The organism is Mariniphaga sediminis, from assembly GCF_003573545.1.
In the GTDB taxonomy this organism is placed as follows: Bacteria; Bacteroidota; Bacteroidia; order Bacteroidales; family Prolixibacteraceae; genus Mariniphaga; species Mariniphaga sediminis.
Genome location: NZ_QWET01000008.1, coordinates 230687 through 288357, shown reverse-complemented (window position 1 = coordinate 288357; position 57671 = coordinate 230687). Strand labels below are relative to the sequence as shown.

General features: G+C 41.6%; 52 protein-coding genes (2 of these 52 running past the window's edge). 33 read left to right on the top strand and 19 right to left on the bottom strand.

Annotation, left to right across the window (positions count from 1 at the left end; translation table 11 throughout):
* A protein-coding gene (locus D1164_RS13070; RefSeq protein ID WP_119350427.1) for a DUF349 domain-containing protein crosses the window boundary here: on the top strand, positions 1–208 show its 3' portion. It extends 2456 nt beyond the left edge of the window; 208 of the gene's 2664 nt are visible here — the last part of the coding sequence; its start codon lies off the left edge, out of view; it ends in the stop codon at positions 206–208.
* Between the two features lie 64 nt (positions 209–272).
* On the opposite strand, the gene eno is transcribed toward D1164_RS13070, so the two are convergent.
* Positions 273–1574 (bottom strand): phosphopyruvate hydratase, encoded by a 1302-nt coding sequence (eno, locus tag D1164_RS13065; protein WP_119350426.1) that lies wholly within the window; start codon positions 1572–1574, stop codon positions 273–275.
* Here eno and D1164_RS13060 point away from each other — a divergent pair.
* From D1164_RS13060 to D1164_RS13020, 9 genes are all read left to right on the top strand, one after another.
* Positions 1558–1917 carry a hypothetical protein gene (locus D1164_RS13060; RefSeq protein WP_147372184.1) on the top strand — a complete coding sequence of 120 codons (360 nt, stop codon included), beginning with the start codon at positions 1558–1560 and terminating at the stop codon, positions 1915–1917. The genes eno and D1164_RS13060 overlap by 17 nt on opposite strands.
* An 86-nt stretch (positions 1918–2003) precedes the next feature.
* The gene (gene pepT, locus D1164_RS13055; protein ID WP_206611002.1) at positions 2004–3227 is read left to right on the top strand and encodes a peptidase T; all 1224 of its coding nucleotides are present in this window, start codon (positions 2004–2006) and stop codon (positions 3225–3227) included.
* An 86-nt stretch (positions 3228–3313) separates the two neighbouring features.
* Positions 3314–4639 carry a tRNA lysidine(34) synthetase TilS gene (gene tilS / locus D1164_RS13050; RefSeq protein ID WP_119350424.1) on the top strand — a complete coding sequence of 442 codons (1326 nt, stop codon included), beginning with the start codon at positions 3314–3316 and terminating at the stop codon, positions 4637–4639.
* A gap of 95 nt (positions 4640–4734) precedes the next feature.
* A complete protein-coding gene (locus tag D1164_RS13045) occupies positions 4735–5556 on the top strand; it encodes an SCO family protein (RefSeq protein ID WP_119350423.1) in 822 nt (273 codons plus the stop codon).
* Between the two features lie 9 nt (positions 5557–5565).
* The gene (locus tag D1164_RS13040) at positions 5566–7176 is read left to right on the top strand and encodes a cytochrome c oxidase subunit I (protein WP_119350422.1); all 1611 of its coding nucleotides are present in this window, start codon (positions 5566–5568) and stop codon (positions 7174–7176) included.
* Positions 7177–7186: 10 nt separating this feature from the next.
* A complete protein-coding gene (locus D1164_RS13035) occupies positions 7187–7807 on the top strand; it encodes a cytochrome c oxidase subunit 3 family protein (protein ID WP_119350421.1) in 621 nt (206 codons plus the stop codon).
* A gap of 12 nt (positions 7808–7819) precedes the next feature.
* Positions 7820–8104: a cytochrome C oxidase subunit IV family protein gene (locus D1164_RS13030; protein WP_119350420.1), complete on the top strand. Its 285-nt coding sequence runs from the start codon at positions 7820–7822 to the stop codon at positions 8102–8104.
* Between the two features lie 6 nt (positions 8105–8110).
* Complete coding sequence (gene coxB / locus D1164_RS13025) at positions 8111–9055, top strand: cytochrome c oxidase subunit II (RefSeq protein ID WP_119350419.1); 945 nt, start codon at positions 8111–8113, stop codon at positions 9053–9055.
* A gap of 34 nt (positions 9056–9089) precedes the next feature.
* Positions 9090–9917 (top strand): protoheme IX farnesyltransferase, encoded by an 828-nt coding sequence (locus D1164_RS13020; protein WP_147372183.1) that lies wholly within the window; start codon positions 9090–9092, stop codon positions 9915–9917.
* A 69-nt stretch (positions 9918–9986) separates the two neighbouring features.
* Here the strand turns inward: D1164_RS13020 and D1164_RS13015 are convergent, their stop codons facing one another.
* Genes D1164_RS13015 through D1164_RS13005 form a run of 3 tightly spaced genes read right to left on the bottom strand, consistent with a single transcriptional unit; the run spans position 9987 to position 11962 of the window.
* Positions 9987–10895, bottom strand: a complete 909-nt coding sequence (locus D1164_RS13015; RefSeq protein WP_119350417.1) for a Ppx/GppA phosphatase family protein — start codon at positions 10893–10895, stop codon at positions 9987–9989.
* Entirely contained in the window at positions 10892–11572 is a 681-nt protein-coding gene (locus D1164_RS13010; RefSeq protein WP_119350416.1) for a DUF2459 domain-containing protein, read from the bottom strand. The genes D1164_RS13015 and D1164_RS13010 overlap by 4 nt, the downstream gene beginning before the upstream one ends.
* 33 nt (positions 11573–11605) lie before the next feature.
* A complete protein-coding gene (locus tag D1164_RS13005) occupies positions 11606–11962 on the bottom strand; it encodes a DUF6249 domain-containing protein (RefSeq protein ID WP_119350415.1) in 357 nt (118 codons plus the stop codon).
* Positions 11963–12143: 181 nt separating this feature from the next.
* Between D1164_RS13005 and D1164_RS13000 the strand changes: the two genes are divergently transcribed.
* Complete coding sequence (locus tag D1164_RS13000; protein ID WP_119350414.1) at positions 12144–12731, top strand: RNA polymerase sigma factor; 588 nt, start codon at positions 12144–12146, stop codon at positions 12729–12731.
* On the top strand, positions 12718–13086 hold the full coding sequence (locus D1164_RS12995) for a hypothetical protein (protein ID WP_119350413.1): 369 nt from the start codon (positions 12718–12720) through the stop codon (positions 13084–13086). The genes D1164_RS13000 and D1164_RS12995 overlap by 14 nt, the downstream gene beginning before the upstream one ends.
* On the opposite strand, the gene D1164_RS12990 is transcribed toward D1164_RS12995, so the two are convergent.
* Positions 13079–14017 carry a glucosaminidase domain-containing protein gene (locus D1164_RS12990; protein ID WP_119350412.1) on the bottom strand — a complete coding sequence of 313 codons (939 nt, stop codon included), beginning with the start codon at positions 14015–14017 and terminating at the stop codon, positions 13079–13081. The genes D1164_RS12995 and D1164_RS12990 overlap by 8 nt on opposite strands.
* A 76-nt stretch (positions 14018–14093) precedes the next feature.
* Here D1164_RS12990 and D1164_RS12985 point away from each other — a divergent pair, with 76 nt between their 5' ends.
* Positions 14094–14666 carry a cytidine deaminase gene (locus D1164_RS12985; protein WP_241558288.1) on the top strand — a complete coding sequence of 191 codons (573 nt, stop codon included), beginning with the start codon at positions 14094–14096 and terminating at the stop codon, positions 14664–14666.
* On the opposite strand, the gene D1164_RS12980 is transcribed toward D1164_RS12985, so the two are convergent.
* Both D1164_RS12980 and panB read right to left on the bottom strand, forming a co-directional pair.
* On the bottom strand, positions 14653–15363 hold the full coding sequence (locus tag D1164_RS12980; RefSeq protein ID WP_206611001.1) for an RluA family pseudouridine synthase: 711 nt from the start codon (positions 15361–15363) through the stop codon (positions 14653–14655). The two genes, D1164_RS12985 and D1164_RS12980, sit on opposite strands and share 14 nt — an antisense overlap.
* Positions 15364–15392: 29 nt before the next feature.
* Entirely contained in the window at positions 15393–16208 is an 816-nt protein-coding gene (panB, locus tag D1164_RS12975) for a 3-methyl-2-oxobutanoate hydroxymethyltransferase (RefSeq protein ID WP_119350409.1), read from the bottom strand.
* Between the two features lie 167 nt (positions 16209–16375).
* Here panB and D1164_RS12970 point away from each other — a divergent pair, with 167 nt between their 5' ends.
* Entirely contained in the window at positions 16376–17671 is a 1296-nt protein-coding gene (locus D1164_RS12970) for a hypothetical protein (RefSeq protein ID WP_119350408.1), read from the top strand.
* A gap of 412 nt (positions 17672–18083) precedes the next feature.
* Here the strand turns inward: D1164_RS12970 and D1164_RS12965 are convergent, their stop codons facing one another.
* A complete protein-coding gene (locus D1164_RS12965; RefSeq protein WP_172594447.1) occupies positions 18084–19190 on the bottom strand; it encodes an acyltransferase family protein in 1107 nt (368 codons plus the stop codon).
* A 276-nt stretch (positions 19191–19466) separates the two neighbouring features.
* Here D1164_RS12965 and dnaK point away from each other — a divergent pair, with 276 nt between their 5' ends.
* From dnaK to D1164_RS12920, 8 genes are all read left to right on the top strand, one after another.
* On the top strand, positions 19467–21410 hold the full coding sequence (dnaK, locus tag D1164_RS12955) for a molecular chaperone DnaK (protein ID WP_119350405.1): 1944 nt from the start codon (positions 19467–19469) through the stop codon (positions 21408–21410).
* Positions 21411–21804: 394 nt separating this feature from the next.
* Entirely contained in the window at positions 21805–22536 is a 732-nt protein-coding gene (locus D1164_RS12950; protein WP_119350404.1) for a FadR/GntR family transcriptional regulator, read from the top strand.
* Between the two features lie 361 nt (positions 22537–22897).
* Complete coding sequence (locus D1164_RS12945; RefSeq protein ID WP_119350403.1) at positions 22898–24688, top strand: glycoside hydrolase family 9 protein; 1791 nt, start codon at positions 22898–22900, stop codon at positions 24686–24688.
* Positions 24689–25196: 508 nt separating this feature from the next.
* Positions 25197–28592 (top strand): SusC/RagA family TonB-linked outer membrane protein, encoded by a 3396-nt coding sequence (locus D1164_RS12940; RefSeq protein WP_119350451.1) that lies wholly within the window; start codon positions 25197–25199, stop codon positions 28590–28592.
* An 11-nt stretch (positions 28593–28603) separates the two neighbouring features.
* Positions 28604–30427: a RagB/SusD family nutrient uptake outer membrane protein gene (locus D1164_RS12935; RefSeq protein ID WP_119350452.1), complete on the top strand. Its 1824-nt coding sequence runs from the start codon at positions 28604–28606 to the stop codon at positions 30425–30427.
* A gap of 245 nt (positions 30428–30672) precedes the next feature.
* Positions 30673–31680: an ROK family protein gene (locus D1164_RS12930; protein WP_119350402.1), complete on the top strand. Its 1008-nt coding sequence runs from the start codon at positions 30673–30675 to the stop codon at positions 31678–31680.
* Positions 31673–32851: an MFS transporter gene (locus tag D1164_RS12925; RefSeq protein WP_172594446.1), complete on the top strand. Its 1179-nt coding sequence runs from the start codon at positions 31673–31675 to the stop codon at positions 32849–32851. The genes D1164_RS12930 and D1164_RS12925 overlap by 8 nt, the downstream gene beginning before the upstream one ends.
* Before the next feature lie 11 nt (positions 32852–32862).
* Positions 32863–33624 carry a sugar isomerase domain-containing protein gene (locus D1164_RS12920; RefSeq protein ID WP_119350400.1) on the top strand — a complete coding sequence of 254 codons (762 nt, stop codon included), beginning with the start codon at positions 32863–32865 and terminating at the stop codon, positions 33622–33624.
* A 40-nt stretch (positions 33625–33664) separates the two neighbouring features.
* Here the strand turns inward: D1164_RS12920 and D1164_RS12915 are convergent, their stop codons facing one another.
* The 4 genes from D1164_RS12915 to D1164_RS12900 form a co-directional block, all read right to left on the bottom strand.
* Positions 33665–34912, bottom strand: coding sequence for a hypothetical protein (locus D1164_RS12915; protein WP_147372182.1), 1248 nt, complete (start codon positions 34910–34912; stop codon positions 33665–33667).
* Positions 34913–35000: 88 nt separating this feature from the next.
* Positions 35001–36236 (bottom strand): exo-beta-N-acetylmuramidase NamZ family protein, encoded by a 1236-nt coding sequence (locus D1164_RS12910; protein WP_119350398.1) that lies wholly within the window; start codon positions 36234–36236, stop codon positions 35001–35003.
* A 38-nt stretch (positions 36237–36274) separates the two neighbouring features.
* A complete protein-coding gene (locus tag D1164_RS12905) occupies positions 36275–37078 on the bottom strand; it encodes an N-acetylmuramic acid 6-phosphate etherase (protein WP_119350397.1) in 804 nt (267 codons plus the stop codon).
* Between the two features lie 6 nt (positions 37079–37084).
* Complete coding sequence (locus D1164_RS12900; RefSeq protein ID WP_119350396.1) at positions 37085–37921, bottom strand: ATPase; 837 nt, start codon at positions 37919–37921, stop codon at positions 37085–37087.
* 133 nt (positions 37922–38054) lie between these two features.
* Here D1164_RS12900 and D1164_RS12895 point away from each other — a divergent pair, with 133 nt between their 5' ends.
* The 6 genes from D1164_RS12895 to D1164_RS12870 all read left to right on the top strand — a co-directional run bounded on the left by D1164_RS12895 (position 38055) and on the right by D1164_RS12870 (position 44607).
* Entirely contained in the window at positions 38055–38273 is a 219-nt protein-coding gene (locus D1164_RS12895) for a hypothetical protein (protein ID WP_119350395.1), read from the top strand.
* A 13-nt stretch (positions 38274–38286) separates the two neighbouring features.
* Complete coding sequence (locus tag D1164_RS12890; protein WP_119350394.1) at positions 38287–39753, top strand: glycosyltransferase family 2 protein; 1467 nt, start codon at positions 38287–38289, stop codon at positions 39751–39753.
* A gap of 73 nt (positions 39754–39826) precedes the next feature.
* A complete protein-coding gene (locus D1164_RS12885; RefSeq protein ID WP_119350393.1) occupies positions 39827–40765 on the top strand; it encodes a DUF4922 domain-containing protein in 939 nt (312 codons plus the stop codon).
* Positions 40766–40866: 101 nt separating this feature from the next.
* Positions 40867–41718: a GNAT family N-acetyltransferase gene (locus D1164_RS12880; RefSeq protein ID WP_147372181.1), complete on the top strand. Its 852-nt coding sequence runs from the start codon at positions 40867–40869 to the stop codon at positions 41716–41718.
* A 35-nt stretch (positions 41719–41753) separates the two neighbouring features.
* The gene (locus tag D1164_RS12875; RefSeq protein WP_119350391.1) at positions 41754–42737 is read left to right on the top strand and encodes a polysaccharide deacetylase family protein; all 984 of its coding nucleotides are present in this window, start codon (positions 41754–41756) and stop codon (positions 42735–42737) included.
* A 31-nt stretch (positions 42738–42768) separates the two neighbouring features.
* On the top strand, positions 42769–44607 hold the full coding sequence (locus D1164_RS12870; RefSeq protein WP_119350390.1) for an MFS transporter: 1839 nt from the start codon (positions 42769–42771) through the stop codon (positions 44605–44607).
* 89 nt (positions 44608–44696) lie between these two features.
* On the opposite strand, the gene D1164_RS12865 is transcribed toward D1164_RS12870, so the two are convergent.
* Positions 44697–45644 (bottom strand): hydrogen peroxide-inducible genes activator, encoded by a 948-nt coding sequence (locus tag D1164_RS12865; RefSeq protein ID WP_119350389.1) that lies wholly within the window; start codon positions 45642–45644, stop codon positions 44697–44699.
* 93 nt (positions 45645–45737) lie between these two features.
* Between D1164_RS12865 and D1164_RS12860 the strand changes: the two genes are divergently transcribed.
* The 3 genes from D1164_RS12860 (at position 45738) to fabD (ending at position 48271) form a co-directional block, all read left to right on the top strand.
* Entirely contained in the window at positions 45738–46178 is a 441-nt protein-coding gene (locus tag D1164_RS12860) for a Dps family protein (protein WP_119350450.1), read from the top strand.
* A 438-nt stretch (positions 46179–46616) separates the two neighbouring features.
* Positions 46617–47246 carry a hypothetical protein gene (locus tag D1164_RS12855; protein ID WP_119350388.1) on the top strand — a complete coding sequence of 210 codons (630 nt, stop codon included), beginning with the start codon at positions 46617–46619 and terminating at the stop codon, positions 47244–47246.
* 137 nt (positions 47247–47383) lie between these two features.
* Positions 47384–48271 (top strand): ACP S-malonyltransferase, encoded by an 888-nt coding sequence (gene fabD / locus D1164_RS12850; protein WP_119350387.1) that lies wholly within the window; start codon positions 47384–47386, stop codon positions 48269–48271.
* A 243-nt stretch (positions 48272–48514) separates the two neighbouring features.
* Here fabD and D1164_RS12845 read toward each other — a convergent pair whose 3' ends face one another.
* The 5 genes from D1164_RS12845 to D1164_RS12825 all read right to left on the bottom strand — a co-directional run bounded on the left by D1164_RS12845 (position 48515) and on the right by D1164_RS12825 (position 52576).
* Positions 48515–49066 carry an FMN-binding protein gene (locus D1164_RS12845; protein WP_119350386.1) on the bottom strand — a complete coding sequence of 184 codons (552 nt, stop codon included), beginning with the start codon at positions 49064–49066 and terminating at the stop codon, positions 48515–48517.
* Positions 49067–49078: 12 nt separating this feature from the next.
* On the bottom strand, positions 49079–50281 hold the full coding sequence (locus tag D1164_RS12840) for a hypothetical protein (protein WP_119350385.1): 1203 nt from the start codon (positions 50279–50281) through the stop codon (positions 49079–49081).
* 91 nt (positions 50282–50372) lie between these two features.
* Complete coding sequence (locus D1164_RS12835) at positions 50373–50975, bottom strand: response regulator transcription factor (RefSeq protein ID WP_119350384.1); 603 nt, start codon at positions 50973–50975, stop codon at positions 50373–50375.
* Positions 50972–51667, bottom strand: a complete 696-nt coding sequence (locus tag D1164_RS12830) for a hemerythrin domain-containing protein (RefSeq protein ID WP_119350383.1) — start codon at positions 51665–51667, stop codon at positions 50972–50974. The genes D1164_RS12835 and D1164_RS12830 overlap by 4 nt, the downstream gene beginning before the upstream one ends.
* An 18-nt stretch (positions 51668–51685) precedes the next feature.
* A complete protein-coding gene (locus tag D1164_RS12825; RefSeq protein ID WP_119350382.1) occupies positions 51686–52576 on the bottom strand; it encodes a cation diffusion facilitator family transporter in 891 nt (296 codons plus the stop codon).
* A 174-nt stretch (positions 52577–52750) separates the two neighbouring features.
* Here D1164_RS12825 and D1164_RS12820 point away from each other — a divergent pair, with 174 nt between their 5' ends.
* Positions 52751–53890 (top strand): glycosyltransferase, encoded by a 1140-nt coding sequence (locus tag D1164_RS12820; protein WP_119350381.1) that lies wholly within the window; start codon positions 52751–52753, stop codon positions 53888–53890.
* A gap of 7 nt (positions 53891–53897) precedes the next feature.
* Here D1164_RS12820 and D1164_RS12815 read toward each other — a convergent pair whose 3' ends face one another.
* Entirely contained in the window at positions 53898–54623 is a 726-nt protein-coding gene (locus D1164_RS12815; RefSeq protein WP_119350380.1) for a cell division ATP-binding protein FtsE, read from the bottom strand.
* Between the two features lie 473 nt (positions 54624–55096).
* Between D1164_RS12815 and D1164_RS12810 the strand changes: the two genes are divergently transcribed.
* Positions 55097–57671, top strand: the 5' portion of a protein-coding gene (locus tag D1164_RS12810) for a tetratricopeptide repeat protein (protein ID WP_119350379.1). It continues 491 nt past the right edge of the window; 2575 of the gene's 3066 nt are visible here — the first part of the coding sequence; it begins with the start codon at positions 55097–55099; its stop codon lies beyond the right edge, outside the window.

Genomic DNA, 57671 nt, shown 5'->3' with positions numbered 1-57671 from the left:
CGAGCGCGATAAATATATGTCGAAGTTGAAGCAACTGGAAAATGATTTGGTGCTGCTCGACAATAATATTGGATTTTTTGCCAAGTCAAAAAATGCTGAATCGCTGATTGAGGACGTCAAGCAAAAGATTGAGCAAACGAAGGAAAAAATTGAGTTGTTGAAAGATAAAATAAGGGTGATTGACGAGATGGATCAATCGGAAGAATAGTTACCCGAAGTCATAAAAAAAAGAGCCCCGTCTGGATTTTGAAACCTGACGGGGCTTATTTTTTTTATTTTTTGTAAACTTTTTTATACCCGTAAATGGCGCTGTCACCCAATTCTTCTTCAATGCGGAGAAGTTGGTTGTATTTAGCCATACGGTCGGAGCGGCTAAGCGATCCGGTTTTGATTTGACCACTGTTGGTTGCAACGGCAATGTCAGCAATAGTGGCATCTTCTGTTTCACCTGAGCGGTGAGAAGTAACAGAAGTGTAACCGGCGCGGTGAGCCATTTCAATCGCATCCAGGGTTTCGGTCAGCGTACCAATCTGGTTCACTTTTATCAGGATGGAGTTGGCAGCTCCCAGTTCAATTCCTTTTTTCAGATATTCCACGTTGGTCACAAACAGGTCGTCGCCTACCAACTGGCACTTGTCGCCAATGGCGCTATTCAATTTTACCCAACCATCCCAGTCACCTTCGTCGCAACCGTCTTCAATAGAATCGATCGGGAATTTTGCAACCAGTTCAGCCAGGAAAGCTACCTGCTCTTCGCGGCTACGTTTTGCACCGCCTTCACCTTCAAATTTGCTGTAATCATAAATACCATCACTGTAAAATTCGGAAGCGGCACAGTCAAGTGCGATAGAAACGTCGCCGCCATCTTCTGCACGACCGGGTTTGTAACCGGCTTTTTTGATGGCTTCGATAATGGAGTTCAGCGCATCTTCAGTTCCGTCAAGCGCCGGGGCAAAACCACCTTCGTCACCTACTGCAGTACTGAGATTACGATCATGTAATACTTTTTTCAATGCATGGAAAACTTCAGCACCCATACGCAATCCTTCACGGAAAGAAGCCGCGCCAATAGGACGAATCATAAATTCCTGAAATGCAATCGGTGCATCGGAATGAGACCCCCCGTTAATGATATTCATCATGGGTACAGGCAGGGTTTTAGCGTTGGTTCCACCAATGTAACGGTAGAGTGGCAGGCCGGCAAATTCGGCAGCAGCCTTGGCACAAGCCAGCGAAACACCCAGCATGGCGTTAGCCCCGAGGTTCGATTTGGTTTTTGTTCCGTCCAGTTCCAGCAGTTTGCTGTCAATGGCAACCTGGTCGGTTCCGTCCATTCCTACCAATTCTTTGGCAATTACGTCGTTTACGTTGTCAACGGCTTTTAAAACCCCTTTCCCGAGGTAGCGGCTTTTGTCTCCGTCACGCAGTTCGAGTGCTTCGTTCTCTCCGGTAGAGGCACCTGAAGGTACGGCTGCACGGCCAAATGCACCGCTTTCGAGGAGCACTTCCACTTCGATTGTCGGGTTTCCGCGCGAATCTAAAATTTCCCTTGCTTTAATGTCGCTAATTAACATGATAATTTGTTTTTATTGTTTAACTCCTATTTGTTTTTGGTCAGAAAATCAGCCTTTTGAGCCAATTTGCCAAGTGCTGGCCAAAGATAAGAAAAATGTTCTGTTTCCTTTGGATGGCAGGAAAGAGGGGAGCGTGATATTTCATATAGTGTTAACCTGGACTTTCGCTGAAGATCAATTCATCATGAGGCACCAACCTGAAATTATTTCAAGATTTTGTGTCATCTGTATTGAGCAAAGCAACCCTTCAGATTTAGGACAGGAAGTAGTAGGGAATGGTTTCTTTTGGAAATTAATTATCTCCCAGGCTAAAAGTCGACGGAAACATAAATTATCTGTTTGATGGCGGCTGGTTTGTTTCATCTTTCTATTTTTGTGTGTTCACATTCAGTTTGAAAATAATACAAAGTATCAAGATAAAAATAGAAAATGATGGATAAAGTTGTTGAACGGTTTATACGTTATGCCAAAGAATTTACCACTTCTGACCCTGAAAGCAAAACCTGTCCGAGCACCGAAAGGCAAATGGTTTTTATGAAAAAACTGGAAGCCGAATTGAAAGAAATAGGTCTTGCAGAAGTAGAACTTGACGAAAACGGATACCTCATGGCTACTGTCCCGTCCAATGGAAATGACAGCGGGCCGGTGGTAGGCTTTATTGCGCATGTGGATACCAGTCCCGATTTTTCCGGGGAAAATGTGCAGCCACAGATTATTGAAAAGTATGATGGAAATACGATTCACCTGAAAAACGGGGTGGATATCGATCCGGTTGAGTTTCCGGAAATTATGAAATACAAAGGCCAGGAAATTATTACTGCCGACGGGACTACTCTTTTGGGGGCCGACGACAAAGCCGGGGTGGCCGAAATTGTTACGGCCGCCGAAATGTTGCTGAACAGCAAAAAAATAAAACATGGTAAAATACGAATTGGGTTTACACCCGATGAAGAAATAGGGAGAGGGGCCGACAAATTTGATGTGAAAAAGTTCGGCGCCGATTTTGCCTACACGCTTGACGGCGGAGAGATTGGTGAACTTGAATTTGAAAATTTTAATGCCGCCGGGGCAAAAATTACGATTCAGGGACGCAGTGTTCATCCCGGGTTTGCCAAAAATAAAATGATAAATGCCTTGCTGGTGGCCTATAAAATTATTTCCATGCTTCCACCTACCCAGCGCCCTGAACATACAGAGAAATATGAAGGGTTTTATCACCTGATGTCGCTGAATGGCAATGTGGAAAAGGCAGAGATGCAATACATTATTCGCGACCACGATGCCCCAAAGTTTGAAGAGAAAAAACGACTGTTGAAAGAAATTGTTCAGTTGATAAACCTGGAGTTAGGCCGCGAATTGGTTCATTTGGACATGAAGGACCAGTACTATAACATGCGACAAAAAATTGAACCTGTGCCGCATGTGGTTGAAATTGCCAAAGGAGCAATGAAAAAAGCAGGAGTAGCCCCCAACATAAAAGCGATTCGTGGCGGAACAGACGGAGCAAGGCTTTCGTACGAAGGGTTGCCATGCCCCAATGTTTTTGCCGGCGGCCACAATTTTCACGGACCATTTGAATTTATTCCCATTCCATCAATGAAAAAAGCGGTGGAAGTGATTCTGAATATTGCGGAATTGACTGTTTTACGCTAAATTTACTTTTTCATTCAGAATAAATCTGTTTCAATAACATTGAATGCAGAGACATTCAACATTTTAAAAGAGGTAATAATTACCACATGCTATCCCGGTTTATCGAATATATCAAAGAAAAGCAACTTTTTGAGCCATCCCAAAGGGTGTTGCTTGCTGTGAGCGGGGGTATCGACAGCATGGTGCTTTTGCACTTGTTTGAGAAGTCGGAATTTAACTACGGCGTAATTCATTGTAACTTCCGGCTCCGGGGGGCTGATTCCGACGAAGATGAAGCGTTTGTGCGGGAGCAGGTACTTAACCACGGGGTGCCTTTCTTTTTCAGGCCGTTTGATACGGAGGAGTATGCAAGGTTAAACGGAATCTCGGTTGAAATGGCTGCGCGTGAATTGCGGTATAACTATTTCGAGGAAATCAGATCTGAAAAAGGGTACGATTATATTGCCACAGCGCATCACCAGGACGATTTAATGGAGACCTTTTTTCTGAACCTTTCGCGGAAAACCGGAATTAAGGGGCTGACCGGAATTAAAGAAAAAGCAGGCCATGTTATTCGTCCGCTGCTATTTTTGGGCCGCAAAGAAATTGAGGATTATGCACGGTTTAATTTTATTGAATACCGTGAAGATTATACCAACAGCGAGGTAATTTATCAGCGGAATTTTATCCGCCACCGGATCCTTCCGCTTTTTTCAGAGTTGAATCCGTCTTTTAAAAACAGTTTACCGGAAACAATTCAACATCTTCGGGAGGCGGAGGACGTTTATTCGCTTTGCATAAAAGAAGCAAGGGAAAAGGTGGTAACTACCCGGGAAAATGAAATGGCTGTTTCCATTGACGCTTTGCTCCGGTCCCCATTTTCAAAAACTCTGTTGTTCGAGATTCTTTCGGAGTATAATTTTAACCCGCAGGTTACCGACCAGATTTTCCAGGGACTTAAGAGTGTTTCAGGGAAGCAGTATTATTCTAAAACTCACCGTTTGGTAAAAGACAGGGAGCATCTTTTTTTAACCCGGTTAAAAGCAGAGGACGAGCGTATTTTTTACCTGGAAAAGGAGGATCTTGAATTATTTGCCCCTTTTGATTTGACGATTGAAAAAACCGATATTGACAATTTTCAGATTGTAACATCTTCCCATGTGGCCTGCATCGATTTAGACAAGCTTGAGTTTCCGTTGCTGATACGCAGGTGGAAGAAGGGTGACTATTTTCAACCCCTTGGTATGACCGGGTTTAAAAAGCTGAGTGACTTTCTTATCGATGAAAAAATTCCGGTTCATGAAAAAGAGAATATTTGGTTGCTTTGCAGCGGCCAAAAAATAGTATGGATAATGGGTCACCGCCTCGATAACCGGTTTAAAATTTCTACCAAAACAAGACGTGTTTTAAAGATTGAAATAAAGAAAAACTGATTTTTTATTGATCCGCTAAACTTTCATCGGACTTGATGGTTTGTTTAAGTGTAAAAATTTAACGTTTGCAGAAATTTTGGATAGGGTCAGAATTTATGAGATTATATTATTTCAAAAGGATTTTAAACATTAGCTTGTTACTTGGGTTTGCCCTTTTCTTTTTTTATGTTGAAGGACAAGAGGCTATTAACCCGGCTGTGAATGCAGAGGATGTTGAGATAGGAGTTGTCGAACATCTTGACGATTTTTTGCCCGATAGTATTTCCCTTGTAAATGAAAAGGGAGAGCAGGTTTGGCTGGCCGATGTGATTGACAAACCCACCATTCTTAACTTTGTTTATTACCGTTGCCCGGGAATTTGCAGCCCCCTGATGGAGGCCGTTGCCGGGGTAATGGACAAGTCGGAATTGGTTGTGGGAGAAGATTACCAGGTGCTTACTATCAGTTTCGATCCACGGGAAACCATCGATTTGGGTATCCGGAAAAAGAATACTTATCTGACATTACTGTCAGAGAAAAAGGCAGAAGAAGCCAAAAACGGATGGCGCTTTTTTGTGAGTGACAGTGCAAGCATTGTACGGGCTACCAATGCCACCGGGTTTAAATACAAGAAAAACGGGAATGATTTTTTACATGCAGCTTCACTCACAGTAGTGAGCCCAGACGGAAAAATTACCCGCTACCTGAACGGGTTGCGCTTTTTGCCGTTTGAATGGAAAATGGCCATTGTGGAAGCCTCTGAAGGGAAGTCGGGACCCACTCTCAACAAAGTATTGCGGTTTTGTTATACTTACGATCCCATAGGGCAGGCTTATGTGTTGGATATCACAAAATTGGGTGGGATAATTATTATGCTTTTAGCCACTAGTTTATTATTATATTTGGTACTGAAACCAAAAAGAAAAGGCAATATATAAAAATAGAATATGAATTCGACAAGTATTGAGAACGTGGCAAACTACTTGAAATACAAGGGAAAGTACAAGGGTTTGCTGGGATGGATCTTTTCAACCGATCACAAGCGCATTGGGTTGTTGTACCTTTATTCCATGGCCACCATGTTTTCGGTGGGTGTTTTATTGGGGCTTGCCATGAAGCTGGAGTTGCTGGCACCGGGCAAAACCATCATGGATGCACAGTCCTATAATGCTACCTTTACTGTTCACGGCGTTATCATGATCTTTATGGTTGTGGTGCCAGGCTTGCCGGCAGTTTTCGGAAATTTTTTGCTGCCCATCATGATTGGGGCCAAGGACGTGGCATTCCCTAAGTTGAACCTGCTCTCGTGGTGGTTATATGTTGCAGGTGTTTTTCTGGTACTGGCAGCTTTACTTTTTGGCCCCGGCACTCCGGATACAGGCTGGACTTTTTATGCTCCGTACAGTTTTAAAACCGGAACCAATATGCTTCCCGCTGTTTTCGGGGCGTTTGTTTTGGGGTTTTCGTCCATTTTAACCGGGCTGAACTTTTTGGTTACAATTCACCGGTTACGTTGCCCCGGCCTGAAATGGTCCAAATTACCACTGTTTGTCTGGACACTTTACGGTACAGCATGGATTCAGTTACTGGCAACACCGGTTGTGGGAATTACCCTGGTGCTTATCGCGCTCGAACGTCTGTTTGGCGTCGGTATTTTTGACCCGGCCATGGGCGGCGACCCTATTTTGTATCAGCACCTGTTCTGGATTTATTCCCACCCGGCGGTTTATATTATGATCCTTCCGGCGATGGGGGCCATTTCCGAAATTATTCCGACTTTCTCGCAAAAACATATTTTTGGTTATAAAGCGCTTATTGCCTCCACCATGGCCATTGCCTTTGTGGGGTACCTGGTTTGGGGACACCACATGTTTACCGCCGGAATGAGTGGTACGGCGCAATACTATTTTTCGCTACTTACCTTTATTGTGGCTATCCCAAGCGCCATAAAAGTATTTAACTGGATTTCAACAATGTATAAAGGATCTATAAATCTACAAACTCCTTTTTACTGGGCTGCCTCCTTTATTTTTGTGTTTCTGATTGGCGGTTTAAGCGGCTTGGTACTTGGTGCCCTGGCAGCTAATATTTATGTACATGATACCGCTTTTGTGGTGGCACACTTCCATTACATTGTTTTCGGAGGAACGGGTTTTGCTTTCTTCGCAGCAATACATTACTGGTTTCCCAAAATTTTTGGCCGAATGTACGACAAGGCATGGGCCAACACCGGTTGGATTGTCTTTTTTATTGGGTTCCTTACCCTTTATTCTCCTATGTTTTATCTCGGTATGATGGGGATGCCGCGCAGGTATTATGATTACCTGCAGGAGTTCCACGGAGGGAATATTTTGAGTACGATAGGCTCCTGGGTTTTAGTAACCGGATTTATAATTATCATCGTAAATCTGGTACGCTCTGCCAGAATAGGACCCAAAGCAGAAATGAATCCGTGGAATGGGAAAACCCTGGAGTGGACAGTCCCATCGCCTCCTCCGCTCGAAAACTTCGACGAAATTCCCGAACTCGGGGAAAATGACGGACCTTACAATTACTAAAACATAATTAATGGAAAAGACAAATCACGTTGTACACGACCATTATGATGCCGAGGGCTCAAAAATTGGCATGTGGTTTTTTATTTTTACCGAGCTGCTCCTTTTTGGCGTTCTTTTCGTTATTTATTCGGTTTACCGCTACATGAACTCTGATGCTTTTCATTTGGCAGCATTAGAGTTGGATACATTCATTGGAGCCGTGAATACAATTATTTTACTTGTGAGTAGTATGACCATTGCCATGTCTACTACTGCACTGCAGAAGGGGAACAAGCCTTTTACTTTATTGTTAAGTGGTATAACATTACTTTTGGGAATTGTTTTCCTGGTAAACAAATATTTTGAGTGGGGCGCTAAATTTGACCACGGAATATATCCGGGATCTGCTCATCTTACAGAAACTTTTAGCCAGGGAGAAATTCTTTTTTTCGGTCTCTATTTTATTATGACCGGATTGCACGCCCTTCACATCATCATCGGACTGGTACTGATTTCCGTAACGATGTGGAAAATTAATTCAGGGAAAGTTCACGCAGAAAGGGCTGCTTTGTTGGAGAACTCAGGGCTTTACTGGCACCTGGTTGATATTATCTGGATTTTCCTTTTTCCGTTGTTTTATCTTATAACTTAATAATAACCAGTTATGTCAAACGAAAAACATCATATTGTACCTTACCGGGTTTATGTTTTTGTGCTGCTGGGTTTGATTGCCCTCACGCTTTTATCCATTGAAATCACCCATATTGATCTGGGAAGTCTTACTGTTGCCGGAGCGATGGTTTTTGCAGCGGTTAAATCTTACCTGGTATTAACCTGGTTCATGCACCTGAAATACGATAAACCGTACATAGTAACAATGGTGATATTTGTTTTCGCCGTTTTCGCCGTTACTATAGTTGTTACATTTTTAGATTATTTATACAGATAAAAAACCATGTATAGTTCGGAAATTACGCAGGCATCTAATTTTGTAAAAGGAGTCGATACTGTATTCCTCATAACTCTCGGAGTTTCATTCTTTTTCCTTATTGCACTCACCGTAGTGATGTTGATATTTATTTATAAATATAACCGGAAAAGGAATCCAAAACCGACTCAAATTGAGGGAAGTACTTCCCTGGAAATTGTTTGGACAGTTATCCCGTTTCTACTTACCATGCTGATGTTTTATTATGGTTGGGTAGGTTATAAACCCATGCGGAAAGCACCTTCTGATGCTATGGAGGTAACGGTTTACGGGAGAATGTGGAACTTTTCTTTCGAGTATGAAAACGGGAAGCGTACGGATACGCTTTATCTGCCCAAAGACAAAGCAGTGAAACTGAACCTGGTTGCTATGGATGTATTACATAGTTTATATATTCCTGCATTCAGGGTAAAGCAGGATATGGTTCCGGGGCTGGAAAATAATTTTATGTGGTTTGAACCGCAGAGAGTGGGAGAGTATGAGTTGTTTTGTGCTGAGTATTGCGGATTACAACATTCATATATGTACACATCTGTAAAAGTTATGGAAGACAGTGCTTTTCAATCCTGGATGGTGGATACAACACAGGTGGTTGCTGAAAATATTGATTCGCCGACTGCCACCGGACGGCGAATTATGCAAAATATTGGTTGTTTTGCATGCCACACAACAGATGGTTCCAAATTGGTGGGGCCTTCGTTTAAAGGCATTTGGGGCGAAGAAGTCACCGTAACTACGGGAGGTAAAGAGCGACAGGTAACAGTCGATGAAGAATATATCCGGCGCTCTATTTATGATCCTAACGCCGATGTTGTTGATGGATTTAACAAGGGATTGATGTTGTCTTACGAAGGACAGTTAAGCGAAGAAGACATAGAGAATATAATTGAATACCTGAAAACGTTGCATTAACGATTTGAAAGTATACCTGAAAATTTTTTTTGAAATGGGCAAAGTGCGTATCTCTTTGCCCGTTGCTTTATCTGCACTGGCTGGTTTCGCCTTGTATTCGGGTGAGCTGAACGGGCAGGGATGGTGGATGGCCATGGGGGTATTTTTGATGTCCTGTGGTTCCGGAGCGATGAATCATTGGCAGGAGCGAAAAACAGATGCCCTGATGCCACGCACCAAGTTACGTCCCATCCCTTCCGGAAAAGTCAGCTCTTTGCAGGGGGCGTTGGTTGTTCTGCTGTACCTGGCCTCGGGGTCTCTTGTTTTGGTTTTTACCAACCCTCCGATTGCTTTAATCTTGAGCTGGCTGACGCTGTTTTTCTATAACCTGGTTTACACCCCGCTTAAGAAAGTATCAGCGTTTGCTGTAATTCCCGGTTCCATGGTAGGTGCACTACCGCCGGTTATCGGGTGGACTGCCGCCGGGGGAGAGCCTTTTGCAGAAACAATTCTGATTGTGGGAACTTTCTTTTTTATCGGTCAGATTCCTCATTTCTGGTTATTGCTGATGCTGTTTGGGGATCAGTACAAGCTGGCAGGCCTTCCAAGCCTAAACTCTATTTTCTCCGAAGTTCAGATTAAACGCGTAACATACACATGGATTCTTACCACTGTGGCATCGGCGCTGCTGGTCCTGTTCTTTGTTTTTTCCAATCGAATTCTTCTCTTTTTACTTCTGGGGTACAGCGTTTATTTGCTTATTTCTTTGACGCGTTCAGTCCTTTTTCAGAAAGATTTTAAAGTAAGGCCTGCATTCTTTAAACTTAATTTTTTGTATTTGTTTATGATGCTCTTTCTGATTGCAGATAGCCTGTTGCGTTAGCCCGGCGGCGAGGTGAATTTATCTCCAGATATTGCATTACCGGCGGTTTCGAAACCGTCAAATCAGCAATTACATCATTTCTGCAAGTACCCCTTCACGTAAGGCAAAATCAGTTTGAATTATCCGGGAAATGTTATTCTCTTTAATTACTTGTTCAATAAAAACCATGGCCGGGACAATCAGATCCACACGCACACTGTCCATCCCTTTCATGCTGAGCCGTTGCTGGTGCGTGGAGCCTGTAATTTTTTCGTGCAATGTATAAAAGTCGGTCAGGCTGATTTCCTGATGACGGCGCTGTTTCTCCCCGGGATTTACCTGGTCGGTAATATCGGCAATGGTATCGAAAGCCCCGGAACAACCAATAAGCGTTTTTACCATTTTGTCTTTACATTGACGAAAGGCAGCCTGGTGCTTTTCAGCAAAAAACTGGTGCAGCTTTTTTACTTCATCTGGTTTTAAGGGATCCGAAAGGCTGAACTGGTTAATAACCCGCGCCATTCCAGTTGACTGGCTTTCTTTCCAAAGCATTTTGTTTTTATGCACTACAATAAGTTCGTTGCTGCCGCCGCCAATGTCTAAAATGACGGAGGGATTTTCCAGTTCCTCAAATGCCAATAAGACCCCTTTGAAAATCAGTTCGGCTTCCTTCTCACCTGAAACAATCCGAATGAGCCGCCCTGAACGACTGCCTACTTCATCCAGAAATTCGACTTTGTTTTCAGCCGAACGGATGGCAGAGGTAGCTACCAGTCTTATTTTTTCAACCTGAAATTTATTAATGATTTTCTGCTGTTCCAAAAGGGCATTTATCACGCGCCGGGTGGCAGCGGAACTTATCCTGTTGCTCTTTATTTTGTTGTCGCCTAATTTTACCAGTTGCTTGCTTTGATGCAGAATGTTAAAATGCTGCTTCTCAATTTCAGCAATCAACAGGTTACAGGTGTTCGTGCCCAAATCGATAACAGCGACTTTCATGATGACGATTTTATATGGTATAATACCCCGAAATCAAATGGAGACCAGACCGCAGTTTTGACTTTCGTTCTTTTCAAGGCAGTGTTTACCCAAACATTGCAGGTGCGGAAGAGGGAAAAACTTCCTTTGCCCTCGTAAAATGCATCATAACGATTGTAACCTTCAAACTCCATCTTCAGCAGATTCTTATATCTATCTGTTTTAAACGAATTTTTAATGTAGAGGTTCAGTTCACTTAACTGTCCGTTGCATACCGGTATTTTTTTCCATCCGGGAAAAAGGTCTGGGAGACAGGTTACATGCATGGCCGCTTCACTTTTCAGGAATAATGCCTGGAATGCTACCGGGAAGGTAAGGTCGCTCCATTCAGGGGTGTGGATGTAAAAGTTTTTGTCGCCCCAGCCAAAGGAAATATACTTTGTTCCGGGTAAAATTTCAAGTTTTTCAAGTAAATCGTGTGATACGTTTTCAACCGGTAGGATAATGTCGAGATGAACGCCGTTGGAAGTGATAAAAATTTCATTTTGCGGGAGGCAGTTTTGTTGGGGAGGGTGCGTGGGAATCAATGAAAAAAGTACCCCGCAAACCATGTAAAAAGCTACCCCTGCAAGCAGGAGAAGCATCAGCTTTTTTAGAAATGTAAAGCCTTTTTTAATGATATCTTTCTGCCCTACCATAGGTTAAAGGTAGAAAGAATTGCAGGATTGGTGCTACATTTTTTTTCGGTTCACAATGAAAAAATAGATGAGGAACCCAAGTGAAATAAACACCAGCAGGATACCGATGGGCAGTGTAGCGTTGCGGTAATCATTGATTAATTCCGGATTTACCTGCCGTAAAATCTCGATGAGAATGAAGCCCAGTCCGGACATAAGCGCCACCAGCCCCCATTTTAACGAGGGATACCTGTTTACTTCTTCACTTTGTTTCGGAGGTTCCATAATTCCTGCTTTGTCAATATGTCCTGCTTTTATAATTTTTCGTTTTAGCAGGTGTTCTGAAATGAGTCTGATAATATGGTAAGTACCAAAGAACACGATGGCCGGAATAACTACTTCTTCTAACATGATTTATCGTTTTTAATTTGACATTCTGACCATTTGACCCCGGCAGGGTGAAAAATGTTGCAGGCAGGCCGATATTTTTTTCATTTTTAATTACAGATAAGAATGGCTGTCAAGTACTGAAAAAAAATAAACCGAAAAAAACTGCAACTTTTTTTGAGAATGTGAGTCTGATTGGATAGTTATGAACGATGCAGAACTGGTACAGCAGGTTATAAACGGGAACGAAAATGCGTTTCGTTTTTTGGTGGCAAAGCACCAGCGGTTGGTTTTGCATATTGTAGGTCGCATCGTAAGACGCCAGGAAGATTGTGAGGATATTTGCCAGGAGGTTTTTATGAAAGTGTTCAGGAAAATAAGGAAATTCAGGGGAGACTCGCAGCTTTCGACCTGGATAGCTACTATCGCTTACAATACGAGTCTTTCTTATATCCGGAGCAGGAACAGAAAACAAGAACTTTTTATGGATGAGGATATTCAGTCTGTGGCAGGGAAAAGTATTGACCGGAGGGGACAAAAAACGTTGGAAAAGGAAGAGGTGAAACAACTATTGCTGGAAATGATTGAAACGCTCCCGGTGCACTACCGGACCGTTTTAACGCTGTTTCACCTGGAGGAGTTTTCGTATAAGGAAGTGGGAGAGATAACAGGGATGCCCGAGGGCACCATAAAAAGTTATCTTTCGCGGGCACGAAAAATGTTAAAGGAGAGATTGGAGCAGGTTAGTAAATCAGAAAAAACGAATATTTTTACAGAATATGCAGAAGGATGAAAAACATATTTTGACAGATGGGTGGATGGATGAGGTTTTGAAAACTCCTCCTGCGTATACCCTTTCAAATGATTTTGCAGAAAAAGTGGCAGGGAAAGCCAGCAGAAGGTTTGCCTGGCAACAATATTTCAGAGAATTTTTGATTTACTTGGGCTCTTTTATCGGGATTATTGCCATTACTGTTGCCATGGCGTTTACCTGGCTGGAAGCCGATTGGCAAGCGTGGCGAGAATTCCTGCTGAATAATGGGCCGTTGGTTGCCGGTATTAACATTTTAGGCCTGTTTGTGCTTTTCGCAGACAGAGTGTTGTTGCGCTATTTTTTCTTTCGTTTTTCGGAAAAAACTGCTAGTTAGGTTTTTTATTCCGAAGATAAACCACATCTCCCGCATTGGGTTGTTGTCCGGGTTCCATCCGGTTGCGGCGGTAAAGCGGTTTTAACTTAATTCCGTATCTCTGAGAAATAAAGTGCATGGTTTCTCCTTTTTCTGCTGTGTGGAATGCCTGGTTGCGCGGTGCACGTCTTCTTTTCGACTCAATATACACTACTTCATTGGGTTGCGGCATATACCCCGCCGCCCGATCGTTGAATTTGTAAATCTCCCAGGTTTCGATACCTGTGGCCTGGGCAAGTATTTCATACGTATCATCCGGGCGGGCCACCACAGCTTTAAGACCGTTGATTTTGATGATTTGCCGCCCGTTGAACGGATTAATGGCAACCCGATCCGACATTCCCTCATTGAGTTGCTGGGGCCTTTCATAAGTTGGCAACTGTCCCAGCGATTGTTTGTAGTCGAGCCGGTAAAGCTTGTGGTCTTCAATTATTTTTATGAGTGTTTTATCGTAATGCCGTGCCGTTGCATATCCTGCCTCTTTGAGCCCTTTTGCCCATCCTTTATAATCTTCAGGTGGCAGTTTAAAAAGAAAGGCGTAGCGGGGATTTCCCATCAGGAAATTCGTATGGTCGATGTAAGACTCTTCCACTGATTTGTATTTTCTGAAACATTCGCCCCGGGCATCATCATCGTAATAAACCTTTTGTCCTTTCCAGTAGCTTTTGCATTTTATGCCAAAATGGTTATTTGATTTTCGTGAGAGCTCACTGTTCCCGTTTGCCGATTCAAGGCATGCCTGCGCCATTTTAATGCTGGCCGGAATGCCGCTACGTCCCATTTCTTCAATGGCAAGTAACTGGTATTTACGAATGTACTGTTCACGGGTAAATTGTGCCTGGGATGTAAGTCCCGCAGTAATAAAAAGAAGTAGTATCAATACGTGCTTCATTGCAGAATATTTTCCAGAAAATTTTGGCTAAAAATAGTTGCTTCCGGCTTTATTAACGCATAAAACCGTATTTTTTATGAACATATTATCGTGGATATCGTTGCTTCGGTGCATTTGTTCAACCTTTGGCGCCTATCTTTACATTAATATTGTATTTTTGAGTAAACTCAATAATATGCAAACGAAAGAATTGCACATTTTCGTATATGAATATTCCACCATTTGGGATTTACCGGAGACAGATCAACAATTGGTGTTTGCCGCCCGAGAGGCTGTCCGGCGGGCTTATGCCCCTTACTCAGGATTTTATGTGGGGGCGGCGTTATTATTGGCTAACGGGGAGGTTGTAAGTGGTAATAACCAGGAAAATGCGGCGTATCCAACCGGATTATGTGCCGAACGTGTTGCGCTGTCTTATGCTCATTCCCAGTACCCTGATGTGGCTGTGAAAACACTGGCCGTTTCAGCATTTAATGCCAATGGAATCATAAATGAACCGGTGAAGCCCTGTGGCTCGTGTCGCCAGGTAATGATGGAAACTGAGGTAAGAGGTAAGCAGCTTATCCGGATCATTCTAGATGGAAAAAAGAAGATTCAGGTTTTTGAAGGTGTCAGTAACTTGCTGCCTTTTGCATTTAAACCGGAATAACCGGACTAAACTGATTGTTGCGGAAGAGTTTCAGAAATTCGTTCCATACTTTATCCTCCGGCGGTTCTGCCAGGATGGTGACCAGTGTCTTTTTTACCGGGTGAATAAATTCCAGTTTTCGGGCATGTAAATGGATTCCCTTGTTTTTGTTTGCGCGCGGGAAACCATATTTTAAATCTCCTTTGATACGTAAATTTAGCGTTCCCAACTGCACCCTGATTTGATGATGCCTGCCGGTGTGTAATTCGATTTCAAGTAAATGATAGCGTTCCAGACTGGCCACATGTCGGTAGGACAACCGGGCATATTTTGCTCCGGGGACAGGTTTGGGGTAGGCATAGCTTTTATTTTTCTCGGTGTTTTTTTTCAGGTAATGCTCCAGTGTGTCGGAATATTTTGGAGGACGTTTGTTAACCACTGCCCAGTAAGTTTTTTGTATCTGGTCACGCTTCGAGAACATCATATTCAATCGCTCCAGGGCTTTGCCTGTTTTGGCCAGCATAAATACTCCGCTTGTAGGTCGATCAAGGCGGTGGGGCAGGCCTACAAATACATTACCTGGCTTATTGTATTTTTCCTTCAGGTAATCTTTTATCTCATCTACCAGGGTGCGTTCGTTGGTAATGTCCGATTGCACCAGTTCTCCGCAGGCTTTGTTAACCGCAATGATATGGTTGTCTTCGTAAAGTATTTCCACAATCCAACTTTAAACGTTGAACATTCAACTTAATATTGTTCTTTTTCATTGGGGAAATCCACCGACTTCACATCCTGTATAAAGTTTCCAACGGCTCCCTTTATTTCGGCGGCCAGGTTGTGGTAGCGGCGCAAGAACCGGGGCGAAAATTGTTGGGTGATGCCCAGCATGTCGTGAATTACAAGCACCTGCCCGTCGACACCTGAACCAGCGCCAATACCGATAATCGGTATTTTCAACTCCTGGGCAACCTGTTTACCTAGTTTAGCCGGAATTTTTTCAAGAACAATAGCAAAGCAGCCGGCCTCTTCAAGGAGCCTGGCATCGCTGAGTAGTTTTTGGGCTTCGGCTTCTTCTTTGGCCCTTACGGTGTATGTTCCAAATTTATGAATTGACTGTGGCATCAGTCCAAGGTGTCCCATAACCGGGATGCCTGCCGACAAAATACGGTGGACGGATTCGATAACTTCAGATCCTCCCTCCAGTTTAACCGCATCGGCTGCCGTTTCTTTCATGATGCGAATAGCCGAATTGAGCGCTTCACGGGAATTTCCCTGGTATGTGCCAAACGGTAAGTCCACGGCAACCAGAGCCCTTTTTACCGCTTTTACTACCGAAACTCCATGATAAATCATCTGGTCGAGGGTAATGGGAAGTGTCGTTTCATTGCCGGCCATCACGTTGGATGCCGAGTCGCCTACCAGGATTACATCAACACCTGCTTCATCAACAAGCTTAGCCATGCTATAATCATAAGCCGTTAGCATGGAAATTTTTTCACCCCGCAGTTTCATCTCCGATAACCGGTGGGTGGTTACTTTTTTCATTTCATTGTGTACCGACATGCTTTCTTCACTTTAAATCAGGCTACAAAAGTAACCAAAGGTTTTTACCTTCGCAAAATAGATTTTATTCAGAGGGAAATATATTTTCAGACTTAATTTTTGTAATCCGTAACCGTTTGTATTTGAAAGATGTTTCTTACTTTGGTGGCTTATTAAATGGTTAGAAGATGAAGAGTTTAAGAATAATCCGTTTTTTTCTGCTGGCTGGTATATGGTTATTTGCCGGTATTCCGGTGACAGCACAATTAAAAAACAACAGCGCGAAATCGTTTTCCTTTGTTAGAAAGGAGTTGAATTCCGGGTTGGTATTTTCTGTTACATCGGATAGGGAAGAACTTCGGACAAACAAATCTTTCAATTATGAAGAGTGGCTGACCGGGGCAGCAGGTTACCGGTGGGAAAACCGGAGTCAGATTTACTTGCCTTTCCGTCATGAAGAGTGGAATTATCTTTTTGAGGCAGGGCCTTTTTTCGGGAAAGGGGAATTAATTGACAGCTTTTCTTCCAAAGTGATTGATGCAGAAACCAAACTGGCCGGATTAAGAGGACTGGCCCGCGCAGCTTATTCAAGCCGGTTTTATTTTGATGATAAAAACTATACCATCGTGCATACAAATGTGTGGGCTCAATATGATTTGTTCCGGCAAAATGCTGAAGGAACTTTGATGGATTCAAACCGGGTAACCACACCTTACGATGTACGTTCCGAACATTCGGATTTCCGGGTTGGTATTCAGGCAAGAGCAGGTTGGGGAATAGGGCGGCTAAGTCCTGTTAACCATTTTGCTACAGCATCCTTATTGCTGGAAAAATATTATCCCGGACGGCTATTTTCAGAAGTGGAGGTAGTGGAAGTGGCACGGGAAATCGGCCGAATCAAACACTTGCGTGATGCCAGGTCAGGCCATTCTGCCGAGAAGGAGCTGGAAGCGTTGGGAGAATTCCTTCGGAAGAGATTTTTGCTGGAACCTCCCGCCAGCGCTTTACATGACTGGGAACTGACAGAATTTCGTCCCCGTTTTCATGGCACGCGGTTCGAGTTCGGCCCGTTTTTTAACTACTTAAATATAGAGCCCGATTTTGTTTACGGGGGGTATGCAAAGTTTGAGAATCAAAAATATTGCAGTTCGAAATGGAACCGGAACTTAAGTGCCGGAATAAGTTATAACGGCTATAAAAAGCAAGACTGGATATTACTTGAAACTATGCTGGGCTGGAACTGGTTTCCCAACCTGAAAACAGAATACGGTTTCGGGGTGAAATATATTCCGGGAATGGAAGTGGACGGGCTCGACGATTTAGGGAAAGTGCGGCATAATATTGTTCCTTACCTGGAATATTTTAAGCAGGTAAATTCTAAATGCCGGATAGAAACCGCGCTTGCCTGGCGCATTGCTCCCAACGATCAGTTTATGTTGCCGGGACCGGAGGTGTCTCTTTCTGTTTACAGGAGCCGGTATTAAATTCAGCTTTTCTTTATGACAAGCTTTTTGTAATTCTATTCGGTATAATGTATTTTAAATTACCCGGGTAATTTTCGCGATTTTTTTAACACCTCCTGGTTTTTCTTTGATATTTTTCAGAATATGAAATTTTGATTTATTCAGATTGACATTCATCGAATAGGACAGCATTCCAAATGTATCTTATTCATTGGCATTTCCGGCGTAAATTCGTTTTCCGTTCCGTCCCTTTCAGCATGAAATATACCGGATACTGCCTTTTATTCATTAAGGGCAATATCGGAATCTAACAGGAAAGCCGGGGGTCCCTGTATTTTCCATCGTTTCACAAAAGTGATATTTTCCCGGAGAAAATCCGGAACTCTTATTTTTTTTTTTTTTTTTTCTTACAGTGAAGTTATACGTTACTGACTTACACGCGCAGGAAGATTTTCTTTTTGAACATGTAATAAAGAAGAAGCCAGATGATGAGCAGTTTCCCAACCAGCAGGAGCAGGGCTCCGTTATCGCCCATTGGTTTTGCCAGCCATCCCAGGAAAAACTCCGAAATCCGGGTCACATCAACAATCCGCACAAAGAGGTAAACAAAAATGGAATTCATTCCGATTACACGGAAGTAAAATGCCCAACGGTGGTACCCCCAATGATCGATTATCAGGTAAAACAATGCCAGCAGCAGAAAACTGATTCCACCTGTCAGCAGGTTGAACGTGGAAGTCCAGCAGCTTTTTATAATGGGGTAAAATGGGGATAAAACAAGGGCGAGGATGATCCCTGAAACACCTGCTGCCGAAAGATACCCCAGTTTCTGCCAGTTACTGGATTTCCCGTGGCGAAGTATATTTCCTGCAACGGCCCCCATCAGGGTTATACCTGCTGCGGACAAGCTGCAAAGAATACCTTCCGGGTCAAATACCCCGCCGTGCAATCTTCCGGGTAAAAACAGCCTGTCGATATAACCATTAATACATCCTTCCGGGGTAAGCACTCCGGCGCCAACTCCGGGAACCGGTATCAGTAACTGAATGATGCCGATACCTGTTAAAATCCCACCAAGCCAAATCAACCTGCTCCGAAAAGAACGGAAATAAATGACAATCACTGCCGCAAAAAAGTAAGCCGTACCTATTTGTCCCAAAACACTGGCAATCCGACCATCATTGAACCCATTCCTGAAGGTGCCGTTATATAAAATACCAAGGGTAATAAGAACAATAAGGCGTTTAAATGTTTTTGCCAGAAGCTTTCTGCTGGGGACATTCTTTTCCAGTTTCGTTTGAACAGAAAATGGAATGGCCACGCCGGAAATAAACATAAAAAGCGGGAAGATTAAATCTTCGAAATGGAATCCTTCCCATTTTACATGTTGCATTTGTGTTTCGAGCCATTCTATACCTGTAAGTTGCGAAATAGCAACAGCGAGGGCCCCGCCACCTGTAATCCAAAACATATCAAATCCGCGAAGGGCGTCTAACGAATGCAAGCGTTTTTGGGGTTCGGTTCTTAGTGGTTTTGTCATTGTAGTCATTATTTAAATGCCGACGAAAATAATAAACTTTTTTGTTCCATTTTAAAATTTTAACCGGCAGTTTTGTTTTGTCATTTTCAGTCCTGAAAACTTTTTTCTGCCTTTTTGTCACCGGAAATGACAGTTTATTATTTCTGAACCTCTTTTTCCTGTGTCATATTTTCGGATTGAAACCTGATTCGCAGGGTGGCATAGTCATTGATAATTACGGTTCGGTTTTTAATGAAAGTGTGAAAATATATAGACAATAACGAAATACATTTAAAAATGGGAAAAATAATTGGAATCGACTTAGGGACTACCAACTCATGTGTGTCAGTAATGGAAGGTAATGAACCTGTTGTAATACCCAACAGCGAGGGGAAACGCACCACCCCTTCGATTGTAGCTTTTGTGGAAAACGGAGAGCGCAAAATCGGCGATCCGGCAAAACGTCAGGCGATTACCAACCCCACTAAAACGGTATTCTCTATCAAACGTTTCATGGGAGAAACATTTGACAGGTTATCAAAAGAAGTTGGACGTGTACCATATAAAGTAATAAAGGGAGATAATAATACGCCACGGGTACAGATCGACGATCGCAAATACTCACCTCAGGAGATTTCGGCGATGGTTCTTCAGAAAATGAAAAAAACCGCCGAAGATTATCTGGGACAGGAAGTAAGCGAGGCCGTGATTACCGTACCCGCTTATTTTAGTGACTCTCAACGTCAGGCAACCAAAGAAGCCGGTGAAATTGCCGGCCTGAAAGTGCGTCGTATCATTAACGAACCTACCGCCGCATCCCTGGCTTACGGTTTGGATAAACAAAACCAGGATATGAAAATTGCCGTGTTCGACCTTGGAGGCGGTACATTTGATATTTCCATCCTGGAATTGGGGGATGGTGTTTTTGAAGTAAAATCAACAGACGGTGATACACATCTTGGTGGCGACGACTTTGACCATGTGATTATTGATTGGTTGGCCGATGAATTTAAAAAGGACGAAGGGGTTGACCTGAAGCGCGACCCGATGGCTTTGCAACGGTTGAAAGAAGCAGCTGAAAAAGCAAAGATCGAGCTGTCAAGTTCTACTCAAACCGAAATCAACCTGCCGTATATTATGCCGGTTGACGGAATTCCAAAACACCTGGTGAAAACGCTGACCCGTTCGAAATTCGAACAACTGGCTGATTCACTGATTAACGCGACCATCGAACCGTGCCGGAAAGCATTGAAGAATGCAGGATTAACTGCCAGCGATATCGACGAGGTGATATTGGTAGGTGGTTCTACCCGAATCCCGGCGATTCAGGAAAAAGTGAAAGAGTTCTTTGGAAAGAACCCGTCGAAAGGGGTAAACCCGGACGAAGTAGTGGCAGTTGGTGCAGCTATTCAGGGGGGAGTGCTCACGGGTGAAGTAAAGGATGTGTTGCTGCTAGATGTTACTCCACTGTCTTTGGGGATTGAAACTATGGGCGGAGTAATGACTAAGTTGATTGAATCCAATACGACCATTCCAACAAAAAAATCGGAAACTTTTACAACGGCTGCTGATAATCAGCCTTCGGTTGAAATTCACGTACTACAGGGAGAAAGGCCAATGGCGTCGGGCAACAAAACCATCGGGCGTTTCCATCTTGACGGAATTCCGCCAGCCCCGCGTGGCGTGCCTCAAATCGAAGTGACTTTTGACATTGATGCCAATGGTATTTTGCATGTAAATGCCAAAGACAAGGCCACCGGAAAATCACAGTCTATCCGTATTGAAGCGTCTTCCGGTTTGTCAGATGATGAAATCAAAAAAATGAAGCAGGAAGCCGAGGCTAATGCTGAAGCCGATAAGGAGGCTAAAGAAAAGGTAGATAAACTCAATCAGGCGGATAGTTTGATTTTCCAGACTGAAAAGCAACTGAAAGAGTACGGCGATAAAATTCCTGCAGACAAGAAAAAGCCAATTGAAGATGCCCTGGCCAAGTTGAAAGAAGCGCATAAAAGCCAGGATTTGGCTGCCATCGATACAGCGATGAATGAGTTAAATACTGTATTCTCAGCTGCATCGCAGGAAATGTACAATGCAGCACAGGCTCAAGGAGGAGGAGAAGCAGGAGGGCCGCAAGCTGGTCAGCAGCAGGCGGGACAACAAGGAGGAGGAAACACTTCCGGTGGAAGTAACTCAAAAGATGACGGTGAAGTAACCGATGTTGATTTTGAGGAAGTGAAATAAATAGCTGTTAACAGCGACAACAATAAATGCAAAATCGCGGTAGAACATTGTTTTACCGCGATTTTTGTTTTAAAAGAATAAGTATATACTTTTTTACAAGGTATGTATGTTAAGATCCAGGGGGTTGTTCCCTTTTTTGATAACCTCATTTTTATGTTACATATTTTATGAGAGTGTGCTCCCAATCCGGTCTGGTAACTTTTTTGTATCCAATTTTAATGCATATTCTGATTTTATTTCTTTTAAATTGGCCTCTTCTAATATACACTGGTTCATTTCATTTTATGTTAGTTGTAGGATAATTAAGAACGTAAAAACATAAATTTAAGCCCATCAAGTTTTTATTCCAATAATAAAAACATATTTTTGTATGACATCTTAACAGTTAGAAAATATGGAAGATTTGTTTGGCAAAATTGGTACAAACCAAACTTTAAGCCAAAAAATAGAAAGACGGATAGAAGAAGTAATAAGACAAAAAAAGATTTTGCCTGGCGAAAGACTACCTTCAGAATTGGAGCTTTGTCAAAGTTTTGCGGTTAGTCGGACAGCACTCCGGGAGGCACTTAGAAGGCTGAGTGCAAGGGGGCTGATAGAAGTTAAGAAAGGGAGTGGGATATTTGTTTCTGAAATGAAAATTGAGAACGCCATAAAATCGTTAAGCCTGTTTTATGATTTAAAGTTTGATTCTAACCTTGTTCAGCAAATAATCGAAGTACGTAGGATTTTTGAGCCAGAAGTTGTAAAACTGGCAGCAATCAACAGGACCGATAAGGACCTCAAGATTCTTAAAGGGAATCTGAATGATTTAAGTGCCTGCGATACTGATAATACACAGCGTGAAGTGGATTTAATTAATCGTTTTCACCTGAATGTTGCAAAAGCCACCAACAATCCAATCGTGATAATTAGTATGGAGCCCGTTTATTCTCTGGTGCCTCGCCTCAGAAATTTAATTTTTGCCAATGTTGATGGAGAGAAGAAGTTTACAATGGGGTTACAAAATAAAATTTTTAATGCTATAAAGGACAAAAATTCTGAAGAGGCCCACAGGTATGCGGTGGAGCTACTCTCCAGAAATATTGAAATTTATGACAAATATCTGAAAGGAAGGCTTGTTAGTTAGGTTTTTTGTTGGTTAGTTGGGTACTAAAGGCTGGTTTGTGTTGAAATAAAGACAAACCAGTTTTTTTTTTTTTTTTTTTTTTTTTTTCTCTCTCTCTCTCTCTCTTATGTATTAGTATTTGTTTGTAAAGTATAGAGTTTAAAGTATTACACAATATGTATTACATGATGATGTATTTCTTGAATTGATGAAATTAATTAAGTATAATTTGTGCTAAATGTATTGATATAAAGATTAATAATATCGATATTATTGCTTGTTCTGTTTTATAAAAGATGTCATACATGTATTGCAGATTTAAAATTGATTTTTATTTTTGGGGTATAAAACTTACGAATAATTAATCAATACTATACTTAATATGAAAAGAAGAATATGCATTGTTTTGGTTTTGTCTTTGTTTGCGTTGTTGGGAAATGCAAGCGGATGGGTACGTATTAATCAGTTGGGGTATTTGCCCAGGTCTGTTAAAGTTGCAGTGTATCTCTCTAAAGATAGTAGTGTTGTTCAGAGATTTACGCTGGTTGACGCTGTTACCGGAGTTGAGGTGTTTGCAGGGGAGGTAAAATTATATGATGGTTCGGAATGGGGAATGAAGTCCTCAGGCCGGCTTGATTTTTCGACTGTTGAAGAAGAGGGTATGTACTATGTGGAGATTGGAGATGTGAAATCTCCGGTTTTTAGAATTGCGTCTGATGTTTACAAAGGAACTGCCGATTATATTCTGAAATACATGCGTCAGCAGCGTTGTGGCTACAATCCTTATTTAAACGATTCATGTCATTTGCACGATGGATTTATTGTTGATCATCCAACACGCAGCGGTGAGTTGATAAATGTGACTGGAGGATGGCACGATGCTTCTGATTATCTGCAGTACTTAGCTACTTCAGCTAATGCGGTTTATCAAATGTTATTCGCGTATCAGCAGAATCCTCAAGTGTTTGCGGATGAACATCTTGCAAATGGTGATAAGGGAACCAACGGAATACCAGATATTCTGGATGAAGCTCGTTGGGGGCTGGAGTGGATGTTGAAAATGAATCCGGACAGTGGTTTTATGTTTAATCAAATAGCTGATGATAGGGATCATAAAGGGGGGTATCGTCTGCCAAACAATGATAAGCAGGAGTATGGCAATGGGAAATATCGCCCGGTTTATTTTATTACAGGTAAAAAACAGGGATTGGCAAATTATAAGAATCGTACTACAGGTGTGTCTTCGTCGGCAGGGAAGTATGCTTCTTCGTTTGGATTGGGAAGTCGGATTTTTGCGAGTTTTGATTCCGGATTTGCACTGTTGTTAAGGAAGAAGTCGGTTGATGCATACGAATATGCACTAAGCGATATTGGTGTTACCCAAACTGCCTGTAACGTTTCTCCCTATTTTTATGAAGAGAGTAATTATGTGGACGATCTTGAGCTTGCTGCATGGGAGATGTTTCAGGTTACAGGGGAGGAAAAATATATGCAGGAAGCTGTATATTGGGGTGAGATTGAGCCAATAACCCCCTGGATGGAAAGGGGGACGGCACGGCATTATCAGTATTATCCATTTGTAAACCTTGGACATGCATACCTGGGTAAGCAGGAGCATGGAAAGAACCTGCTTTTTATGGAAAATACAAAAAATGGACTTCGGGTTATTTCTGAACGAGCAGTAAAAGATCCTTTTTTGAATGGGATTCCGTTTATATGGTGCTCAAACAATTTAGTTGTAGCTGCAATTACACATGCCAAACTTTATCGGGAAAATACTGGCGATGAAACATTTCTGGAAATGGAAAGTGCGTTACGCGATTGGTTGTTTGGTTGTAATCCCTGGGGAACTAGCATGATTTGTGGTTTACCTGAAGATGGCGATAATCCAGAATGGCCTCATTCTGCCATTCCGTATTTATTGAAAGAAACTACGTTTGGAGGACTGGTTGATGGGCCGGTGTATAGATATATTTTTGAAGGGTTACGTGGAGTACACCTGTCAAAAGCGGATGAGTACGAAGCGTTTAATCATGGAAAAGCTGTATATCATGATGATATGTCAGATTATAGTAGTAATGAGCCTACAATGGATGGAACGGCGAGTTTGAGTTTCTATTTGAGTGCCCTGGAGGCCGAAGGAATCGAGCAGACAAATCAAAAAAAGAGGTGATTTTTTTCTTAAAAAATTAGACTGTTAGAAATGTTGGTTTGGCGCCGGGTTGTGGGCCATCTGATATGTTTTTCCCCTTTTTCTCCTTGATTCTTACATTTAGTTTCTCCTCGTATTTTTATTTACATGTATGACATATGTCCTGTCGTTTTTAAGTGCCTTTACGCTGGTATTTCCAGTTAAATTTTTAAATGGCTTAGCCCGATTTAATTTATATTATTGATTATCAGTTTATTGTATTTTTTTTGAAAAATACTTGACTTCAAATAGGAAAAGTTTTATATTTGACTTGTATTACAACATACAAAAAACATGTATTACAAAATTACATCTTTTATTCACATTAAGTTACTAAAACTATATGAAAGCTGGTGTTTTTTTAGATTTTCGAAACGAAGTGGTTAATATTTCATTACGCATAGTGCTATTAAAAGAACAGTTCTCTTATGTGTATTAGGGGGATTGTAGTCTAGATCTAATCATTAATATAACTATTTAAATGAATCCTATGAAAAAGTCTTTAATGTTTATTGGTCTTCTTTTCCTTGTCATACAGGTTTGTTTTGGCCAAACCATGACTGTTAAAGGTCGGGTGACAGATCCAAATGGTGCATCTGTTCCGGGTGTTAGTATATTTTGGAAGTCAGATTCTTCTAAAGGTACAGTTTCAGATGCCGATGGAAAATTTGAAATCGAGGCTCAAGCCGATGTTATTTTGAAATTTCAATTTATCGGAATGAAATCGCAGGAAGTTCTGGTTGGCCAGCAAACTGAACTGAATGTAACGATGGAAGAGGATTTTATGAGTTTGGAGGAGATTGTGGCGGTGGGTTACGGTACGCAAAAAAAAGCAAACCTTACCGGTGCCGTTTCTTCTGTAGATATGAAATCGCTTGAATCAAGACCTGTAGCTGATGTTGGGCGCGGGTTACAGGGAACAACTCCCGGGTTGAGTATTCGGATTCCTGGAGGAGAAATAGGTTCTGACCCGATTATTAATATCAGGGGGCAATTTGCTTCGATGCAGGGGGGGAGTGCTCCACTGATTTTATTGGATAATATAGAGATTCCATCCCTCCTAATGGTTAATCCCGACGATATTGAATCAGTAACCGTTTTAAAAGATGCGGCATCTGCTTCTATATATGGTGCTAAAGCTGCTTTTGGGGTTGTTCTGCTTACTTCTAAAAAAGGAGCAAATGTAGAAGGAGTATATGTGTCTTATTCAGGAAACATTGCTTTTTCCAATATTTCAAAGAAAATGGAAATGGGCGAAATTGATGCATTGGAATATTCTCTGGCAGCTGCAGACAGGGTGGGATTAACTTTTACCGGTTCGTTTTGGAGAACAACCCATGAAGGTTTTGAAAAAGCAAAACAATGGCAACAAAATTGGGCCGGGGTGGTTAAACCTGAAGATCCAATGCTGTATGGAAGAGATTGGTATGTTGATGCCAATGGTCATAAAATTGGATTAAGGATGTACGACCCTTATGATTATATGATTAAAGAGTGGGCTCCAACTCAAACACATAGTCTTTCGGTGAACGGTCGTAACGGAAATACAAATTACTTTATGAGCCTGGGAGCTATAAATCAGGAAGGAATAAACGAGCCTGCAAAACATGATGATTTTAAACGTTATAATGCATCCTTACGACTTGAAACCCAAATTTCAGATAAAATAAAGGTTTTTGCGGGTGCTTTGTATTCTGCGCGTACAAAGAGGTATGCATTTACAACAGCTTCAACCGTTGTTGATCCATGGTTGTATCTCTATCGCTGGGCACCAAATTTCCCGTTAACAACAGAAGGTGGTGATGACCTGCGTAACACTGTTACCGAAATGAAACAGGCCAACACCGCAACAATGCAGAACAACTATGCAAGTTTAAATGGTGGATTTATCTATAATCCGGTTGAGGATTGGGAAATAAAGCTGGATTTTACCCATGCAAATCAGGAATATATTCACAACCGCCCCGGAACAAGGTTTTTCTCACGTGGTTCGTGGTGGGATGGTACCCTTTCGCTCTTGGATGAGAATGGAAATCAAATTTTTGTGAATGATGCAGGAGAGGAAGTGTCTGAATCTTCACCGGGAGCTATTCCTGCCAGAAGACTGAGTGTACCTTATTATTATACTTCACCTGGGGCAAATCCTGACAGGATATACAGAGAGGGAAATAATGTAAAATGGAATACTCTAAATGTTAGCACCTCGTATGATTTTGATTTGAATGCAGATCACGACGCCAGAATACTGCTTGGAATGAATCAGGTTGGTATTGAAAGTGGCGGCGTATGGGGCCAAAAAGCCCAACTGATAGATATTTCTAATCCTCAGTTTAATTTGGCTACCGGAACACAAACTTCAGGAGGTTTTGAAAGTTGGGAGTCGCAACTTGGTTTTTATGGACGTGTTAATTATAACTACAAAGAAAAATACCTGGTTGAGGGAAATTTAAGGTATGATGGATCATCTAAATTTCCAACAGAACTTCAATGGCGCTGGTTCCCATCTTTTTCTTTGGGATGGAGGCTTTCAAATGAGTCTTTCATGAATTGGTCAAGTCATTTTGTGGATATGTTTAAAGTTCGCGGTTCCTGGGGAACCATTGGAGATCAGACAGTCGCATCTTCTCTTTATATTCCCACCATGCAAGGTGGCACAAATGATTGGATAGTTGGTGGATCAAAGTTGTATCAGTTTTCAACTCCCCCGGCTGTCTCAGACGCCATTACCTGGCAGGATGTAACAACTTTGGATATAGGGTTTGATTTGCGAATGTTCGATAATTCCTTTGGAATAATCTTCGATTGGTATAGGCGCGATACAGAAAATATGCTGGTACCTCAGGAAGGTATCCCTGGAACCTATGGAACCAGTGCTCCTTTGGGTAATTTTGGTTCGTTGAGAACGAATGGTATTGAAATACAAGCCGATTATAATCACCGTTTTGAAAACGGAATGGGGATTTATGTAATAGCAACCTTCGCTGACGCGGTTACAAAAATAACCAAATATGGTAGTACACAAAGTATTGATAATTGGTATGTTGGGAAAGAATATGGCGAAATATGGGGGTATAAAACTGACCGGCTTTACCAAAAGGAAGATTTTGTATATGATTCAGGTGGCGAACTAATTACAGTGACATCTACTGATGGTTTTGACGTTTATCAGTTGGCTGATGCAAGTGCTCCAACTCAAGGCAAATTGCAAGGTGGAGGGTTTATGTTTGGCCCTGGTGACGTTAAATTTGTTGACTTAAATGGAGATGGTGTAATAGATCCGGGAAGCCGTTTATTGGAAAATGCAGAGGGTGAGCCAGATTATGGTGATTTAACAAAGATTGGGAATAGTACTCCCCGTTATGAGTATAGCTTGCGTTTTGGCATCGATTATATGGGCTTTGATGCCTCGGTATTTTTTCAAGGCGTAGGCAAACGCAAAATTTGGGGATCTTCTTTCCTGGCTATACCTGGCTTTAATACTTTTGATGGAGCCATGCCACAGGAATTTGCAGGCAACTTTTGGAAAGAAGACCGGACTGATGCTTTCTATCCGCGACCCTGGAACTTATGGGGAGGCACCGGAGGAAATATGCATCCCCAATCGCGCTACCTTTTGGATATGTCATACCTGAGAATCAAAAACATAACCGTTGGGTATACACTGCCTTTGAATATTTCCGAACGTGTATTTATGAAAAGTGCTCGGATATATGTTTCCCTGGAAAATTTCTTTACGTTCGACAATTTGGGAACACTGCCTATCGATCCGGAAGAAATATCGGGTTATTCAATGTGGAACACAAGTGGCTCATACAACTTGGGCCGTACCGGTGCCGGAGTGCCTACATTTAAATCAGCATCTTGTGGTATTCAGTTAAAATTCTAAAAATAAGCCAGATGAAAAAGAATATATTGTTACTATTAATCGGATTGTTTGCTTTTACTGCTTGCGAAAATTATCTAGACAGGCCTGCTAAAACAGTAATGAACGACCAGAATTATTGGACCAGCGAAAACAATGTTCGCATGTTTGCCAATGGTTTTTACGAGAACTATTTTCCGGGGTATAATACCAGTTATGGTACTGCATATGCCCCCCGGAGGGGATATATATTTTCTGATGATTTAACAACAACCGGAAAGCAATTCATTTTTGAATCACAAGCACCTGCATCAAGGATAGATACGCGTGAAGGTCTTTACTGGTTAAGCAACTATGGCGGGCCTACCTGGAATTTTGCATGGGTGCGTAAATCAAACCTTTTTATTGAAAGGATTGACGAAATGCAGACCGATGTGCTGGAAGAAGAGGCTTATAAGCACTGGAGCGCAGTTGCAAGGTTCTTCAGAGGATTTGAATACAGTCGCCTGGTAAGTGTATTTGGAGATGTGCCATACTACGCACAGCTTGTTCCCGATACCGACCTGGATGAGCTTTATAAAGACAGAACAGACCGTACAACCGTAATGGATGCTGTTTACGATGATTTTGTATATGTGCTTGGCAATATCAGAGAGTGGGATGGAAACCAGTATTTAAACAAATACGTTGCGGCCAGCTTTATTTCCAGATTTATGTTATTTGAAGGAACCTGGCAAAAATACCATCTGAATAATGATACCCAGGCTAAGAAATATCTGGAACTTGCTGTGGAAGCAGCCGATGTGGTTATGGCATCAGGCAATTTTAGTTTTTCTTCTGACTTCAGGTCTTTATTTGGTTCGCAGGATTTGGCGGGAAATCAGGAAGTGATTTTTTACCGTTCGTACGATGCATCCCAAAATGTTACCCATGCCATTGCCTCGTATTCAAATCTTCAGGAAGGGCAAACTCCGGCTCCTAACCTTAGCGTAGTTAAATCGTTTATTTGTGCAGATGGAAAGCCATATAAGTTGTCTTCTGAGCCTAATGCTGACATGCTTGATATTACAAACCTTATTGCAACACGCGACCCCCGGTTTGAAGCTACCTTTTGGAATGCACCAATGAAGGAATCTGCTACCATGTTATATGCGTGTAAATTTATTGATAGGGTTGGTGTAACCTACTATGGAGGAACATATCCGCCTGAATATGGCTCAAGCACAAATACCAACGATGCTCCTGTAATTCGTTTGGCTGAAGTTGTTTTAAATTGGATTGAAGCGAAAGCCGAATTGGCTGAAATGGGTGGAGCAGCTGTAACACAAAGTGATATTGACGAGTCAATAAATGCCATACGCAATAGGCCTTTAGATGAAGAAGCAATCAGTAAGGGAATTAAAAAAACAGCCCCCCTTCAGTTGTCGGATTTACCTGATGACCCGGACCGCGATTCAGATGTTTCTCCATTGCTTTGGGAAATTCGCAGAGAACGACGTATGGAGTTTATTTTTGAACATACCAGGCTTCTTGATATCAGACGGTGGAAGAAGATTGAGTACATGAATGGGCATACGAACCAGGATATTATGTTGGGTATTTGGGTTAATTTCCCCAATGAGTATCCTTTGTGGTTGGTAGAAGAGAAAATTGGACTGCTGAAGGTTCAAAAGGAGGACGGAACAGAGGTTACTTATAACGGGACTAACGATGCAGAAATGGTTGGGTATTACATCCCGGAAAATATTCAGCACCGCGATGATTTTACTGAAAGAGTATACCTTGCTCCGGTTGGAGAGACGCAAATAAATGAGTATAAAGATAAAGGCTATACGCTTACTCAAACAAGTGGATGGTAGTTCTGTTTAACGCAATTTCCTTGCTTCAAGGATCTAATTCCACATAGGTTATTAAAGAGGATGGCAAAAAGTCTTTTGCCATCCTTATAATCTTTTCGAAAATATTTTTATCAATTTCATAAAATGGCTTTTAGGGTAAAATGACGGGGAGGTATCACAAGGCAAAAGGAATGATTTTTATAGTTTGTCAAACATTAAAGTTTTGTAATTAGCTAACTTTAAGCGTGTAATTCAATCAAACTACGATGAAGCTTATTTCAAAAACGAAAAACAATACAAATCAGGTAGAAGTTGGTCTGGGGATTGACCTGGGAGGAACAAAAGTTTCAGGTGCACTATTTTCTGCTGATGGGATAATAGCAGGCAATGTCAGAAAAAACTATTTAGGAACCTGTTCCGGAGATCAGGTTGCAGACTTGATAGCAGAAATGATTACCCACTTTAGTCAGTGGGCAAAAAAGAAAAAAATAAAAATCAGGAATGTAGGTGTTTCTGTTCCCGGGATTTATGATTCAATGACAGGAAATGTTTGGGCGCCTAATATTCCTGGTTGGAAGAGTTATCCTCTAACCAGTTTCTTGTCCCGTCAGCCTGAAATCAAGGATATGAAAATAAGAATTGAAAGTGACCGGGCCTGTTATATTTTAGGAGGAGCCTGGAAGGGGGCTGCTCAGGGATGTAAAGATGCTATTTTTATGGCTGTTGGAACGGGCATAGGTGTTGGAATCATAGCCAATGGCAGAGTTCTGCGTGGCGCAAACGGCATAGCAGGAGCTATTGGTTGGATGGCTTTATCTGATCCTTATCTGGATGAATATAACGTTTACGGGTGTTTTGAGGCACATGCATCAGGAGCCGGATTAGCGTTCCAGGCCAGGAAAAAATTATCGGAGTCTGGCATTGTTTTAAAAGGAGCAGAAACTGTAACCGTTGATAAAATATCGGCTAAAGATCTTTTTAATGCTTATGAATTGAATGACCCAGTTGCTTTAGAGGTTATAAATGATGCTATTAGGTATTGGGGAAAAGCGACAGCTAATTTGGTTAGTTTGTTTAATCCTGAAAAAATAATATTTGGCGGAGGTGTTTTTGGTCCTGCTACCCAGTTAATTCCTCAAATTTATGCAGAGGCAAAAAAATGGGGACAACCTATTGGGATGAAGAAGGTAGAGTTTGTTCCATCAGAATTTGGGCACGATGCCGGATTGTTTGGGGCTGGTTTTTTATCTCTTAATCCGAATTATAATGGATAAAGGGTACAGTTATAATAAAGTGTTTGCGGCGGCCTGCCTGGGAATGTTACTTTTTGGCTGTGCATTAATAAGTGTAGGGTCGTTTATGCCTGCTATTATTCAAAAATTTCACTTCGATAGTTTGCAGGCAGGAACACTTGCATCGGTTTTGCCTGCTGGAATACTGTTCGGGTCGCTGGTATTTGGACCTTTTGTAGACAGATATAGTTACAAATATTTGCTTATTATCTGTTCCATTGTATTTATTCTTGGCATGGAAGGAATTGCTTTTGCTCAGAGTCTCTTCATTCTGCAGGTTTCGTTTTTTCTGATTGGTTTTGGTGGTGGAACTTTAAATGGAGCAACAAATGCAATGGTGGCTGACATTAGTGATGCCAGCAGTAAAAATAGCAGTGCAAATCTAAGTTTGCTGGGAGTGTTTTTTGGTATTGGAGCATTAGGTATACCTATACTTTTATCCGTTCTCACTTCTACTTATTCCTTTGAGCAGATTATTAAAATTGCCGGAGTTGTTGTGGTTTTTCCTTTGGTGTATTTTATTCTTGTAAAATATCCCTCAGTAAAAGAACCTCAGGCTGTTTCGTTAAAACAGGCGCTGAAAATGTTACGCGATAAAAAGTTGTTGGTTTTGGCAATATTCTTATTTTTTCAAAGTGCCATTGAAGGAATTGTAAACAATTGGACCACCACTTATTTGCTGAAATCGGGTGAGATTGACACAGAACTAACCTTAAAAGCCTTAAGCGTTTTTGTGGTCAGTTTAACAGTAGCCCGGATTTTTTTGGCGGCGGTACTTCGAAGAATTTCAGCATATAAAGTTCTTCTTTTTTCAATTATTCTGCTCTTAGCTGGAGTTCTTGTTTTCTCAATACAATCAACCTTTTCTGTATACCTGACAGGATTGGTACTTATCGGCTTTGGAGTGGCTGCCGGTTTTCCTGTTGTTTTAGCTTATGTAAGTCATCTCTATAGTAACCAGCGCGGTACAGCATTTAGCATTGCCATAGTGATTGGCCTACTGGGTAATATTGGCGTAAATTACCTTACCGGAATAGTTGCACATCATATTGGAATAAACCGTTTCCCAATAATACTGCTAATCTGCTCCATGCTACTTCTTATTATTACTATAACTCAGATAAAACAATTTCATAAAAAAGTAAGAATTTAAATTAATCAATTATGCTAGCAAAAGAATGGCTAAATAATGCACAAAGCATTATGAACAAAATCGATGAAACTCAAATCGAAAGCATTAAAAAAGCAGCCCTGGTAATGGCTGATTCAATTGAAAAGGAGCGGTGGGTACATACTTTTGGCTGTGGTCATGCAACTTTACCTATTCAGGATATGTATCCCCGGATAGGCGGATTTGTCGGGTTTCATCACATGTTGGAACTTCCCCTTACCTTTTTTACCAATATTGACAGGGGTATGAGTGTCCAAAACTTTGTTTTCCTTGAAAGAGTTGAGGGATATGGTAAAGAAATAATGAAAGGCTATAATTTTCATGAAGATGATTGTTTCTGGTTGTTTTCACATACGGGTATTAATGCAGTAAATATTGATATTGCCTTAAAAGTTAAAGAAATGGGTAATAAATTGATCGTATTTGGTTCGGCAGCAGAAGCTGAAGGAAAACAAACAAGACACTCGTCAGGAAAAACTTTATTTGAGCTTGCTGATGTAGTTGTTGATACCTGTGTCCCAATCCAGGATGCTTCGGTAGACCTTAAAAATCATTTTGATAAAGTAGGGCCTGTTTCAACAATAGGATTTGTTACTGCAGTTTGGATGACAGTTTTATCTGTTGCCGAAATATTAGCCGATAGGGGAGTGAAACTACATATTCATCCTTCACACAATGTTCCCGGCGATACTACCGCACACGAGCGTTTAGAAGAGGCCTTGGCCGCGTATAAGGAAAGGGTAGTTGGGATTTAAAGGGTAATTGGATTTGTGTATTAACCCGGGTTTTCCGGGGTTAATACCATTTTCGCCCATTTGAATAATTTGCCGGCATTCCCCAAATGCACAAACTCCCTTCTGCCCTTCTAGTCCTTCTCCACTGTATGCTATTCACTCCGTTTTCAGAGTGTGATATAGAAGCATGAGTTTCCATTTTTTCCAGGTTTTCGAGATATAAAACAAAATTACAGGGAGTTTGTAAGCCAGTCTCAATGTTCTTAATTAATGGACACCAGTTATCTGGCAGGTAGGCTAAAACGGTATTATATAGTTTTGAGTGGGTATTCATATAACGAAGGTAACCTTTTCTTTTTAGGGTTTTATAGTCATCATCCTTTAAGTGCGCAGGGTCTGATTTCCACATTTGAATCATGCGTTCAATCCTTTCTTTATCCTGGCTTGCTGCATACCAAAATATCATGCCTCTGTCATTATAGGAATTTCCCAGTACCACCTGCTTCCCGTAATCGCCTCTTTTATGTGCATTGTTGTCAACATATCCATTGGAAGAAGAAGGAGGGATGTCGTCATGAAACCGAACCGGATTTAGCCAATGGGAAGGATTAAGATTTTTTTGTATCATTAACCAAAAATATTCGCGGATTGCGTTGGGTGAGCGAATGCCAAGGCTATCATAGTGCTTCTGAATAAGCTCGCATATTACCCGGACGTGGATATCCGGATTATCCCAAAGAATATGTTCCAGGCGATTAATCATGTGGGTAAACTTTAGTCTTGCTCCTTCCTCTCCCTCTGCTTCCTTCATTTTAGTACTGAAATTCCAAACCGTGGCCTGGTATTTAGTAACGTTTTCAGCATACAGTGTATCAATGCCTGTATGGAAAGTTCTTCCTATTTCTAAGTAGTTGGCTGTTACTGCCTGAAATACACTCCAGGAGATTAAACCGCTAAGATCGTTTGCCGGATGCGATCGGAAATTCCAGATTTCTTTTCCCTTAATTTTTTCTTTATTCATTGCAACTAATTCGCCTTTAGATTCTTGAAGGGCATGAGAAATAAGGTCTTCCAGTTCTACATTAAGCCAGTTGCCATTTTTTTGTCCCTTGAGTAGGACAAAATAGCAGCGGGTAATAATTTCTTCTTCTACCTGATTGATTGTATATGAAAGCATTAAATCTTTTTTTGTGTCCAGTTTTTCTTTAATTGTCATACTCGAATAGTCAATTCCCACTACCGGTATATCAGGAACTTCACCAGAAGGTTCTTTAACTTTGTCACAACAACTAAAAATAATCCACAACATCAGAAAGAAGCTAGTTTTACTTTGGATTTTAGTTTTAAAAGGATCTGATTTCATGTGTAAGTTTGTTTTTCTGGTTTAAATACTTGTTTTACCGGTATATATGGTATTTGCCGGCATTCTTCTTAAATTTTTTTGCTGGTTTTTCCCACATCTCTTTGATGTCGTTGTATTTATATCGTTTCATGAACGTTTCTCTTATCTTATTGCTTCCCGCAACTTTGTCAAACATTTCGAATCTCCCTGGATTCGCTGTAAAAGTGGATTGATTAGGTACAAGCTCGTGGGCTGCTTCAATTAAACGAAACTGAATTTCAGTAAGGTTTACGACTTCATAATTAGTGATATGAATTTGCACCCCCGAATGTTCTTCGCCTTTCTTTTTCATGTAGTAGGGTTTAAAATGAATCGGGCGGAATATTACTCCATCTAAACCAAAGGCATTCATACGTTTGGCAAAAGCTTCGCCATCAAGCCACGGAGTGGCAAATACCTCAAACGGAAGAGTGTAGCCTATTCCAATAGAGTTCGCATCTAATTCGCCAATAATGCCTGTGGCCGAATAGTAGTAAGCCGAATTCCCGTGTGGAATATGAGGCGAAGTGGGCACCCATGGCAGACCTGTTTCAGCGAATGACATGTTACGTTTCCAGTTTTTCATTTTTACTACATGTAGTTTGCATTGCCTCCTGTCTTTCAATAAGCCTTTTTCGTTGATATAAAAAGAAACTTCTCCGGGTGTTAATCCATATACATAGGGAATTGGAAACTGGCTGACAAACGAAAAATATCCCTCCTCAACAAGGGCACCTTCAACGCGGTTGCCACCAAGAGGATTCGGGCGGTCGAGTACCACAAATTCAATATTGTTTTCGGCAGCGGCTTCCATTGTCAAACCCATGGTGCTGATGTAGGTGTACGAGCGTGCACCAATATCCTGTATGTCGTAAACTAAAACATCTATTCCTTTTAGCATTTCTGCATTCGGCTTTCTGGTTTTTCCGTAAAGTGAAAATACCGGGATTCCGGTTTGAGAGTCAATGTTACTTTCTACTTTGTCGCCAGCCGAAAAGTTCCCTCGTACGCCATGCTCTGGGCCATAAAGTGCCACCAGGTTTACCTCTTTTGCTTCGGCTAATATATCAACCGTCGATTTTAATTTTGAGTCAACACCTGTGGGATTGGTAATTAAACCTACATTTTTGCCTTTTAATATCTCAAAGTGGGAAGCCCGAAGCACTTCAATTCCCGGAATGGTTTGTTTTTGCTGGGCTCGACACATAACGGAAATCGAGAGCAAAAATGTCAAATAAATAAATCGTCGCATCGTATTGGTTAATTTGTATTACAAATTGTAGTCTTGTGTTAGGTTTTATAATTATCAAGAACAGCTCTGACAGATCCATGAAGTAATAACAGGCGTTTGGCTTTTTCAATTTCAATTCCCAGTTCATCAACAATCATCTTCGAACCGCGTTCAACCAGTTTTTTGTTGGTAAGTTGCATGTCAACCATTTTGTTTCCTTTTACCCGTCCAAGTTTAATCATGAGTGAAGTGGTAATCATGTTCAGAACCAGTTTCTGGGCTGTACCTGCCTTCATGCGCGTACTTCCGGTAAGAAATTCTGGTCCGGCTATGGGTTCGATGGCAATATGGGCTGCCTTAGCAATGGCAGAATCAGGGTTACAGGTAATAGATGCAGTAAGCAGACCGTTTCTGTTTGCATCCTTAATAGCGCCAATAACATATGGTGTTTCGCCCGATGCCGCAATGCCTACTACGGTATCCTTTTCATTAATTTTAAATTTTTGCATATCGGCCCAACCGCCATGATAATCATCTTCAGCAGCCTCTATTGCTTTTCTGATAGCTTTATCGCCACCGGCAATCAGACCAATTACTACCCCCTGCGGCATGCCAAATGTAGGCGGAATTTCAGAGGCATCAAGGATTCCGAGACGCCCGCTGGTGCCTGCTCCAAGGTAAAACAGCCGGCCGTCTGCTTTTATTCGATCAACCAGTTTGGTCACCAGTTCTTCAATTTTGGGAATCTGTGTTTTTACTGCGATATGAATTTTTGCATCTTCGTTATTTATTCCGGTTAAAATTTCACGAACCGTCATTTGGTCAATATTGTCGTATAACGAAGCTAATTCGGTAACCTTCATTTTTTATTAAGTATTTGTATGATATTGTTTTAACCCGGCAATTGGTTTCTCAATAATTTTTCCTATTGTAATTTTGCGGTTAACGGCAACTTCTTTTAATATTGATGCGTAATGAAAAGCTATTGAACCAACAAAGCTTACTTCCCTGTTTTTGTAATTCTCGTAACGTTCAATGTTTCTGGAAAAGAACTCTGTAAAGCTCCTTTTTATAAGATTCTGTGTGTAACTAAGATTTTTATGGTTACCCAAAAATGTAGAAAAACCAGCTAAATACCTGCTGGGGTATTCTTTACGGTACACAGCTGCCAAAACTTCGGGCATATCCAGCGAAAGTTCTTTGTTGGCTTTGGCTTTCAGGTCTTCCGGCAAAGCTCTTTTAAAGTAGTCGTTTAAAAAAAGTCTGCCAATGTGCGCCCCGCTTCCTTCATCTCCTAAAATGAAGCCGAGTGGAGGTACTTTGTCCAAAATTTTAGTGCCGTCGTAATAACATGAATTGGCTCCGGTTCCTAAAATACAGGCAATTCCTTCTTTTTTGCCGAGCAAAGCGCGGGCGGCTCCCTGCATATCATCTTCAACAAAAATATCTGCATGGGAAAAAATCTTTCGAAGGGCTTTGGCAACAACTGAATCAGACTTTCCCTTGATGCAGCCCGCTCCGTAGAAAAATACTTTCTGTGTTTTGTTTTTCAGGTGATAAGCTATCAAGTTCATTTGATTTTCGAGTATTTCTTCAGTATTCTGAAAAAATGGATTTATACCCGGTGTTTTTATGCTGGTTTCTTGTTCCTTTTCTATAAACAGCCAATCGGTTTTCGATGATCCACTGTCTGCAATTGCTATCATTTGGCTGATACTTCAATTAAATTTATAGATAGTAAAAATTTGTCGGCATAAATATACAATTTTTTTGTTTTTTGTAATATGTCATACAAATTTCATTTATATTTGTCCCGACATTATTTCAAAATTTCTTAGAATGAAGCAGTTTAATGCACAAAGGCTGCAGGCTTTCATTATAATATTTGTTTTTCCGGAAGGTTTTTCCGGCTACGGGCAGTCATTTGATTGGTTCATTGCAGAAGGTAATGTGCATTTAAAAGAAGAGAGGGATTCCGCTTTTTATTCCGGCCGTCAAAATGATTTTAATAATAACCGAATTTTGGCCGACTCAGCTTATTATTATAAAAGCTCATAACGAACTAAGAGTCATGACAAAAATAAATTGTTTTATACCCGCAGAAAGTTTGTCCGGAGTGGCAAATATGATAAGTGAATTACAGGCAAATTCTTCGGTTGAGCATATTTTCCTTCCCAAAAAGTTGGTTGCTGAAGCAGGAGAAAAGGCCCGGGCTTTTTCGTTTGAAACATTAACGGGTACATCGGTAGTAAAGCGCATTGCAGAAGCTTCTGAAGAGGTGGATTATGTGTTGTTGCTAACAAAAGTTACGTCGGTAAAACTTGGCCAATTCGCCATGGAACGCATGCTTGAAGTTGCTGAGTCAACCGGTGCAGTGAAGGTTTATACCGATTATTACGAGGTTAAAGAAGGGAAATTGGCAACACACCCGGTAATTGATTACCAGGAAGGCAGTTTGCGCGATGATTTTGATTTTGGTCCGCTGGTGCTGTACAAGGCGGAGGCACTTCGGGCAGCCGTTAAAAACATGAAACTGGATTTTGAGTACGCCGGTTTGTATACTCTGCGTTTAAAAGTAGCTCAACAAGGCGATTTATTCCGTATACCCGAATACCTGTACACCGTTGATGAAACAGATACCCGCAAAACCGGGCAGAAAGTTTTCGATTACATTGACCCCAAAAAACGCCAGATGCAGGTTGAAATGGAGCAGGCCGTAACCGAACATTTAAAAGATGTTGGTGCCTGGCTGAGTCCGGATTTTACTCCTGTTGAACTAAAGCCATCTGATTTTGATAAAAAACTTTCAGTAATAATTCCGGTTCGTAACCGAGAAAAAACAATTGCCGATGCCATGGAATCGGTGCTGATACAGAAAACAGATTTTGATTTTAACCTGATTGTGGTCGACAATCATTCTACAGATAAAACCACCGGGATTATAAAATCAATTGTTGAAAAAGATGATCGGGTTATACATATTGTTCCGATTCGTCAGGATTTGGGAATTGGCGGGTGCTGGAATTTGGCGATACATGATTCACGCTGTGGAATGATTAGCATGCAGTTAGACAGCGACGATATCTACAAAGACGAAACTACTTTACAAAAAGTGGTTGACGTTTTCGAGAAGGAAAAATGTGCTATGGTTGTGGGAACTTACCAGTTGGTGAATTTTGATTTGCAGGAAATCCCTCCGGGTATTATCGATCACAAAGAATGGACTCCCGGTAACGGTAAAAATAATGCCTTGCGCATTAATGGGTTGGGAGCACCCCGTGCATTTTATACCCCGGTTCTTCGCGATGTGAAAATTCCGAATACCAGCTATGGCGAGGATTATGCCGTTGGTTTGGCTATTTCGCGAAACTATAAGATTGGCCGTATTTACGATAATATTTATCTCTGTCGCCGGTGGACGGATAATTCCGATGCTGCTTTGGATATTGTAAAAATGAATACGCATAATACCTATAAAGACAGGATTCGAACGATTGAATTGAAAGTGCGTCAGAAGCAGAATAAGCAGGTGATATAAACCTTCGCTTTGCCCAGTCTGACGTTTGGAGAGATCGGAGTTAAGCGATGAACTATTTAAATATACCGGGTTAATGAATTCAATTTCAGATGAAATAAAAGAACTTTTAACTAGACAAAAATCAGAATGGGAACTTGCCGGAAAGAATTTTGCTGGCCTGGCCAGTGTGAAAATTCGCGAGTTCGTTTTTGATCGGGTTACCATAAAAGTGCAGTTTAATCCGGGGCGCATTGTATCGTCGGCTGCCAACATAGATAAAAAGTCCATTGACGCGCGACCATGTTTTCTTTGTACAGAAAACCGCCCGAAAGAACAGCGCAGTGTAAAATTTGGCCATTATGGAGTGCTTGTTAATCCGTTTCCGATTTTCCCTGAACATTTTACGGTAGCGGCTTTTGCGCATATCCCGCAACGTATAAAAGGGAACTTTGAAAGCATGCTTGCTTTGGCGCAGGCAATGGAAGGATTTACGCTTTTTTATAATGGGCCAAAGTGTGGCGCTTCTGCTCCCGACCACTTTCATTTTCAAGCCGGAAACAATGGCTTTATGCCTGTTGAGAATGAGCTAGAAACCTTGAAAGGACAATACGGGGATACATTCAGTAATGGCGATGTCGAGGTTTCAGCGATAAAAGACGGACTGAGGAATTTCCTGTTTTTAACAGCAAGCAACAAAACGGCTCTTAGTACCTGCTTTGAAGGAATTTACCAGGCAATGAATAAACCGGCGGTTGTAAAAGAAGAACCGATGATGAATATGTTGGCCTGGTTTGCAGAAAAACAGTGGCGGATTTTGATCTTTCCCCGTGCATTGCATCGTCCGTGGCAATATTCAGCCGGAGGAGAGGCAAACATTCTTTTAAGCCCTGCATCGGTTGATATGGGCGGTGTTTTAGTTACTCCGCTTGAAAAGGATTTTAATAAAATCGGGAAAAACGATATTGAGGATATTTTGAGACAGGTGCTTTGGTCAGACGAGAAGTTTGATGATTTGGTAAGTAGAATAAAATAACTTTTTCTTCAGTAAAAGGAGCTGACATATAAGTGGTTGTGGAAATAAGGAATTATCGAAGTAACGATTTTCAGCAAGTCTTAAAGCTGCTTCAAAACAATATGGAATTTGATTTCATTTCAGAGGAAGTGCTTGAGGAAAAACTCACTGGTGATCCGGGCTGGAACCCGAAATCGACTTTCGTTACACAAAAGGAGGGTCGTGTTGCAGGGTTTATGCAAGGTGTTTACCGCAATGTGCGAGGCGTACGTTACGGATACATTAAACTGATGGCTGTTGAAAAAGAAAGCCGGAAACAGGGAATTGCCAGGGCAATGTATTTGCAGCTTGAAGACTATTTTGAAAGAAATAAAGTTGATGCCGTTCGTATTTACGATGTCCCGCTTAACTATTTTATGCCCGGAATAGACCCGCGCTACACGGCGGCAGTTTGTTTTGCCGAAAGGATGGGGTTTGTACGAAACGGAGATACCTCCAACCTTGATATAGACCTGCAACATCAAAACTGGTCAGAACAAACAAAAATTGAAGAGTTAAAAGCACAGCAAATTGAGGTTTCAAGAGCAACAGAAGCTGACCGGGCTGAAATCACCGAGCTACTTGGCACCGATTGGCACCTTTGGCAATACGAGGTTGACCGCGCAATAGAATCAAGTCCTCCATCGCTGCACATTGCGCGGTTAAACGGGAAGGTGCTGGCTTTTGCGGCACATAATGCCAATAACAAAGGGACTGGCTGGTTTGGCCCCATGTTAACACACAACGATATGCGGGGCAAGGGAATCGGGGGCGTTTTACTTAAGCTTTGTTTACAGGATATGAAAAATGAAGGACTGGAAAAATCCATCATCCCCTGGGTTGGGCCGATCCCATTTTATGCCCACCAGGCTAATGCAAAAGTTGCACGTGTATTTTGGAGATATGAAAAGAAATTAACTACGCCAAAAATTTAAATATTAGGAATAAACCTCATAAAACGAAATCGAATATGCAAACCAAATTGATCTTCACAATACTGTTTTTATTGCTGAATTCTGTTTTATTTGCGCAAAATAGTGTAGTTCAAGTCAACTTACGGATAGCAACAGGTCTTGCCATTCGTTATCCGTTTTATCCTTTTGAAAATCCGGGACAGGCCTGTTGGGCAAAGGAACATGAATCCTTTGCGGATTGTATAAAACCTGGTTTGAAACACATTTATTTGGGAGACTCTTCTGCCAACGAACCAACTGGGTCGATCTTTTATTTGTCAGGCATGGACAAGTTAGAAAGAATTCCTGAAAACAGGTTTGAGAAAGACAAACAAGGTGCAATTCAACGAATAAATCCGGAAGAAAAAAATATTTATTTGGCATTCACAGCTCATGATAAAGCTGAGGGAGCAGACCATATTCTTAAAACACTTAATGAAAACGAGGTAAAAGCATCTTTCTTTTTAACCGGAGATTTTTTAAGAGATTCAACGTTTCAACCGAGTATCAGAAAGATCATTGCCGCAGGTCATTATGTTGGGCCTCATTCAGATAAACACCTTCTTTATTGTGATTGGCAAAAACGAGATTCATTATTGGTGAGTCGTGAAACCTTTAAAAAAGATCTTGAAAATAACTATTTGCTCTTGAGTGAGTTGGGTGTTGGTTGGCAAGATGCTGTCTGGTTTATGCCTCCGTATGAATGGTATAACGAGAAGATTGTAGAATGGTCTGAAGCCTTGGGGGTATATGTGGTGAATTTTACTTCAGGAGTACGAACAAATGCCGATTATACAACTCCTGATATGGAAAACTATATGTCATCAGACGAATTGATTGATGCTTTGCTTCGTTTCGAAAAGGAGAAAGGTTTAAACGGGGCAATTATATTATTGCACATGGGAACAGAAAAGTCAAGAACCGACAAATTGTATTTCCGCTTGAAGGAGATAATCGAAGGGTTAAAGGATAAAGGATATGCTTTTGAACGACTACCATAAAAAATAATACAGAACAAGCCAACAGATAGAAATGAACAATAATAGGACTAGTCGCAATCCCTGGTTTTGGGTACCTACACTTTATTTTGCTGAAGGAATCCCGTACATCATCGTTATGACATTATCGGTTATAATGTACAAACGTTTGGGAATTTCGAATACCGACATTGCTTTGTACACCAGCTGGTTGTATTTGCCCTGGGTAATAAAGCCGCTGTGGAGCCCCCTTGTTGACATTTTTAAAACAAAACGATTTTGGATTGTGATAATGCAGTTGGTGATTGGGGCTGGCTTGGCAGGAGTGGCATTTACAATTCCGGTTCACAACTTTTTCCAATACACGTTAGCATTTTTTTGGTTGCTGGCATTTAGCTCGGCTACCCACGATATTGCTGCGGATGGTTTTTATATGTTAGGGCTTTCACAAGGGGACCAGGCTTTTTTTGTGGGCATTCGAAGCACTTTTTATCGGGTTGCAATGCTAACCGGTCAGGGGTTACTTGTAATTCTTGCCGGAGCATTGGAAACAGCTACAGGTTTGGCACCACTGCAGGTAGAGGTAACTTCTCACAATATTCCGGTACAAGAAATTATATTTAATCCCGAAGAATACAGGCAATTGAATGAATCGGGAGAAATGTATTTTATATCTGAAAAAGAGGTAAAAGTTCCTATTGGGCTAATCTCACAAAACGAAGCAGCTAAACTTTTAAAGAAAGTAGATGACTGGAATATCCTGAATAAGTTTTATACCGGCGAAATGCCTGTTACAACAAAGGGAGCAGGCTGGTGGAGCCAGAATGTTGCTTCTCCTTTAAAAGCCACTCTAAAAGAAAAATTTAACAAAGAAGAAACTCAGCGTCGCAGTCAAGTCGGAAATATGGCTATTATTCCAATCCAACTTTCAAAACGGCCCGAAGGGGGTGAGGAAGTGGTATTGAATTTTGGTTACGACAAAGGAGACGCAAGTATAAAATTAGTAAAAACCTATCGTTATGAGTTTAACAAAAGTAACTGGGATAAACCTGCTTTTGCTTTGGTTCAACTGGATTCGAAGTTGAAAAAAGTTACACAAACAACATTTGTAGGGCGTTCGGGAAATTTGAAAATTGCCTGGTCAATCGTATTTGTTTGTATTGCAGGAATGTTTGCGTTGTTCTTTTTGTATCACCGCTTTTTTTTACCTCGTCCTGTTGCCGATACTTCCAATAAAACAAAAGGCAAAAGTGTACTTGATGAATTCTTTGAAACTTTTGCTGCTTTTTTCCGGAAAAAGAACATTTTATCGATAATGCTTTTCTTGTTATTATACCGATTAGCTGAATCGCAGTTGGTAAAAATGGCATCTCCGTTTTTGCTGGATGCCCGCGAAGCAGGAGGGCTTGGAATTACTACCGGCGACCTGGGGTTGGTTTACGGAACGGCAGGGATGATATCTTTGACAACAGGTGGAATTTTAGGCGGCATTGTTGCCTCTCGCAAAGGTTTAAAATACTGGCTTTGGTGGATGGCTTTGGCGATTAACCTTCCTAATTTATGTTACTTGTTTCTATCTTGGTTTACTCCTCACTCGCTTTGGTGGATATCGGCCGCAGTTGTGATTGAGCAGTTTGGTTATGGCTTTGGTTTTACGGCTTATATGCTTTTCTCCATATACATTTCTGACGGGAAGCACAAAACAGCACATTATGCAATAACCACCGGTTTTATGGCATTGGGCATGATGGTCCCGGGAATGTTAAGCGGTTGGCTGCAAGAGATTATTGGTTACCAAAGTTTTTTTGTCTGGGTAATGATATGCACCCTGCCAATATTCTTTGTTTTGCCATTTATTAAGATTGATTCCAGCTTTGGTGTTAAGGTTAAATAAATTGTTTCTGATTATTGGTGTAGTTAAAACCTATTGATTATTAATTGTTTAATTTTTTTTTGTTCTTTGGTTTTTTGTAATCAGCTCGCTTATATCCGTATGTCTGTGTCCACAACCCACCCCTGCGGTTTTTGCCGCATTCTTTTGGGAACACTTTGAATGATAACTTTTTTCAGGGCAGCAATCTGCTTTGCCTTGGGAGTAAGTTTGGTGGTAACCAGGCTTATTTCGCGTACCGGAGTGGTGCCGCCTATTGTTTTCACCAGTTCTTCCTGTTCCGAAGGAATGTTAATAGTGGCCAGTTCGGGGATAAAGGTAACGCCGTGTTTGTTTTCTACAATCCTTCGGAGCGATTCAATGGAGTTACTTTTATAGATGAGGTTTTGAGCATTTTTTTTCTGGAAATTGATTTTACAAATGGAGTTTACCTGGTTCTGAAAACAGTTTCCTTCCTCCAAATACCAGATATCACATTCCTGAAGTTCGTCCATGTCAAGGGAATCCCTGTTGAATTGCGGGTGCTTCTCAGAAACATAAGCAAAAAATTGCTCATAAAACAAACGTTCGAACAAAACGCCAACAGCAAACACCGGGGTGGAGAGCACCCCACAATCAAGCGTACCCATTTTCACCTGACGGATAATCTCTTCCGTTTTCAGTTCTGTTATTTCAAGCTGAAGGTGCGGATAGCTGTTGTTCAGGTTGTATATGAACAGTGGCACCAGGTATGGTGCAAGGGTTGGGATGATACCGATTCTCAGGAACCCTTTTATGTCATCGCTCATTTCAAGTGAAACCTGTTTCAGGTCATTTACCATTTTAATAATTTCAATGGCTTTCTGGAAAAATATTTCCCCTTCAGGGGTGAGCTGAATAGGCCGTTTTCGCCTGTCCAGCAACTGAAACTCAACTTCCTCTTCCAGTTTCCTTATTTGCAGGCTTAAAGCGGGTTGTGTTATGCGTAGTTTTTTGGCCGCCTGCGAAAAGCTACCGTGGTGTACGAGCGCTTTTAAATACTCCAGCTGAACAATATTCATTATTAATAAAAATTATAGATGCATAAAAATAGTAAATATTTCTTATGGTACATTTGTGGAAGAAAAAATAATAACCATTTAAAAATTAATGTGATGAATATAAAAAATCAGAAATTAACAGAGAAGCTAAATCAGCTGCTGGCAGATTACCAGATTTATTATCAAAATCTCAGAGGATTACATTGGAATGTGAAAGGTCCCCAGTTTTTTATGTTGCATGAGAAGTATGAGGAGTTGTACAATGAAGCCGCAGAGGTGATTGACGAAATTGCCGAGCGTATCCTGATGGTGGGAGGTCAGCCGCTGCACACATTTGAAGATTATTTGAAAACAGCGCAGTTAAAAGTTGTCGCCGGCGTTTCGGATGGTAAGCAGGGCGTAGAGGTTGTTCTGGACAACAGTCGTTCGTTGCTGGAGCATTTTAATGAAATCCTGGAGCTGGCCGATGGCGATGAAGGAACTTCTGCTTTGGTGAGCGATTTGATTGGCGCCGCAGAAAAACGGATTTGGATGTTGAGTGCATATCTTGGGTAGTGGTGAGTGGGGCCAGTGAATTCTGGTTTCAGGTTCAAAAAAGGTTCAGCGGATGAATTAGCGAATGCATCCACAGAACCTTTTTTTGTATCATACATTTTTATTTGGATATTTATTTGTTATGGTGCTTTGAATGAACTAATTGCTGAAATGGAATGTCTTCTGTTTTTGCCGGAAATATAAGTATTATTCAAAATGTTAAGGAGTTTACTTGTCTTTTTAAGTTTTTGGCAGGCAGGTATTTGTCGGCTTCGGGGAGTCCTGGAAATCATGAGTAGCTTTTTGATTTGTTTGTAGAAAATGATTTTGAAAAAACGGGAATTATATATTGGTGAACAGAGCGCTTTGATTTTCAAATTAATTTTTGGAAATTTGAGATATTCTGTCACCTTGATGAATGGATACTAACATGGTGTTTCACTTTTTTTTATAATTGGAATGATAGATATATCAAAAGACGTATTCAATTTTTTTTTGGGAGCTGTATTTGGTTTTATGTCTTCCATCGGATTAGTATTGTTTAAATACTATTATTTCCGTCCGAAACTGAAAATAAAAAGTGTGAGTATTGAAAAGGGTGAAAAGTTTTCATGTTTGAGCCTGAGAATTTTTAATTTAGGTAAGAGACCAGCCAAAAATGCAATAGGGACAATTACAATTGAGAATTTGAAACCTGATGATATTTTGCCAGATTCTCAATTTAAGTTTACGAGAGATATTCATGAAGGATATGAAAAGTTTGGATTAATAAAAGATGAAATTGTTTATTTAAAAAAAGGGTTATTTCGGGAAATTGAATTGGAACCAATAGCATGGTCTGAAATAGGAAATCGTTCCTCCATTACAATTTATCCGCAAATGTCTCGCTTACTGGATGTATGCAGGTTTATAAGACTTTCTGATCATCACCAAATCCAAATACCATCCTCAAAATCCTGGCAGGAGATCCTGGTAATACTGAAACCCCAAAATTATGATATTACTATTTCAGTTTCTGCAGATGATGGCATTCTGGTTCAAAAAAGGTTTAAATTGTATTATGATGGTGTTGATGTTACATTGAAGTAACAGCTTGCAATTAAGACGTTTCAAACTGCTTCTGTCAACAATCTTTCGAACCCAAATTATACTTTTAAAGTAACAGCAATTAGCAAGGGCACCCAAAATCCATTAACTTTGCCCCCGGAATTTTAAAAGCGAAAAATATGAAAGCTTATGTTTTTCCCGGACAGGGAGCTCAATACCCCGGAATGGGGAAAGATTTATTTGAAAGTTCGAGCGAAGCCAAAGCGCTGTTTGAAAAGGCCAACGAAATTCTTGGCTTTGCTATTACAGATATCATGTTTGATGGATCGGCAGACGATCTGAAACAAACGAAAGTAACGCAGCCTGCCATTTTTCTGCATTCGGTACTGCTGGCGAAAACGTTGAAAGAGTTCAGTCCCGATATGGTGGCCGGCCATTCTTTGGGTGAGTTTTCGGCATTGGTAGCCAGTGGAGCGCTCACTTTTGAAGATGGTTTAACACTGGTTTTTAAGCGTGCTTTAGCCATGCAGAAAGCCTGCGAGGTGGAACCTTCTACTATGGCAGCCATTGTAGGGCTTGAAGATAATGTGGTAGAGGAAGTTTGCAGTTCCATCGACGAGGTTGTGGTAGCTGCCAATTACAATTGTCCGGGGCAATTGGTTATTTCCGGCTCAGTGGAAGGCGTGGACAAGGCCTGTCAGTTGCTCGCTGAAAAAGGCGCCAAACGTGCCCTGAAACTTCCTGTTGGTGGTGCTTTCCACTCTCCGTTTATGGAACCGGCACGTGAGGAACTTGCTGCTGCTATCGAATCTACAAAATTTAGCGCCCCCGTTTGTCCCGTTTACCAGAATGTAACAGCGGAAGCTGTATCCGATCCGGAGGAAATTAAACAAAACCTGGTTGCCCAGCTTACCGCACCGGTAAAATGGACCCAAACGGTTCGTAACATGATCGCGGGTGGAGCAACCTCCTTTACCGAAATAGGTCCCGGAAAGGTGTTGCAGGGATTGGTAAAAAAGGTGGACAGGAGTATGGAAACTTCCGGAATTGATCGTTTCGGAGAATAACGTACTGTCATGTCAAAGATAAATTGTCTCGTACTGTCATTTCGAATCTGAGGCACGAAGATGAGAAATCTCAATATTGTAGCAGATTTCTCCCTGGGGTCGAAATGACATTCTGAAGTTGACATGACACTACATTAAAATTATTAAGGACATTCCCTTATTGTTTTTGGGGAGTGTATTTGTCTGATATAAAAGGTCAAAGCTGACAGTATGCCGTGCACCTGTTAGCTTTGACCTTTTAGTTTACCTGGCCATTTCCTGAAACAATTTCGTTTTCCACTGTACATCGTCGGTAATGGCATGTACCGAAACCGTTGCACCGGAAATAGCATCAATGTCTTTTCCTACTTCCAGCGACTTTTTGCCTGTGAAACCGCGGAACTGGTTCAGCCACCCGTTCGCGGAAATTTCATGTCCGTAGCTTGCCTGGTAGTTGAATACTTTTATCATTTGTACACTAAGGTCCGGATCAAAAATAATGAAGTAATCAAAGTATTCGCTGTCGAAGCTGGCAGGATCGGCAGTGGGGGCATCGCATCCTCCGGCACGGCAGGTTTTTACCCTTCCGTAGTGAAGGTATCCTTTGAGTCCGGAATCATTCCGGGTTTGAATGGAGAAAAATTTGTCGTGGTGGAAGATTTGGTCGTTTATTTTCTTTTCTATCAGGTGTAGTTCTTCCTTCCCAAATTGTTTTTTCAGGGCTTTCGTCACGGCTTTGGGGAGGGTATCCGAAGTACCCTCTCCAAAGGAATGAAAGGTTGCGAATAAGAAGATGATAAAAAAGAAGTATCTCATTTTATTCTATTTTTAAAACATGATGCCAACTCCGGCATTAAAAACGCTGGAAAATTTGTCGTCAGTTTCTGCTTTTATAAATTGCATATCGGTTTTAAGAATGGCTCCCGGAGCCATTTGCCATTCCAGCCCGCAGGTGATGGCTTTTTTGTCGTAGGCCGGATTGGTTTGCCCCTGCTCCAGCGAGTTCTGCGTATTCCATTTTTCGTACCGTACGAAGGGCGTTAATTCCGATTGTACGTTGTGCAGGTGTCTGAATACGTTGTATGCGGCTTCAACATAATATCCTGTAAGCGAGCTGCCCAGGTTGTTAGGTGTTCCTGACTGTGCTGTAAACAGGTTGTATTGTTCTGTGTTGGAAAGGCCGGCATAGTAATATTGTCCTTTAAGCTGAAACCCTTTTAATGAGTAACGTGCATCGAGCCCAAGCATGGTGATTCCAACCACTGAGGAATCTGCGGCAGCTATGGCGGCCTGGTCATTTTTATTCATGCCGTTGTACAACGAACTTTGGGTTTTTCCGGCGTAGAAGGAAGCACCCAAATTCAACCCCCTGATGCCAAAGTATTCTACTTTACCGGCAAAATTGGGTGAGCTGAAAATACTTTCTGCCCCTTTTTGACGGCCACTGCGTAAACCGCTTCCGCTGAGTATCGGGCCTCCGTCGTAACTTTTAAATCCATTCATCAGGTAAGCCTGGTATTTAATAGAAGCAGGCAGCACGTAGCCCATAAAACCGGCCCCGATTTCGCGCCAGGTGGTGGGGGTAATCTGGTTGTCGATTAAAGGGCGCTCCACTCCCCTGAACATGGTTGGTTCATGGTATTCATTGGTAATTCCCATGGGAGTGAGCAACAGACCAGCCCTGAAATTAATGTAATTATTGATTTTGTGCTGTAAAAAGGCCTGTTCGATGTACACTTCTTTTACGTGTTCGAATTCAATTTCAGAAATAAACTGGGTGCGGTTACTGAAGCTGTATCCCAAAAGCATGATAAACCGGTGAACATCCATCTTGCCGTTTTGACGAACTTCCGAATCCAAAGGCTGGTTATAATGAACGCCTCCGTATCCGCCAATTTTGAGATTGCCGTCAGTATGAAGAAGCCGATCGGCTATATTAAAATAAAGATTGCCGGGTAAGCTATCTGGGGTCTGAGCTTTTAGCAAGCCGGAAATTATAATGAAGAAGATAAAAAGAAAATTTCGCTTCATGTTGTGTCTATTAAAATTTTAAAATTAATGTCGCGACAAAACTACACGAAGCTATTCGTTTGTAAAATCCCAAGATGTAGGGATTTTTTTGTCAGATTAAGTCTTCGGGATTAATGGTTTCTGTGTCAATTAAATTGTTGAGGATGGCGTAAACCGTTAATCCTGATATGGATTTGATGCCGGTTTTTTCGGTGATATTCTTCCTATGTGAGATGACGGTGTGAATGCTGATAAACAGTTTTTCGGCTATGGCTTTGTTGGAATGTCCCAATGCCACCAGTTGAAGCACCTCCTTTTCACGGATGGTAAGCTCCTCGTTTTCTTCTGTTCTGGGCTGTTTTTTGCTTTTGTCCCAGCAGCGGGATACCATCCGTTCTATGTCCCGGGCCTGTGTTGCTAAGGTGATGTAAAATTTGCACAGGGGGAGTGGTTCGTCCGACATTTCCTTGTCATTCTGAAAAATAATCCAGTTAATCTGGTTTTTATCCAGAAGGGGTTTAAAATTGACAGGCTTTTTCCCGGAAAGGTTTTCGTAAATAATAATAATTTCCTGACCGTTTAATTCGTAAAAGGCCTTTAATTCTTCAATTTTTTCAAGCAGAACAATTTCTACATTGAAATAATTACGGAGAATCGTATTGATACCTTTTCGGATTATTTCGGAAGAATGGATTATAAATATTTTTCTGTTCATCTGCCCAGTCTGTTTTCAATTTCAGTGGTTAATGGCAGAAGAATTTTATTTTCCATCCGCGCATGATCTTCAAGGTCTTTTTCAAACAGGGAGAGGGTGATTAAAAAATCGTTGCAGATATTATCATCATAATCAGGTGTTATATATTTTATGAGCAACTGTTTCAGGTCATTTAACTTTTCGTCGATATCCGAATGTTCCTTTTCAAATGAGCGGATGGTATATTTATCGTCGCGTTTGTGGTTCTTTACGAGTTCAATAACATAAGGGAACACTTTTTCTTCTTCGTAATCGATATGTTGTCTGAGTTCCTTTTTATATTTTTTGTAAAAGGCATCTACCATTTGCAATCCCTTGCAATCGTTTTGTGCGCTTGCAATCAGTTTCGCCAGCTGGTAGTCCAGTTTGGGAACAACATGCTGAAAATAATACTGATGTGTTTTACGCAGGTAGTGCACTATTTCAAGGGGAGAGAATGAGAGAAGTTCCTCCTCCGGAAAGTACTCCACGTTATGGAAAGTGTTCACCATGGCGAGAAAAAATCCGGGATTAATTTCTTTGTCATGACAAATGTCCTCAATTGTTTTATCCCTGAAGCCAAGTCGTATACCAAACCTGTTTAAAACCGGCAACAGGTGGTAGTTTTGGTCAATCATGTAAAACAGTTTGTCGTCTTTTTTAAAAATTTCCATAGTGTTTTAATTTCGGTCTCAGCAATCGGTATCGCACACCTGCTGCAGATTTTCGTTTTCAATCTGAAACGTGGTATGCCTGATATTAAATTTCTTTTTCAGATCATCCTGAAGCTGCGAGATAAAATCATCGTCGTTCCCCCCGGGCATTACAAGGTGAGCTGTAAGTGCCACCTGAGTGGTACTTATGGCCCAAACATGCAGGTCATGCAGGTTTTGTACCCCGTTTTTGCTTTCAATATACAGGCGAACTTTTTCAATGTCAATATTTTTGGGTACTGCATCCAGTGCCAGATTTACAGAGTCGGAAAACAGGCGCCAGGTTCCCCATAAAATGACGGCAATAATAACGAAGCTTACCATGGGGTCGATCCACGTCTTGCCGGTAAGGCTAATAAGCAGTCCGGCCAGCACTACCCCCAGCGAAACTCCGGCATCGGCAGCCATATGAAGGAATGCCCCCCGGATGTTCAGATCCTCTTTTTGCCCTCTGATGAAAAGCAGGGCTGTTAACGAGTTGATAACAACACCAATCCCGGCCACTATCATTACCTGCTTCCCGCCCACCGGTTGCGGATTTTGCAGTTTGCCAACTGCATCCCAGCCAATGGCAACAACGGCTCCAAATAAAAATAGCGCATTGAGAATCGAAACCAGAATGGTTGTTTTGCGCAGCCCGTAGGTGTATTTCCCGCGGGGCCGGAGTGTTGCCAGCCAGGCCGCAGTCCAGGCAAAAGCAAGCCCCAAAACATCGCTTGCGTTATGGCCGGCATCGGCCAGCAGGGCCGAGGAGTTGGCCAACAGGCCGTAGACAATCTCTACCACTACAAAAACAATGTTCAACCCAATGCCAAGGGCAAATGCCTTACCATGCGAGATTTGATGTGTATGTTCGTGCGTGTGCGCCATTTCTCATTCAGAATTAAAAACCAGCAAAATAACAAAATTTAATTCATTCTTCTTCTCCCCATAAAAGGGGGTTTTTTGTTCTCTCACATATCTAACAAATGAGAAGTAACCGTGTTCGATTTGGTTTTTTTTTGCCAATGGGCAAGGCTTCAAAATTTTTTCCGACTTTTACAGTTGATTTTAAGAAACAGCAATGTGAATCCGGAAGCCAAAAAACGAATTATTGTCTCGGTAACCAACGATCTTGTTTCAGACAACAGGGTGCATAAGGTATGTACAACCCTTGTTGCCATGGGGTTTGATGTTTTGCTGGTGGGGCGTAAATTGCAAAACAGTGTGGCCGTAACTCAACGGACCTATTCAATCCATCGTTTTAATTTACTTTTTAATAAAGGGGTACTGTTTTACGCCTGCTTTAACTGCAGGTTGTTTCTTTTTTTATTGTTTGGGAAGTTTGATTTGCTGCTGAGCAACGACCTGGATACGCTACCGGCCAATTTTCTGGCTTCCAAAATAAAAGGGAAACCATTGGTTTACGACAGCCACGAATATTTTACCGAGGTGCCGGAGTTGGTTCATCGGCCCCGAATCAGGAGAATATGGGAATGGCTTGAACGAAAAATGGTGCCCAAACTAAAATATGCTTACACTGTTTGCGATTCCATTGCCAATATTTATACAGAAAAATACGGCGTGCATTTCCGGGTTGTTCGTAATGTACCGGTTGCGGCCAACTTTAAAAAAGAGAAGGAAAGCAACCGTGGGATGGAGCAAAAGATGATTTTGTACCAGGGGGCGGTAAACATGGGCCGCGGGCTGATACAAGCCATCCGGGCCATGAAGTTTATTGAGGGCGCCCGGCTGGTGATTGCAGGCGACGGAGATATCAGGACAGAATTGGAAAAACTGGTGGAAACGGAGAAACTTCGGGATAAAGTTCAGTTTCTCGGACGGCTGCCAATCGCGGAACTGGCCCTGCTCACTCCGCAGGCAGATATTGGTTTGTCCATAGAAGAAGATCTGGGATTGAATTACCGGTATTCGTTGCCCAACAAATTATTCGATTACATTCAGTCCAGGGTGCCGGTATTGGTAACCAACCTTCCCGAAACAACTGCTATCGTCAGGAAATACGGAGTGGGGGAGGTCACGCCTTCCTTAAATCCGGAAATACTTGCCGGCCTGTTTTCTGCCATGCTGACCGATACTGAAAAACGAATAACATGGCAACAAAACCTGGAAAAAGCTGCCGCTGAACTTACCTGGGAGAACGAAGAAAAAATAATACAGGAAATATTTTCAGTTTTTGTATAAGGTTGGCTCACCCGCTGTTTTTATCCAGTAAGCTTTCAAAGTCAAGCAGGATACTTTCTGCATCCGAATCGGAGATGAACCCATTGGCACAAACCAGCGTTCTGGCCGGTTTACTTGCGATAGCGGCAAAGTCGTGTGTCGCCATCATCACCGTTTTTCCCTCTTTGTTTAGTTCGTTAAAAAGCTGAAGAATTTCGGATGAGGTTTCGGGGTCGAGATTTCCGGTAGGCTCGTCGGCTAATATTATCAGCGGATCGTTCAGAATGGCCCGTGCAATAACGACCCTTTGTTGCTCCCCGCCGCTAAGCTGATGAGGCATTTTATGTTTTTTTTCAAGCATCCCCACTCTTTTCAGCACCTCCTCAATACGGGTTGAGATTTCCACTTTGTTTTTCCAGCCGGTGGCTTTTAATACAAAAGCAAGGTTCCCGAATACATCGCGGTCGGGCAACAGCCTGAAATCCTGGAAAACAACCCCCAGCTTCCGTCGCAAACGGGACACTTCCCTGTGCCTGATTCCCTGAAGGGGAAAACCGGCCACTTCTCCGCTACCTTTAATGAGGGGCAATTCCGCATTCAGCGTTTTAATCAAGCTGCTTTTTCCGGTACCTACTTTTCCGGTTACGTAAACAAATTCGCCTGCATTTACCGTTAAACTGACATCCGAAAGAATCAACGCCTCCCGTTGATAAATGTCAGCTGCCATGAGTTCAATTACCCTTTTCTTCTCCATTTTTCAGTTAATTCATGCCGAATATAAATCTAATTTTTTTACCCGTTCATATAATAAAGAAAAGAAATGAACAGTTTCATGTTAAGAAAATGACACGATTTTAAGCCATGAATGACAATGATATTATCTATTTTCGATTTTGGTTCAGTTTACCAATCAATTTTATTAGTATCAGATTTTCAAAATCGTTATTGAAGGTTGACGAAATAACAGGAACATGAAACAGACTATGTCAAACAATATAAACACATATAAAAATCGTTATCCCGAAAACTTTCTGTATGATGAGTTTTGTCGGAATGAACTCACCGGTTCTATCGAATGCAATTAAAAAGATTTGGTAGAATAAAGCACTTTAAAAATTGACAATTACAATGAGATGAAACGAGCCATGAGCAAATTTTTTACAAACAGAAAAATATCTGTATGGCAAGTTCCTTGTGTTTCCATTAAAAATATACAATTATAGACACATGAAAAAAATAGGGATTCTTTTTATTTTTTCACTTTTTATCTGTTTTTCGCTTAATGCACAACAAACCACGTATTTTGATGATATTGGTGAAGAAGTGCAACTCGGTCGTGAGCTTTACCGGCAGGGGAAATACAATGCGGCTTACAGGCAATTTGAGAAAATACAGAAACAGGTAGAACCAAAGTCGGAGCTTTTTTCGGAAGCCATGTATTTTAAGGCTGTTTCTGCCCTGAAAGCCGGACATACTACCGGGTACAAGCTGCTCGAAAGGTTTATCGATGACTATCCGGACAGTCCGTACATGAACAGTGCGTTGTTCAACCTGGCGGATTACCAGTTCGGGAAGAAACATTATGCCGCAGTTATCCGCACCTACGAGGAGGTTGATCGTAATACGCTCGGAGAAGATGAACAGGTGAAACTGAAATACCAAAACGGGTATTCCAACCTCATGATGGACAATACCGAACAGGCTTTGGCAGAGTTTTATGATATAAAAGACCGTAACAATATTTACAGCCGGCCTGCTACTTACTACTGGGCGCACATTATGTATTTGCAGGGGAAATACCAGTCTGCCCTCGACGGTTTTTCAAAACTCGAGAATGACCCATCCTATAACCGGGTTATCCCGCTTTATGTGAGTCATATATACTACAAGCAGGAACGGTACAGCGATGTGGTCAATTATACTGTTTCCATAATCGACAAGGTGGAAGAAGAGCACAAAAGTGAACTGTCGAAAATAGTCGGCGATTCCTATTTCCACCTTCGGGAATATGAAAAAGCTATTCCTTATCTCGAAGCGTACTACGAGACATCGGGGCCAAAAACCAGGGAAGACAATTACCTGCTTGGATACTGTTATTACAATACGAAACAGTATGACAAAGCGGCACCCCTGCTCGAAAATGCCTCGAAAGGTAAGGACGAGATGGCGCAAAATGCATATTATCATCTGGCCGATTGTTATATCAGGCTCGACGAAAAAGAAAAAGCACGGGTAGCCTTCGAGGCGGCTTCCGAATTTGATTTTAATGAAAAAATTCAGGAGGATGCGCTTTTTAGTTATGCCAAACTTACCTACGAGCTTTCTTATTCTCCTTTTAATGAGACCATAAAAGCGTTTGATCGTTACATCTCGCTTTATCCCAACTCCGAAAGAAATTCAGAAGCTTACCGCTATTTAACGGAAGTGTTTATGGTGACCCGGAATTACAAAGACGCCATCAACTCCATCGACAAAATCGAGGTAAAATCCCCGGATATCCTCCGGGCTTACCAGCGGGTAACCTTTTTTAGAGGGCTCGAGTTATTTAATAATCTGGCCTACAACCAGGCTATCGATTATTTTAACCTGTCGCTCGAAAACGGGAGCCACAGCAGGGAGTTAAATGCCCGGGCGCTTTTCTGGAAAGCAGAAGCTCTTTACCGGATAAGTGATTACTCCGGGGCTGCCGAAACTTACACCCGGTTTCTGCGCACTGCCGGTGCCTTTTCTCTCCCGGAGTTTAAAGAGGCCGAATACAATCTGGCTTACGCATATTTTAAATTGGAGGATTACAGCCAGTCCGCTTCGCATTTCAGGAATTTTATTCATTCCATGCAGGGGCAACGGACTGAAAAACTCGCGGATGCATACAATCGTTTAGGAGATTATTTCTATCTGAATTCAGATTATGGCCAGGCGGTACAAAATTATCAGAAGGCTTTTGATATGAAACTGTTCGATGCAGATTATGCCTTGTATCAAATTGCATCCTGCCAGGGATTGCAGCATAATCAGCAGGCAAAAATCAATTCTCTTGAAAGGTTGCAGGAAGGATTTCCCGACTCTGATTATGTAGACGATGCGTTGTATGAACTGGGGAGGGCTCACGAACGGATTGGTCAGTATGCGGAGGCTTCCCGGAATTACCGCCGGATTACGGAAAGTTTTTCTGAAAGCGCCTATTTCCCCAGGGCTTTGTTACAGCTGGGGCTGATGAATTATAATGGTGGCGATTATAATCAGGCATTAACATATTACAAGCAGGTGGCCGAAAACTTTTCGGGAACACCGGAAGCACAGGCAGCCTTGCTGGGTATAAAAAACAGCTACGTGGAAATGAATAATGTAGATGCCTATTTTGCGTACACCCGTTCTTTGGGAGGGGGAATAAATGTGACGGCATCAGAACAGGATTCGCTTATTTATTCGGCTGCCGAACGTCAGTATATGTCGGGCGATGCGCAGGCGACCAGTCAGTTGCAGCGGTACCTGCAACAGTTTCCAAACGGTATTTTTGCCACCAATGCCCATTTTTACCTTGCCGAACTGCTTTACAAGGAGGGTAATTTTTCGGAAGCAAATGAACACTATTCCTATGTTGCCCGGCAGCCCAATAATCTTTTTAGTGAGCAGGCATTGTCGCGTGCGTCGGAGTTAACATTCAATGCAGAAGATTATGAACAGGCGCTGGAGTTGTTTAATAAGCTTGAACGGGTGGCCGGAAGCAAGTGGAACCTGCTAAAATCCTATACCGGCCAGATGCGGTGCAATTTTGAACTTGATCGTTACCCAGCAGCAATTG

What these genes read in the sequence shown, in the direction of transcription:
- D1164_RS12845 (WP_119350386.1), bottom strand. Translation starts at nt 49,066, where the DNA reads ATGAGATACTTCTTTTTTATCATCTTCTTATTCGCAACCTTTCATTCC.
- D1164_RS12985 (WP_241558288.1), top strand. Translation starts at nt 14,094, where the DNA reads ATGAACATATTATCGTGGATATCGTTGCTTCGGTGCATTTGTTCAACC.
- D1164_RS13005 (WP_119350415.1), bottom strand. Translation starts at nt 11,962, where the DNA reads ATGTTAGAAGAAGTAGTTATTCCGGCCATCGTGTTCTTTGGTACTTAC.
- coxB (WP_119350419.1), top strand. Translation starts at nt 8,111, where the DNA reads ATGTATAGTTCGGAAATTACGCAGGCATCTAATTTTGTAAAAGGAGTC.
- D1164_RS13045 (WP_119350423.1), top strand. Translation starts at nt 4,735, where the DNA reads ATGAGATTATATTATTTCAAAAGGATTTTAAACATTAGCTTGTTACTT.
- D1164_RS12895 (WP_119350395.1), top strand. Translation starts at nt 38,055, where the DNA reads ATGAAGCAGTTTAATGCACAAAGGCTGCAGGCTTTCATTATAATATTT.
- pepT (WP_206611002.1), top strand. Translation starts at nt 2,004, where the DNA reads ATGATGGATAAAGTTGTTGAACGGTTTATACGTTATGCCAAAGAATTT.
- D1164_RS12940 (WP_119350451.1), top strand. Translation starts at nt 25,197, where the DNA reads ATGAAAAAGTCTTTAATGTTTATTGGTCTTCTTTTCCTTGTCATACAG.
- D1164_RS12965 (WP_172594447.1), bottom strand. Translation starts at nt 19,190, where the DNA reads ATGACAAAACCACTAAGAACCGAACCCCAAAAACGCTTGCATTCGTTA.
- panB (WP_119350409.1), bottom strand. Translation starts at nt 16,208, where the DNA reads ATGTCGGTACACAATGAAATGAAAAAAGTAACCACCCACCGGTTATCG.
- D1164_RS12870 (WP_119350390.1), top strand. Translation starts at nt 42,769, where the DNA reads ATGAACAATAATAGGACTAGTCGCAATCCCTGGTTTTGGGTACCTACA.
- D1164_RS12905 (WP_119350397.1), bottom strand. Translation starts at nt 37,078, where the DNA reads ATGAAGGTTACCGAATTAGCTTCGTTATACGACAATATTGACCAAATG.
- fabD (WP_119350387.1), top strand. Translation starts at nt 47,384, where the DNA reads ATGAAAGCTTATGTTTTTCCCGGACAGGGAGCTCAATACCCCGGAATG.
- D1164_RS13020 (WP_147372183.1), top strand. Translation starts at nt 9,090, where the DNA reads ATGGGCAAAGTGCGTATCTCTTTGCCCGTTGCTTTATCTGCACTGGCT.
- D1164_RS12935 (WP_119350452.1), top strand. Translation starts at nt 28,604, where the DNA reads ATGAAAAAGAATATATTGTTACTATTAATCGGATTGTTTGCTTTTACT.
- D1164_RS13035 (WP_119350421.1), top strand. Translation starts at nt 7,187, where the DNA reads ATGGAAAAGACAAATCACGTTGTACACGACCATTATGATGCCGAGGGC.
- D1164_RS12825 (WP_119350382.1), bottom strand. Translation starts at nt 52,576, where the DNA reads ATGGCGCACACGCACGAACATACACATCAAATCTCGCATGGTAAGGCA.
- D1164_RS12915 (WP_147372182.1), bottom strand. Translation starts at nt 34,912, where the DNA reads ATGTTGTGGATTATTTTTAGTTGTTGTGACAAAGTTAAAGAACCTTCT.
- D1164_RS12970 (WP_119350408.1), top strand. Translation starts at nt 16,376, where the DNA reads ATGAAGAGTTTAAGAATAATCCGTTTTTTTCTGCTGGCTGGTATATGG.
- tilS (WP_119350424.1), top strand. Translation starts at nt 3,314, where the DNA reads ATGCTATCCCGGTTTATCGAATATATCAAAGAAAAGCAACTTTTTGAG.
- D1164_RS12920 (WP_119350400.1), top strand. Translation starts at nt 32,863, where the DNA reads ATGCTAGCAAAAGAATGGCTAAATAATGCACAAAGCATTATGAACAAA.
- D1164_RS12840 (WP_119350385.1), bottom strand. Translation starts at nt 50,281, where the DNA reads ATGAAGCGAAATTTTCTTTTTATCTTCTTCATTATAATTTCCGGCTTG.
- D1164_RS13000 (WP_119350414.1), top strand. Translation starts at nt 12,144, where the DNA reads ATGAACGATGCAGAACTGGTACAGCAGGTTATAAACGGGAACGAAAAT.
- D1164_RS12950 (WP_119350404.1), top strand. Translation starts at nt 21,805, where the DNA reads ATGGAAGATTTGTTTGGCAAAATTGGTACAAACCAAACTTTAAGCCAA.
- D1164_RS12875 (WP_119350391.1), top strand. Translation starts at nt 41,754, where the DNA reads ATGCAAACCAAATTGATCTTCACAATACTGTTTTTATTGCTGAATTCT.
- D1164_RS12890 (WP_119350394.1), top strand. Translation starts at nt 38,287, where the DNA reads ATGACAAAAATAAATTGTTTTATACCCGCAGAAAGTTTGTCCGGAGTG.
- D1164_RS12995 (WP_119350413.1), top strand. Translation starts at nt 12,718, where the DNA reads ATGCAGAAGGATGAAAAACATATTTTGACAGATGGGTGGATGGATGAG.
- D1164_RS12900 (WP_119350396.1), bottom strand. Translation starts at nt 37,921, where the DNA reads ATGATAGCAATTGCAGACAGTGGATCATCGAAAACCGATTGGCTGTTT.
- D1164_RS12835 (WP_119350384.1), bottom strand. Translation starts at nt 50,975, where the DNA reads ATGAACAGAAAAATATTTATAATCCATTCTTCCGAAATAATCCGAAAA.
- D1164_RS12880 (WP_147372181.1), top strand. Translation starts at nt 40,867, where the DNA reads ATGGAATTTGATTTCATTTCAGAGGAAGTGCTTGAGGAAAAACTCACT.
- D1164_RS13010 (WP_119350416.1), bottom strand. Translation starts at nt 11,572, where the DNA reads ATGGTAGGGCAGAAAGATATCATTAAAAAAGGCTTTACATTTCTAAAA.
- D1164_RS12930 (WP_119350402.1), top strand. Translation starts at nt 30,673, where the DNA reads ATGAAGCTTATTTCAAAAACGAAAAACAATACAAATCAGGTAGAAGTT.
- D1164_RS12855 (WP_119350388.1), top strand. Translation starts at nt 46,617, where the DNA reads ATGATAGATATATCAAAAGACGTATTCAATTTTTTTTTGGGAGCTGTA.
- D1164_RS12815 (WP_119350380.1), bottom strand. Translation starts at nt 54,623, where the DNA reads ATGGAGAAGAAAAGGGTAATTGAACTCATGGCAGCTGACATTTATCAA.
- D1164_RS13015 (WP_119350417.1), bottom strand. Translation starts at nt 10,895, where the DNA reads ATGAAAGTCGCTGTTATCGATTTGGGCACGAACACCTGTAACCTGTTG.
- D1164_RS12990 (WP_119350412.1), bottom strand. Translation starts at nt 14,017, where the DNA reads ATGAAGCACGTATTGATACTACTTCTTTTTATTACTGCGGGACTTACA.
- D1164_RS12945 (WP_119350403.1), top strand. Translation starts at nt 22,898, where the DNA reads ATGAAAAGAAGAATATGCATTGTTTTGGTTTTGTCTTTGTTTGCGTTG.
- D1164_RS13030 (WP_119350420.1), top strand. Translation starts at nt 7,820, where the DNA reads ATGTCAAACGAAAAACATCATATTGTACCTTACCGGGTTTATGTTTTT.
- D1164_RS13040 (WP_119350422.1), top strand. Translation starts at nt 5,566, where the DNA reads ATGAATTCGACAAGTATTGAGAACGTGGCAAACTACTTGAAATACAAG.
- D1164_RS13060 (WP_147372184.1), top strand. Translation starts at nt 1,558, where the DNA reads ATGTCGCTAATTAACATGATAATTTGTTTTTATTGTTTAACTCCTATT.
- D1164_RS12925 (WP_172594446.1), top strand. Translation starts at nt 31,673, where the DNA reads ATGGATAAAGGGTACAGTTATAATAAAGTGTTTGCGGCGGCCTGCCTG.
- D1164_RS12830 (WP_119350383.1), bottom strand. Translation starts at nt 51,667, where the DNA reads ATGGAAATTTTTAAAAAAGACGACAAACTGTTTTACATGATTGACCAA.
- D1164_RS12860 (WP_119350450.1), top strand. Translation starts at nt 45,738, where the DNA reads ATGAATATAAAAAATCAGAAATTAACAGAGAAGCTAAATCAGCTGCTG.
- D1164_RS12910 (WP_119350398.1), bottom strand. Translation starts at nt 36,236, where the DNA reads ATGCGACGATTTATTTATTTGACATTTTTGCTCTCGATTTCCGTTATG.
- D1164_RS12885 (WP_119350393.1), top strand. Translation starts at nt 39,827, where the DNA reads ATGAATTCAATTTCAGATGAAATAAAAGAACTTTTAACTAGACAAAAA.
- D1164_RS12865 (WP_119350389.1), bottom strand. Translation starts at nt 45,644, where the DNA reads ATGAATATTGTTCAGCTGGAGTATTTAAAAGCGCTCGTACACCACGGT.
- eno (WP_119350426.1), bottom strand. Translation starts at nt 1,574, where the DNA reads ATGTTAATTAGCGACATTAAAGCAAGGGAAATTTTAGATTCGCGCGGA.
- dnaK (WP_119350405.1), top strand. Translation starts at nt 19,467, where the DNA reads ATGGGAAAAATAATTGGAATCGACTTAGGGACTACCAACTCATGTGTG.